54 protein-coding genes, 3 tRNA genes and 1 other RNA gene (2 of these 58 only partly in view) are annotated in these 57671 nt (G+C 43.5%); 38 read left to right on the forward strand and 20 right to left on the reverse strand.

Features of this window, described 5'->3' with window-relative positions:
- From A2621_02795 to A2621_02825, 7 genes are all read left to right on the forward strand, one after another.
- Positions 1–149 carry the 3' end of a hypothetical protein gene (locus A2621_02795; protein OFW89801.1) on the forward strand. The gene continues 1363 nt to the left of window position 1, outside the view, so only the last 149 of its 1512 coding nucleotides appear in the window; the start codon falls outside the window, past its left edge; the stop codon is at positions 147–149.
- Positions 139–1611, forward strand: a complete 1473-nt coding sequence (locus A2621_02800) for a hypothetical protein (protein OFW89802.1) — start codon at positions 139–141, stop codon at positions 1609–1611. The genes A2621_02795 and A2621_02800 overlap by 11 nt, the downstream gene beginning before the upstream one ends.
- A 48-nt stretch (positions 1612–1659) precedes the next feature.
- Entirely contained in the window at positions 1660–2346 is a 687-nt protein-coding gene (locus A2621_02805) for a biotin--[acetyl-CoA-carboxylase] ligase (protein OFW89803.1), read from the forward strand.
- A gap of 22 nt (positions 2347–2368) precedes the next feature.
- Positions 2369–4009, forward strand: coding sequence for a hypothetical protein (locus A2621_02810; GenBank protein OFW90126.1), 1641 nt, complete (start codon positions 2369–2371; stop codon positions 4007–4009).
- Positions 4010–4074: 65 nt separating this feature from the next.
- Positions 4075–4161, forward strand: a tRNA-Leu gene (locus A2621_02815).
- A gap of 39 nt (positions 4162–4200) precedes the next feature.
- Complete coding sequence (locus tag A2621_02820) at positions 4201–5580, forward strand: magnesium transporter (protein OFW89804.1); 1380 nt, start codon at positions 4201–4203, stop codon at positions 5578–5580.
- Between the two features lie 9 nt (positions 5581–5589).
- A complete protein-coding gene (locus A2621_02825; GenBank protein OFW89805.1) occupies positions 5590–6783 on the forward strand; it encodes an acetyl-CoA acetyltransferase in 1194 nt (397 codons plus the stop codon).
- 203 nt (positions 6784–6986) lie between these two features.
- Here the strand turns inward: A2621_02825 and A2621_02830 are convergent, their stop codons facing one another.
- Positions 6987–7187 carry a hypothetical protein gene (locus A2621_02830; GenBank protein OFW89806.1) on the reverse strand — a complete coding sequence of 67 codons (201 nt, stop codon included), beginning with the start codon at positions 7185–7187 and terminating at the stop codon, positions 6987–6989.
- Positions 7188–7380: 193 nt separating this feature from the next.
- Between A2621_02830 and ffs the strand changes: the two genes are divergently transcribed.
- The 6 genes from ffs (at position 7381) to A2621_02860 (ending at position 11575) form a co-directional block, all read left to right on the forward strand.
- Positions 7381–7479: signal recognition particle sRNA small type (gene ffs, locus A2621_02835), an RNA gene on the forward strand.
- A gap of 19 nt (positions 7480–7498) precedes the next feature.
- The gene (locus A2621_02840; protein ID OFW89807.1) at positions 7499–9070 is read left to right on the forward strand and encodes a DNA polymerase III, subunit gamma and tau; all 1572 of its coding nucleotides are present in this window, start codon (positions 7499–7501) and stop codon (positions 9068–9070) included.
- Between the two features lie 20 nt (positions 9071–9090).
- Positions 9091–9411 (forward strand): nucleoid-associated protein, YbaB/EbfC family, encoded by a 321-nt coding sequence (locus A2621_02845; protein ID OFW89808.1) that lies wholly within the window; start codon positions 9091–9093, stop codon positions 9409–9411.
- A gap of 3 nt (positions 9412–9414) precedes the next feature.
- The gene (locus A2621_02850; protein ID OFW89809.1) at positions 9415–10014 is read left to right on the forward strand and encodes a recombination protein RecR; all 600 of its coding nucleotides are present in this window, start codon (positions 9415–9417) and stop codon (positions 10012–10014) included.
- Positions 10015–10294: 280 nt separating this feature from the next.
- Entirely contained in the window at positions 10295–10534 is a 240-nt protein-coding gene (locus A2621_02855) for a hypothetical protein (protein OFW89810.1), read from the forward strand.
- Between the two features lie 9 nt (positions 10535–10543).
- A complete protein-coding gene (locus A2621_02860; GenBank protein OFW89811.1) occupies positions 10544–11575 on the forward strand; it encodes a hypothetical protein in 1032 nt (343 codons plus the stop codon).
- Between the two features lie 63 nt (positions 11576–11638).
- Here the strand turns inward: A2621_02860 and A2621_02865 are convergent, their stop codons facing one another.
- The 3 genes from A2621_02865 to A2621_02875 all read right to left on the reverse strand — a co-directional run bounded on the left by A2621_02865 (position 11639) and on the right by A2621_02875 (position 15094).
- The gene (locus A2621_02865; protein OFW89812.1) at positions 11639–12049 is read right to left on the reverse strand and encodes a hypothetical protein; all 411 of its coding nucleotides are present in this window, start codon (positions 12047–12049) and stop codon (positions 11639–11641) included.
- Positions 12050–12221: 172 nt separating this feature from the next.
- On the reverse strand, positions 12222–13988 hold the full coding sequence (locus A2621_02870; GenBank protein OFW89813.1) for a single-stranded-DNA-specific exonuclease RecJ: 1767 nt from the start codon (positions 13986–13988) through the stop codon (positions 12222–12224).
- Positions 13989–14197: 209 nt separating this feature from the next.
- A complete protein-coding gene (locus tag A2621_02875) occupies positions 14198–15094 on the reverse strand; it encodes a hypothetical protein (protein OFW89814.1) in 897 nt (298 codons plus the stop codon).
- Between the two features lie 295 nt (positions 15095–15389).
- Between A2621_02875 and A2621_02880 the strand changes: the two genes are divergently transcribed.
- The 5 genes from A2621_02880 (at position 15390) to A2621_02900 (ending at position 21991) form a co-directional block, all read left to right on the forward strand.
- Complete coding sequence (locus A2621_02880) at positions 15390–16502, forward strand: hypothetical protein (protein ID OFW89815.1); 1113 nt, start codon at positions 15390–15392, stop codon at positions 16500–16502.
- 1 nt (position 16503) lies between these two features.
- Entirely contained in the window at positions 16504–19632 is a 3129-nt protein-coding gene (locus A2621_02885) for a hypothetical protein (protein ID OFW89816.1), read from the forward strand.
- Positions 19633–19659: 27 nt separating this feature from the next.
- Positions 19660–19735: transfer RNA gene (locus A2621_02890), tRNA-Lys, on the forward strand.
- An 86-nt stretch (positions 19736–19821) separates the two neighbouring features.
- On the forward strand, positions 19822–21267 hold the full coding sequence (locus A2621_02895) for a replicative DNA helicase (GenBank protein ID OFW89817.1): 1446 nt from the start codon (positions 19822–19824) through the stop codon (positions 21265–21267).
- Between the two features lie 22 nt (positions 21268–21289).
- Positions 21290–21991 (forward strand): hypothetical protein, encoded by a 702-nt coding sequence (locus A2621_02900; protein ID OFW89818.1) that lies wholly within the window; start codon positions 21290–21292, stop codon positions 21989–21991.
- Here the strand turns inward: A2621_02900 and A2621_02905 are convergent.
- Positions 21982–22779, reverse strand: a complete 798-nt coding sequence (locus tag A2621_02905; protein OFW89819.1) for a ribosomal RNA small subunit methyltransferase A — start codon at positions 22777–22779, stop codon at positions 21982–21984. The two genes, A2621_02900 and A2621_02905, sit on opposite strands and share 10 nt — an antisense overlap.
- Entirely contained in the window at positions 22763–24145 is a 1383-nt protein-coding gene (locus A2621_02910) for a hypothetical protein (protein OFW89820.1), read from the reverse strand. The genes A2621_02905 and A2621_02910 overlap by 17 nt, the downstream gene beginning before the upstream one ends.
- A 105-nt stretch (positions 24146–24250) precedes the next feature.
- Here A2621_02910 and A2621_02915 point away from each other — a divergent pair, with 105 nt between their 5' ends.
- The 8 genes from A2621_02915 to A2621_02950 all read left to right on the forward strand — a co-directional run bounded on the left by A2621_02915 (position 24251) and on the right by A2621_02950 (position 33018).
- Complete coding sequence (locus A2621_02915; GenBank protein OFW89821.1) at positions 24251–25327, forward strand: hypothetical protein; 1077 nt, start codon at positions 24251–24253, stop codon at positions 25325–25327.
- Positions 25328–25329: 2 nt separating this feature from the next.
- Positions 25330–26424 carry a hypothetical protein gene (locus A2621_02920; GenBank protein ID OFW89822.1) on the forward strand — a complete coding sequence of 365 codons (1095 nt, stop codon included), beginning with the start codon at positions 25330–25332 and terminating at the stop codon, positions 26422–26424.
- A 1-nt stretch (position 26425) separates the two neighbouring features.
- Positions 26426–28672, forward strand: a complete 2247-nt coding sequence (locus A2621_02925) for a hypothetical protein (GenBank protein ID OFW89823.1) — start codon at positions 26426–26428, stop codon at positions 28670–28672.
- Positions 28673–28802: 130 nt separating this feature from the next.
- The gene (locus tag A2621_02930; protein ID OFW89824.1) at positions 28803–30284 is read left to right on the forward strand and encodes a hypothetical protein; all 1482 of its coding nucleotides are present in this window, start codon (positions 28803–28805) and stop codon (positions 30282–30284) included.
- Complete coding sequence (locus tag A2621_02935; GenBank protein ID OFW89825.1) at positions 30281–30721, forward strand: ribose 5-phosphate isomerase B; 441 nt, start codon at positions 30281–30283, stop codon at positions 30719–30721. The genes A2621_02930 and A2621_02935 overlap by 4 nt, the downstream gene beginning before the upstream one ends.
- Positions 30722–30754: 33 nt before the next feature.
- On the forward strand, positions 30755–32080 hold the full coding sequence (gene glyA / locus A2621_02940; protein ID OFW89826.1) for a serine hydroxymethyltransferase: 1326 nt from the start codon (positions 30755–30757) through the stop codon (positions 32078–32080).
- Positions 32081–32089: 9 nt separating this feature from the next.
- Entirely contained in the window at positions 32090–32530 is a 441-nt protein-coding gene (locus A2621_02945; GenBank protein ID OFW89827.1) for a transcriptional regulator NrdR, read from the forward strand.
- Between the two features lie 2 nt (positions 32531–32532).
- Positions 32533–33018, forward strand: a complete 486-nt coding sequence (locus tag A2621_02950) for a transcription antitermination factor NusB (protein OFW89828.1) — start codon at positions 32533–32535, stop codon at positions 33016–33018.
- A gap of 6 nt (positions 33019–33024) precedes the next feature.
- Here A2621_02950 and A2621_02955 read toward each other — a convergent pair whose 3' ends face one another.
- From A2621_02955 to A2621_02985, 7 genes are all read right to left on the reverse strand, one after another.
- Positions 33025–34092 carry a hypothetical protein gene (locus A2621_02955; GenBank protein OFW89829.1) on the reverse strand — a complete coding sequence of 356 codons (1068 nt, stop codon included), beginning with the start codon at positions 34090–34092 and terminating at the stop codon, positions 33025–33027.
- A 56-nt stretch (positions 34093–34148) separates the two neighbouring features.
- Positions 34149–35000, reverse strand: coding sequence for a hypothetical protein (locus A2621_02960; GenBank protein OFW89830.1), 852 nt, complete (start codon positions 34998–35000; stop codon positions 34149–34151).
- Positions 35001–35096: 96 nt separating this feature from the next.
- Entirely contained in the window at positions 35097–35291 is a 195-nt protein-coding gene (locus tag A2621_02965) for a Fe-S assembly protein IscX (GenBank protein OFW89831.1), read from the reverse strand.
- Positions 35292–35296: 5 nt separating this feature from the next.
- The gene (locus A2621_02970) at positions 35297–35623 is read right to left on the reverse strand and encodes a 2Fe-2S ferredoxin (protein OFW89832.1); all 327 of its coding nucleotides are present in this window, start codon (positions 35621–35623) and stop codon (positions 35297–35299) included.
- Positions 35624–35634: 11 nt separating this feature from the next.
- Entirely contained in the window at positions 35635–36252 is a 618-nt protein-coding gene (locus A2621_02975) for a 3'-5' exonuclease (GenBank protein OFW89833.1), read from the reverse strand.
- 94 nt (positions 36253–36346) lie between these two features.
- A complete protein-coding gene (locus A2621_02980) occupies positions 36347–37666 on the reverse strand; it encodes a hypothetical protein (protein ID OFW89834.1) in 1320 nt (439 codons plus the stop codon).
- Positions 37645–38337, reverse strand: a complete 693-nt coding sequence (locus A2621_02985) for a hypothetical protein (GenBank protein ID OFW89835.1) — start codon at positions 38335–38337, stop codon at positions 37645–37647. Before A2621_02985 ends, A2621_02980 begins: the two co-directional genes overlap by 22 nt.
- Positions 38338–38659: 322 nt before the next feature.
- Here A2621_02985 and A2621_02990 point away from each other — a divergent pair, with 322 nt between their 5' ends.
- Positions 38660–39379, forward strand: coding sequence for a hypothetical protein (locus A2621_02990; GenBank protein ID OFW89836.1), 720 nt, complete (start codon positions 38660–38662; stop codon positions 39377–39379).
- 82 nt (positions 39380–39461) lie between these two features.
- Here A2621_02990 and A2621_02995 read toward each other — a convergent pair.
- Positions 39462–39537: transfer RNA gene (locus A2621_02995), tRNA-Thr, on the reverse strand.
- A gap of 100 nt (positions 39538–39637) precedes the next feature.
- Here A2621_02995 and A2621_03000 point away from each other — a divergent pair.
- The 3 genes from A2621_03000 to A2621_03010 all read left to right on the forward strand — a co-directional run bounded on the left by A2621_03000 (position 39638) and on the right by A2621_03010 (position 41714).
- A complete protein-coding gene (locus A2621_03000; protein OFW90127.1) occupies positions 39638–40651 on the forward strand; it encodes a hypothetical protein in 1014 nt (337 codons plus the stop codon).
- A 61-nt stretch (positions 40652–40712) separates the two neighbouring features.
- Positions 40713–41183, forward strand: coding sequence for a hypothetical protein (locus A2621_03005; protein OFW89837.1), 471 nt, complete (start codon positions 40713–40715; stop codon positions 41181–41183).
- Between the two features lie 108 nt (positions 41184–41291).
- Entirely contained in the window at positions 41292–41714 is a 423-nt protein-coding gene (locus tag A2621_03010; GenBank protein OFW89838.1) for a hypothetical protein, read from the forward strand.
- Here A2621_03010 and A2621_03015 read toward each other — a convergent pair.
- Both A2621_03015 and A2621_03020 read right to left on the reverse strand, forming a co-directional pair.
- Complete coding sequence (locus tag A2621_03015; GenBank protein ID OFW89839.1) at positions 41706–42641, reverse strand: hypothetical protein; 936 nt, start codon at positions 42639–42641, stop codon at positions 41706–41708. The two genes, A2621_03010 and A2621_03015, sit on opposite strands and share 9 nt — an antisense overlap.
- On the reverse strand, positions 42634–43188 hold the full coding sequence (locus A2621_03020) for a hypothetical protein (GenBank protein ID OFW89840.1): 555 nt from the start codon (positions 43186–43188) through the stop codon (positions 42634–42636). Before A2621_03020 ends, A2621_03015 begins: the two co-directional genes overlap by 8 nt.
- Positions 43189–43245: 57 nt before the next feature.
- On the opposite strand from A2621_03020, the gene A2621_03025 reads away from it, so the two are divergent.
- Complete coding sequence (locus A2621_03025; GenBank protein OFW89841.1) at positions 43246–44049, forward strand: prolipoprotein diacylglyceryl transferase; 804 nt, start codon at positions 43246–43248, stop codon at positions 44047–44049.
- On the opposite strand, the gene A2621_03030 is transcribed toward A2621_03025, so the two are convergent.
- Entirely contained in the window at positions 44035–45150 is a 1116-nt protein-coding gene (locus A2621_03030) for a hypothetical protein (GenBank protein OFW89842.1), read from the reverse strand. The genes A2621_03025 and A2621_03030 overlap by 15 nt on opposite strands.
- Before the next feature lie 311 nt (positions 45151–45461).
- Here A2621_03030 and A2621_03035 point away from each other — a divergent pair, with 311 nt between their 5' ends.
- Both A2621_03035 and A2621_03040 read left to right on the forward strand, forming a co-directional pair.
- Entirely contained in the window at positions 45462–46700 is a 1239-nt protein-coding gene (locus tag A2621_03035) for a hypothetical protein (protein OFW89843.1), read from the forward strand.
- 54 nt (positions 46701–46754) lie between these two features.
- Positions 46755–47564: a hypothetical protein gene (locus tag A2621_03040; protein ID OFW89844.1), complete on the forward strand. Its 810-nt coding sequence runs from the start codon at positions 46755–46757 to the stop codon at positions 47562–47564.
- Here the strand turns inward: A2621_03040 and A2621_03045 are convergent.
- A complete protein-coding gene (locus A2621_03045; protein ID OFW89845.1) occupies positions 47561–50980 on the reverse strand; it encodes a transcription-repair coupling factor in 3420 nt (1139 codons plus the stop codon). The two genes, A2621_03040 and A2621_03045, sit on opposite strands and share 4 nt — an antisense overlap.
- A gap of 107 nt (positions 50981–51087) precedes the next feature.
- Positions 51088–51810: a hypothetical protein gene (locus A2621_03050; protein OFW89846.1), complete on the reverse strand. Its 723-nt coding sequence runs from the start codon at positions 51808–51810 to the stop codon at positions 51088–51090.
- Positions 51811–51828: 18 nt separating this feature from the next.
- On the opposite strand from A2621_03050, the gene A2621_03055 reads away from it, so the two are divergent.
- Positions 51829–53097 carry a hypothetical protein gene (locus tag A2621_03055; GenBank protein ID OFW89847.1) on the forward strand — a complete coding sequence of 423 codons (1269 nt, stop codon included), beginning with the start codon at positions 51829–51831 and terminating at the stop codon, positions 53095–53097.
- A gap of 42 nt (positions 53098–53139) precedes the next feature.
- Positions 53140–53979 (forward strand): ATPase, encoded by an 840-nt coding sequence (locus tag A2621_03060; GenBank protein OFW89848.1) that lies wholly within the window; start codon positions 53140–53142, stop codon positions 53977–53979.
- Here A2621_03060 and A2621_03065 read toward each other — a convergent pair.
- Positions 53969–55732, reverse strand: a complete 1764-nt coding sequence (locus tag A2621_03065) for a hypothetical protein (GenBank protein ID OFW89849.1) — start codon at positions 55730–55732, stop codon at positions 53969–53971. The two genes, A2621_03060 and A2621_03065, sit on opposite strands and share 11 nt — an antisense overlap.
- Before the next feature lie 181 nt (positions 55733–55913).
- Between A2621_03065 and A2621_03070 the strand changes: the two genes are divergently transcribed.
- The 3 genes in view from A2621_03070 to A2621_03080 are tightly spaced (at most 50 nt apart) and all read left to right on the forward strand, a layout consistent with a single transcriptional unit that may run on beyond the window.
- Complete coding sequence (locus A2621_03070) at positions 55914–56126, forward strand: 50S ribosomal protein L32 (GenBank protein OFW89850.1); 213 nt, start codon at positions 55914–55916, stop codon at positions 56124–56126.
- A gap of 50 nt (positions 56127–56176) precedes the next feature.
- Positions 56177–57169: a phosphate acyltransferase gene (locus A2621_03075; GenBank protein OFW90128.1), complete on the forward strand. Its 993-nt coding sequence runs from the start codon at positions 56177–56179 to the stop codon at positions 57167–57169.
- Between the two features lie 30 nt (positions 57170–57199).
- Positions 57200–57671 carry the start of a 3-oxoacyl-ACP synthase gene (locus A2621_03080; protein OFW89851.1) on the forward strand. It continues 488 nt past the right edge of the window, so 472 of the gene's 960 nt are visible here — the first part of the coding sequence; it begins with the start codon at positions 57200–57202; its stop codon lies off the right edge, out of view.

Consider the following 57671-nt stretch of genomic DNA (forward strand, 5'->3'; position numbering starts at 1 on the left):
AAAATCTTTCCGTTTTCCTTATTTGTTTGATGTTTTTTGTGGGAGTTTTTCCCGTATTTCCTTTAGACTTCGCAAAAGCTTTTTCGGCCAGAATTTGTGATCAGGTAAAGAGTGTTCAGATTAAGAAAGAAGCCAAGAATGACTCTTAATCATTTCTCGTTTTTCCCAGAAGTTCTTTTATTTTCCCTAGCGCTTTATCTTTTGTTCACCAATTTGCGTCGCGCTGCGCTGGTGACAGATAAGGGAACTTTCTTAGCTCCCTTTATATCAAGGGGTGGTTATTACGCCTTTTTGCTGATGGGCATCCTATCTTTAGGCTTTTTGTGGAGGTATTCCACAAATTCTGAGCCCCTTATCTTTGGGGTTTTTTCATCTGACAAATTGGCGGTAGGGTCGAAGCTCATTGTTTTTATGTTGGGAGTTCCCTGGCTGGGGCTAGGGGCAAAAGGGATCCGCCGTTCTTTTCAGCGAGAGAATATGAGGTCTTTTGAGTACCCCTCGCTCTTATTATTTTCCATGCTGGGTTCCTTCTTGCTTGTATCCTCTTCTCATTTAGGGGGTATTTTTGTGGCGCTCAGCTTACAAATAGTGCCTGTTCTGGTGGCAACAAGTCTCTATGAGGACAAGACCGCTTCTGTTATGTGGGGGACAAAATACTTTATTTTAGATGGAATTTGTTTATCTTTTTTTGTGTTTGGAGCAGCCCTATTTTATGGAGCAGTAGGAGATTTAAACCTCAAAAGTATTGCTCTCTTTTGTCAAACTGCGGTTCAAGAAGGGGGGGATGATTTAAGGATCGTTATTGCGTTTTTCATGATCTTTGTTGTTTTTTTGCTCCGCTTAGCCGCCTTTCCTTTTCATTTATGGATCAAAGGGTTTTATGAGGCCTCTTCTAATTTAGTAGTTCCTTTTATGATCACTATTTATTTTTCCGTCTTCATTGTATTGGTGAGACTTTTGTTTGAAGGGTTTTCTGGTTTGATTGACATGTGGAAACCCGTTTTGTTTTGTGTTGGCCTTTGTTCTTGCCTCTGGGGAGCCATTGGGGCTTTGTTCCAGACCAACATTCGCAGCTTTTTTTCTTATAACTACATGTTTCACCTAGGGATGGTGTTGTTGGGTCTTGCTTCCGGGATAGTGGAAGGACTCCAAGCCTCTCTTTTATATTGGGTTGTCTATACGTTGAGTGCCAGTGTCTTCTTCTTTTTTTGGTCTAATTTAAGCGTGAACGACCAGATGTTGGACACCATTGATCAGGCCAAAGGATTGGGGGTCAAGCACCCGGCCTTTACGCTTTTGATATCTTTAACACTCCTCTCTTTGGCTAGTGTTCCTCCTTTGGCTGGGTTTTGGTGTAAACTTTACGTGTTGAAAAGTCTGATCCCAAGTGGATGGATTTACGTGAGTGCTTTGTTGTTTTTGACGATCATTGCTTCTTTCCAATATTTTCATATTATTCGAGCCATCTATTTTTCGGATCAAGGAACAGACATTCGTATAACGTACGAGTGGCGAACAATTTGGACCATCGCTCCTCTCATCCTTGTTGGGTTTTTTCTGTTTCAGGACGGGGCACTAAACTTTATAAAAGAAATTGTTAAAGGAATATAAATGACTCTTTCGTGTTCAATTGAAGTACACGACCGCTGTTCCAGCACTATGGATCTAGCGAAAATCTGGGTTCAAAAAAACGGAGAAACGGGGCAGCCCCACTTTATTCAGTCTTATACACAAGATGCTGGCCGAGGAAAAAGAGAGCGGGTGTGGGTTTCTGAAAGAGGGAATTTTTTTGGAACGTTCGTTCTGCCTTTCCCTTTTGGAATGGAAAAAAGAGGAGATATATCGTTTTTGACTGCTGTGGCTATAGGGGATGTACTCAAAACAATTCATCCTTCTTTGAATTTCCAGTTTAAATGGCCAAATGACATTCTGATTTCAAAGAAAAAGGTAGGGGGTGTTTTGTTGGAATATTTAGAAGGAGAAAATGATCGTTCTTTTTTAAGCATCGGTATTGGTCTTAATTTTATCTCTCATCCTGATCACATTCCCTCCACTTGCTTGATGGATTATATGGATACTGTCCCCAGTCTGGAGTATTTTAGAAACTTGCTTATAGAAAAAATGTTTCATTATTATGAATCATGGGTTACACATGGATTTTTAGCCATCAGGACTTTGTGGCTGAAGCGAGCCATAGATCTTAACGAGTTTATTCAATTCTCCATTGGAAATGAAACAATCCGGGGAATATTTAAAACAATCAATGATAATGGTGGACTGATATTAGTTTGCCAAGATGGGATTGAAAAGACCTTCTATACAGGTGAAGTTTTTTTTGATTCTTAAAAATAAAGGAGCACTTTTAAAGATGTCAAAGAATAATGTAATGCGATTCCTCCCCTTGGGAGGATCGGGGGAAATTGGCATGAATTTAAATCTATACGAATTTAACAACCAATGGTTGATGGTTGATCTGGGAATTACTTTTAATGATCGATTAGGGATCGAAGTGTTGATGCCCAATCCCCAATACATTGTGGAAAAAAAGGATCAACTGTGTGGGCTATTGTTGACTCATGGACATGAGGATCATATTGGAGCCATTCCTTATTTATGGGAAAAATTCAAGTGTCCTATGTATGCCACCCCTTTTACGGCAGAAATGATTCGTCACAAAATGAATGACCATCAAATAGATATAGAGGGATACCTTCATGAGATTCCCTTAGAGGGAACCACAAAAATAGGCCCTTTTGACATTCGAATGATAACCTTAACTCACTCTGTACCCGAACCCAATGGCGTCTTAATAAAGACGGAAGCTGCGACTGTTTTTCATACAGGAGACTGGAAGATTGACCATAAACCTTTGGTGGGAAAACCCATCGAGGAAGACCAGCTAGAAAAAATAGGTGATGAGGGTGTGGATGTCTTGGTCTGCGATTCCACCAATGTCTTTTGTGAAGGAGATTCAGGCTCGGAAGACGATGTACGGCAAAATCTGATAGAAATGATTGGAACTTACAAAGAAGAGGCTATATTCGTCAGTTGTTTTGCATCTAACTTGGCGCGGTTGGAAACAATTGCGCTTGCGGCTCAACGTCATGGTCGCCAGGTTGTCATTGTAGGGCGGGGATTTAATAAGATTAATGAAATTGCTCGGAAGTTAGGATATCTAAATAATACGCCACCATTTGTGTTAATGAATAAAGCCAAAGACATGTCCCGAAAGAAGATTTTGTATCTGTGTTCGGGAAGCCAAGGAGAGATACGGGCGGCATTAAACCGCATTGCCTCCGATATGCATTCGGATATTAAAATGACTCAAGGGGATGTGGTTATCTTTTCCTCCCGAGTCATCCCGGGAAATGAAAAATCTATCATTGCTTTGAAAAATAAAATCACCAAGTTGGGTGTAAAGGTCGTGCATGGGCGCAATGAAGAAATCCACGTGTCTGGTCATCCCAGTCGTAATGATTTGACTCAGATGTACAAATGGATTCGTCCGAAAACTCTTATTCCTGTGCATGGAGAGTTGGTGCACATGGTGGAGCAGGGGCGTTTGGCTAAGAAGAACGGTGTTCCCAATGTGGTGATCCCAGAAAATGGAACATTGATTGAGATGACACACACGGGTGCGGAGATTGTGGCAGAAGTGCCCAATGGCCGATTGGCATTAGATGGAAATCGTGTACTTTCTTTAACGCATAGCTCATTTAAAGAGCGTCATCGTCTGAGTACAGATGGAGTGGCGTCTGTGGTTGTGACGTTTGATGAAGAGAACAGACTCATGGGGACACCTCTCTTGACTTTTAACGGGATTAGTGTGGATGGCGATTTAAAAGCGGCTTCAGTAGATGATATAATTTATGCGCTAGAAACGTTAACTGTTCCTGAAAGGAACAAGGATGATTTGGTGCATGAGAAAATCCGACTTGCCATTCAACGGAAAGTCCAGAATGAAATGGATAAAAAACCGGTGGTGCTTGCCCATATAATTCGGTATTAGAGGTCATATTCCTTGATCTTTCTCCGTATAGGTGGTATCACCAAAAGATAAGAATTTATAACCGTGCGGTCGTGGCGGAATTGGTAGACGCGCAGCGTTGAGGTCGCTGTGGTGGTAACACTGTGGAAGTTCGAGTCTTCTCGACCGCACCAAAATGCAGGGAAATTAATCGTTTACACGCTGGAAAATTGATGGAAAATCTTCACGATGCCATGGAAGTGACCGAAGCTGTCTTGAACGGAGTTTCTCCTGAACTTACCGAGGCGGTGCAGGCTGCCTTGCGGGCGCGAAGCAAGAAAAAACTCAAACTTTTGGTTAAAGATCTAGATCCTGCAGATCTAAGTAATATTATCCAAGACCTCTCTCCTCAAGAACGGGAAGATTTTTTTCGTCTTATAGAATCTCATTTTAACTTTGATGTCATCCTAGAATTGTCAGATCATATCCGACAGGAAGTGATTAAGTTGATTGGGATTCAACAGCTGGCAAAAAGATTACCAGAACTAGAAAGTGACGACGCCTTTTCTTTGATCGATGAGCTGAGCCCTGAACAACAAGAGGAAATTTTAGCCACCATTCCGGCGGCAGCGCGGGCAAGTTACGAAAAAGTATCCTCTTACCCAGAGCATTCAGCCGCACGGCTCATGCAGCAGGAGTTGGTGGCTGTTCCTTCTTTCTGGAAGGTAGGGGATGCCATGAAGCACATTCAAACCTCCTCGTCAATCCCAGACGATTTCTATGAAATTTATGTGGTGAACCCAAAGCATAAAGTCTTGGGAAGTGTGCAGCTGAGCAAAATTCTGAGATACCCTACTTCCACGTCTCTGAAAGGGATTATGGAGCAGGAAGTGAAAACGATTCCAGCCATCATGGATCAAGAGGAAGTGGCGTATGTCTTCCGAAAATATCACCTCGTCTCAGCCCCTGTGGAAGATGATTCAGGCCGTATTATTGGCATGATCACCAGTGATGACGTGGTGGACGTTATCGAGGAAGAAGCTGAAAAAGATATTTTACAATTGGCGGGTGTGAGTGAGACAGACTTTACCGCTCCGTTTTTGGTGACGTCAAGCCGTCGTATCGGATGGCTTGCGGTGAGTCTCGTTAATGCGCTTTTGGCAGCAGGGGTGATCGAGCATTATAAAACCACCATCGAAAGCAAGGGATCTTTAGCAGCGCTCATGACCATTATTGCGGCCATGGGAAGTGCATCTGGAACTCAAGTTGTGGCGGTGACCGTTCGGGCCTTTGCGGCACGTGTTTTCAATACGGTAAACCCTTGGAAAACCATGTGGAAAGAAACAGCGATTGGGGTTGCGAATTCCGTTTTTTTCTCTATCATCCTGTCTTTAATTGTCCTCTTTTGGTTCGGGGATATTAAAATGGCCCTTATTCTCCCTGCCGCGCTTATTTTTAATATGTGTTGGGCCTCTGCGGGTGGCGTCTTGTTCCCTATTTTGATTTCCAGAATGGGCCTTGATCCAGCGGTGAGCGCAGGGCCTTTATTAGGAGCCACGTCTGATGTGTTGGCTTTTGCCTCATTCTTGGGGCTCGCCACTTTGTTTTTATAAGAGGGTCTTATGAACAAGAAGTCCATTGTTATTGTGGGAGCGGTGAGAACCCCCACAGGCGTGTTTAACGGCCAGCTCTCCCGGCTTTCAGCGCCTGAGCTGGGGGCGGTGGCCATCAGAGGCCTGTTGGGGATGACGAAAGCGGATCCTGCATGCGTTAACGGCGTGGCAATGGGATGTGTGTTGTCTGCGGGGGTAGGGCAGGCACCGGCGCGCCAAGCGGCTATAAAGGCAGGTCTTCCTGTGTCCGTTCCGGCCACAACTATCAATAAAGTGTGTGGCTCTGGCATGGAGACCATTTTGATTGGATCTCTCTGTTTAGAGACAGAAGCCCTAGACGTTGTGGTTGCGGGGGGGATGGAGAGCATGAGTAACGCGCCGCTCTTGTTGCGTCGGGCGAAAAAAGGCCAGCCTGCTGAAACAGAACCTTTTGCGGATCATCTATTTTTGGATGGGCTCGAAGATGCTTACCAAAAGAAGACCCCCATGGGAATCTTTGCCGAAGCCACGGCGGCCAAATATGGGTTTTCGCGGGAAGATCAAGACCGTTTTGCCATTAGGTCTCTGGAACGTGCGCAAGAAGCCTCTAAAAACGGAGCTTTTGACCGGGAGATCGTTCCTCTGACAGTGCAAACGCCAAATGGGATTTCTGAGCTTCAGACAGATGAAAACCTCGGGCGGGCGACGGTGGAAAAAATCCTTCATTTGAAACCGGTGTTTCAAGAAAAGGGAACCATTACGGCAGCCTCAGCCAGCGGCATTGCCGATGGAGCAGCGGCTATATTGATGATGCGAGCGGAAACCGCCAATCATTTGGGGCTTGGGGTGCGGGCGCGTATTGTGGCGGGTGCTAGCCATAGTCAAGAACCCAAATGGTTTACGCTCGCCCCCCTTGAAGCCATTCGTAAGACCTTAAAGAGCGCTAATTGGACGGTTGATGAGGTTGATTTGTTCGAGATTAATGAAGCTTTTGCGGTGGTGCCCATGGCGGCAGCTAAAGAGCTTTCTATCCCTCTGGAAAAAATAAATATCCATGGAGGCGCGTGTGCTATTGGTCATCCCATCGGGGCTTCTGGCGCCCGGATCGTTGTGACGCTGTTGAATGCTCTCGAGCGGACTGGTAAGAAAAAAGGAATTGCCGCCATTTGTATTGGTGGGGGCGAGGCGTTGGCGATTGCGGTGGAGGCTGCTATATCCTCGTGAAAGCACTTCGTTATTTTTTAATTTTATACGCGCCTTAATCCTTATATAAACAAGAGTCAGGGCAAAATTATAAAAGTAATTTCACTTAATGATCTGACAACAGTGATTTAATTTCCTCTGTATTTTCATTCTCTTTAATCCAAAAATAATTTAAAATCTGTGAAATTTCAGCGACAATATAGGGATTTTCTATTTTACTTAGATCATCCAGCTTTGCAGTAAAACTCATATACTCCTCTGGCTTTTAAACGCCGGACCATGTTGGCATGATTTTCGCCCGTAGGAGCTCTCAGGGGGCGGCTTTCCAGATCTTCTCTGGGTTCAGAATCTGGAGCAGATTGAAGGGTAAAGCAGGACAAGAAGCCTATCAGAGTGGCAAAAAGAAAGGGGGTTAAAAACTTCATGATTATTCTCCTTAAAATTATCACCATCTACACAACTACTACAATACTCTGATATGGATCAAATTGAAAATATGAAAAATTTAAACAATCGTATATCTATAACCTGTGTCATGGGAGGAGATCAGGGGGTTTACACAAAAACCAGAGGTCTATTTTCCGGCTTTTTTGTTTTTTTTAAACATGGTATAACTCTAGTGGGCTGGCCATGGACAGGTTGATTTGTGAACCCGGTCAGATTCGGAAGAAAGCAGCCGCAGCAGATTTCATCTGGGTCGTGGTCCAGCCTTTTTTATAATCATTGTCGGGGATTCATGACACACCATATAAATTATCAGGTTCTGGCCCGCACGACACGCCCCACCAAATTCTCGGAACTCATTGGCCAAGAAGCCTTGACCCAAACTCTGAAAAACGCCATTGAATCGGGCCGCTTGGCCCATGCGTTTGTTTTAACGGGTATTCGGGGGGTGGGAAAAACCACGATAGCCCGCCTTATTGCCCGTGCCTTAAATTGTGTGGGGGTAGATGGCACAGGGCAGCCCACTTCAGAGCCATGTGGGGTTTGTGATCAGTGCCAAATGATTGCTGAAGATCGCCATGTGGACGTGATTGAGGTAGATGCGGCTACGCGCACAGGGGTGGATGATATGCGCCAGCTGATGGAGGGAATTAGCTATAAGCCTGTGATGGGTCGATACAAGATCTACATCATCGATGAAGTGCACATGCTTTCTAAGAATGCTTTTAACTCGCTGTTAAAAACGCTAGAGGAACCCCCGCCCCATGTGAAGTTTATCTTTGCCACCACGGAAATTCGAAAAGTTCCTCTAACTATCTTGTCGCGCTGTCAGCGGTTTGACTTGCGTCGTATCCCTGTGGATGTTCTCCTGACCCATTTTCAAAATATTCTGCAGAAGGAAGGTGTCCAATTTGAAATGGAAGCGTTGGAATGTATCGCGCGTGCGGCAGGAGGGTCGGTTCGGGATGGACTCTCTATTCTCGAGCAAGCCATTGTGAAAGTGACAGACAACAAAATAACAGTCTCCACCGTTCAAGAGATGCTAGGGCTCGCGGACAGGGAAAAAATAGCCACCGTTTTTAACTGCCTGATGAGGGGGTTGGTAAGGGAATGTCTGGAGGCCACAAAGACACTCTACGAGGAGGGGGCAGACCCTGACATTATTCTTCAAGATTTGTTGGGGACAACCTATCAGACCCTCTCCTTTAAAGTCAGCGGTGCCGTAAGTGCGGAGGGCAATAAACTTCAAGCCTTAGCAGAAAAGATTGAGCCTAAAAGTTTGATGTTGGTGTGGCAGGTATTGATGAAGGGGGCCGAAGAAATGAAGGCATCCACCATGCCATTAGAAAACTTAGAAGTCATTTTGATTCGGGCCATGCATATTCAAGGCATGGTAGGCAAAGAAAACAGAGGAGAAATCCCCTCGCTTGTTTCTTCATCTCTCTCTCCGGTATCTGCTGTGTCTTCGCCGGTCGTGTCGCCCGAGAGGCTCGTTACTTCCTTTCGGTCGGACGGGATGCCTAAAACGTTTGAGGATGTGATTCAACTGTTTGAAAAGAAACGGGAACCTATTATTGTGGACTACTTAACGAATGATGTGGGGTTGGTGGATTTTCGGCCGGGAGCAATCAAGCTCAATCAGCTTCGTGAGAGTACACCCAACTTACAGCCGAAGGTGGCCAAATTTCTGTCCGAGTGCACAGGGGCCTCGTGGCTGGTGGAGTTGGTGACAGAAAAGGGTCAAGAGTCGTTAGGGGTGCAAAGGGCTTTGGCCAGAGAAAAGCGGGAAAAAGACGCGTTGTCAACGGAGGAAGCAAAGAAAATATCCGAGCTTTTCCCAGGCGCTCAAGTTGTTGTGAAGTAAACAAAATAAAGGAGTTTTAGATGAACCTTGGCAATATGATGAAGCAAGCCAAAGAGATGCAGGCCAGAATGGCCGAAGCTGAGAAGAAAATCGAGGCGCTGGAAGTGGAAGGCGTATCGGGCGGGGGGATGGTGAAGGTTTTTTTAAATGGAAAAGGTGTGCCAAAAAATTTTAAGATAGATCCCAGTGTGACGACTCCTGAGGATGTGGAGATGTTAGAAGATTTGCTGGTGGCGGCCTATAATGATGGTAAGAAAAAAGCCGATGAAGAAAGCCAAAAGGAAATGGCGAAGGTGACAGGGAACATGAAGTTGCCCCCTGGGATGGGATTGCCGTTTTAAGGAATTTTTGTGCAAAGTACCGAGATACAAAAACTGATTCAACTTCTCGCGCGCTTGCCAGGGCTTGGGCCACGGTCGGGGCGACGAGCCGCGCTGTATCTGATTAAAAATAAAACAAGTGCGCTTGAACCTTTGTACAAAAGCCTTTGGGATGTGGCGCAAATGGTCAAAATTTGCCAAACCTGCGGTAATTTAGATACCTCTGAGATATGCAGTTTGTGTCAGTCTAATCGTCGAGATGCCTCTTCTCTTTGTGTGGTGGGGGATGTGGATGATCTCTGGGCCATGGAACGGTCGGGCAGCTATAAAGGTCATTATCATGTGCTAGGAGGTGTCTTGTCTGCCTTAGATGGGATAGGCCCTGACCAATTAACCATTGGAAAACTCATGGCTCGAGTCCAGAAAGGTCCTGTGGGAGAAGTGATCATTGCGCTGAGCGCTACCCTAGAAGGGCAGACCACCGCCCACTACTTATCTGATAAATTAAAAAATTATAATATAAAAGTAACGCGTATCGCCCATGGTGTTCCAGTGGGGGGTGAGTTAGACTATCTAGATGATGGGACCATCTCTGCTGCCTTGAAAGCCAGATTGCCTATTTAACACGGAGAATCAATGAAGTGCATTCATTTTTATATCATCGTTCTTTTTGGACTTTTTTTACTCAGCTCAGCCAAGGGATGCGATGTTTTTACCCAGGATTATACGTGTAATTATTTTACGCCCTGCCGATGGAATAAGGATAAGAAGGTGTGTGAAGTGGGGCCTCGCGGATTTAATTACAATGCAAACGCTTATGTTTTAGGAACTACTTTTGCGCCGATAACGAACTATGATACACCAAAAACGACAGAGTAACGATGAGACAAAGGGAAAATAAATCATGATATATCTTTTTAGTTTTTTGATGGTGGTGTTGAGCTTTATCAACTGTTTTTCCGGCGCCTGTCGGGTGCAAAAATATCAAAGCGCTTGTGAAGCCGTCAAAAACTGCGTTTGGGACAGTCGGGGATGCAGTGTGGGGTTGCATCCTCTGGAAGCGGTGTCTCAGGGGGAAGTTGTGGAAGGCGATACCATCCAGGATAATTTCAACACGTCTTATCATATTGAGAAAGCCGACTAAGAACAGGAGATAGAAGTGTCTATTTCTTTCCAGTATCAGAAGGGGGTTGGGATTGTTCATCTCAACAGGCCCTCTGTTTTAAACAGTTTGAACTTCACCATGATTGTGAGGCTTAGAGATCAGCTTCTTCTGTGGAAAGAAGATCCGGAAGTCCACTTTGTTATTTTAAAAAGCGATCTTGAAAATACTTTTTGTGCCGGCGGGGACTTAAAGGAAATATTTGAGGCAGCACGTCGTCAGGATACCCGCTTTCTGAAACTCTTTTTCGAAGTAGAATATGGGTTGAACCAGATTATTCACTCTTACCCCAAACCCTATCTGAGTTTGATGAATGGGATTGCCATGGGGGGAGGCCTCGGGATTTCTGTTCAGGGATCTCACCGTATTGTCACAGATAACTCTGTTTTGGCCATGCCCGAGGTTTTTATAGGATTTTTCCCAGATGCGGGGGGCAGCTATTTCCTGAATAAATGCCCGGGAAAAATTGGCTTGATGGTGGGTCTTTCCGGATATCGTATGAATGCGGCGGATGCGCTTTATACGGGCATTGCAACCCATTATGTGCCCCAAGAAAATTTTTCTTTGTTGTATCAGGCCCTCAGTGAAACAGATATCCGTGCCCATCCCCAAGAGGGCATTCGGGCTATTTTGGAAATCTTTGCTGCTCCGTGCCCACAGATCTCACTTTTGAAAGAACATAGGCAATTGATAGATGAGTATTTTGAAGAGGAGGATACGGCAACCCTCATCGCCGGGTTGCGGCTCACCAAAAATGTTTGGTTGCAAGGAGTGAGAAAAAAAATGGAGGATGCCTCGCCTTTAAGTTTAGTGATTACTCATCGTTTGTTGAAAGAGGCCAAGGGGCTGCCCTTTTCCGAGGCCATGGCAGGGGAATTAAGGCTTGCGCTCAACTTCTTTGAGAGTAAAGAAGTATTAGAAGGCATCCGGTCGGTGGTGATCGATAAGGATCGCACGCCCAAATGGATATATCCTTCTGTGGCGGACGTGCCAGAGGACGTGGTGCGGGGGTATTTTGGGTAAAGAAGTCGTACCCGGGAAGATTGGAGCTCGTGTGTGAATCGTTCAAGAGATTTGTTATAGGATTTATGCGTGAAGCTTCAAGCCATTAATGATCTTGTCGAAAGCTTTACGCTCCGCTCGCAGAGCCAGACCGACAATATCCAAATCCTCTGCCTGAACAGCTTTTACAACTGCACGATTGTCTTTATCATTGTTGGTTGCAAACATCTCTTTGGTGTAGATAGCTAATGGCACTTTACGGCTTAGAGCTCTGTTCCGCGTACGTTGCAAATGCTCGGCACTCGCCGCAAAAACAAACACTGGTTGCCCAAGAATGGGAAGATAGGTGTTACCCGATCCATCTCCATACGGTTCGCCGACTGTCTCTGGGGATGCCGCTGCAATTCCTGGAGCCAGAAAGGCTGTGATATTTAACTTTTGCCAGGTCTCTAAATCGTCTCGTACAATGATGCCTATTTTCGTGTCGTGGTTCATTCGGTTACTCCGGCCTTTCAATCCCAATGGTCTCTGGCAATAATATTAGTCATGGATTACCATACACAATTGCTTGATACAATGGGGGCAAACGAAGAGTGAACTTGGCTTGTTTGTGAGGTTGCATAGATAGATTTCGGCTTTTTTGTACCGATAACTCTTTGTAGGTTTTCTACTCATTCACGCGAATATCCTGAATATGAAACTTCACCTTTTCGCGGCCTTGCCAAACGTCAATCTTGAGCGAACCCGCCAGCTGGTAAAGTTTGTTGTCAGGGTTCAGTAAGATTTCTTCCAACGGGGTGCCCAAGGCGTTAAAGGCAATGGCATCCAAAAAGTGTCCAGATTCTGAGCGGAGGAAACAGCTGATGTGCTTTTCACCGCGCAGGTGAGGTTTGGTAATTTGACACCGGAGGATCATAAAAACGGGGGCCGGATTTTCGGCGCCAAAGGGACCAATTTGATCCACCAGCCGAATGAGGTCTGCGGTGGCTCCGTGGACATGGAGGGCGGCATCAATTTCAAGGCAGGGTACTTCGTGGCTCAGCGGGGCGGTTTTGTTGAAAAAATCCTGCAAGTCATCAAAACGATTTTTGTTGACCGTTAATCCTGCTGCCATGGCATGACCGCCCCCATTCAAAAGGAGACCCTCACTTTTGGCGGCTTGGACCAGAAGGCCTAGGTTAATACCAGGGATAGAACGACCAGAGCCTTTCCCAATACCAGCTCTATCAAAAGCGATGACAAACACCGGTTTGTGAAAAACCTCCTTCAGCCGACCTGCCACAATACCGATGATGCCGGGATGCCATTCATCCATTCCAACGCACAAGATGGCGTGATCCTGCAGTTTTTCGGCTTCTTCTAAAGCTTGGGCTAGGACTTTAGATTCAATGTCCTTTCGTTCTTTATTTAATTGGTGGAGCTGCTGGGCGATGGGTAGGGCTGTTTCAAGGGAAGCGGAGGTTAGCAGTTGGGTTCCAAGGGTTGCGGTGCCGATACGTCCTCCCGCATTAATGTGGGGTCCCAGAATGTATCCTAAATGGTAAGGGTTGCATTTTCCCTCAATGCCGGCGATATGCGCGAGCGCTTTGAGGCCTGGATTTAGCTGTTTGTTTAAGACGGCAATCCCTTGTTGAACAAAGGCTCTGTTTAGCCCCTTCAGAGGAACCACATCGCAGATTGTTCCGAGAGCCACGAGATCTAAAAATAATCGAAGATCAGGCAGGTGGTTGGAGTGAGTGTCTTTCAATTGGGATTGCAGGGCTACAAGCACCAAAAAGGTAACGCCAGCGGCACACAAATACCCATACCCCGATGCATCATCTTGTTGATTGGGATTTACAATGGCAGAGGCGTCTGGAAGAGAGGCGTCTGGAATATGGTGGTCAATCACGATCACATCGATGCCCAAGGTTTTTGCGTGGGCGAGAGGCTGCAGAGCCGCGGTTCCACAATCAACGGTGATGATGAGCTGGGTGCCTTGTTGGTGCAATTTTTCAAAGCCTTCGATAGAGGGGCCATATCCTTCTTTAATGCGGTCGGGAATATAAAAATCCACACGGGCGCTTAATCGAGTCAAATAGTGTACAAGAAGGGAGGTGGACGTGGCCCCATCCACATCATAATCTCCAAAGATGGTGATCTTTTCTTTTTTGTCTAAGGCTTGTTTCAAACGCGCCGTGGCTTTGTCCATATCCTTTAAGCAAAAAGGGTCTGGCAAAAAATCTCTTAATTTAGAGGACAGGAAAAGTTGGGGGTCTAGGTTCGCAGGGCATCGTTGGCTGATAAAGCGGGCTAGAATCTCTGGGTACCCATATTTTTGGATTATGTGAAGAATATCCCGTTCGGTTTCTTCTTTAAAAACCCATTGTCTTCCCTTGGCAGAGAGAGTTTTCACCAAAGTTTCTGTTTTGTGAACCGATTCTGCTTCAATCATCTTTACCCAGAAATATTTGTGGCACGATCCGCCCGAAGTTCTTTGATTTCCTTTTGGGCGGTTTCTACAGAAATGGAAGGTTGGCTATACTCAGGGACATCGGTAAGACTAGGGTATTGACTAGTGCAGCCAGGCAAGCAAGATAAAAAAATTAAACCAAATAAACGGATATACATTGTTCCTCAGAGTAAACGGGAATAGGGGAGGGGTCAAGGCTCGGGGGACATTTTTGGAGGATTTTTGAATTTTAAATAACCTGTTTTAAGCTGATTAATAATGAGTCCAGAAATGACGAGTAGACATCCATAAATGCTTGTGGTTGTCAGAGTTTCATCCACTGTAAGGTAGGCAAAAGAAATGGCAAACACAGGGACTAATAAGGAAAAAGGGGTAACAACTGCGGCTGGATATTTTTTTAATAAAAACCCCCATGTGGTATATCCAAAAAGTCCGGACACAAGGCTGGCGTAGAGAAGGGAGGCACCACTAATCCAGGTAAAATTTTGAAAAGATTGGAAAAACTGATCGTTTCCATAAATTAGACTCGATAAAAGAAAGAGAGGAATAGGGGGTACAATGTTCATCCAAGCCATGAGACTGAACATGTCAACGGTCTGTCCTTTTTGCTGGAGAACAAGATTAGATATAGCAAAAACAATGGCAGAAATTAGAGCGATTCCTAATCCAAGCAGGCTTGCTTCGCCACCCACTTGAATACCAATGAACCCAATTCCCAAGAAAGCAATGCTCATGCCCATCCAATTCAAGAAGGAGGGTTTTTGATTAAAGAACAGCAGAGCCAACAAAACTGTGAAGAAGGCTTGTGCTTGAATAATGAGTGAGCTAAGCCCCGCGGCAACACCCAAGTGAATGGCAAGCAACAGGAGAGGAACCGTCAATGTTCCAATTAAAAGTCCAATTAAAAGGAGTACCTTCCAAGAGATTTTAGGCCTGGGAATAAAAAAGAGAAGGGGCAAAATTAAAAGAGACCGCAGACCCGAAAAAATTAAAGGAGAAATCCCATTTAATCCAATCTTCATGACGGGAAAGTTCGCACCCCAAACTAAGGCTATCGATAAGGCGAGGCAAAAATGCCTAAAATTCATAATGGAAGGATCCTTCATAAATCAATGTAGAGAACATTCTGACTATAAGCACAAATAAAAACAATCAAAATATGGATATAACATATAGAAAATTTTGTTTATTTGAGGATTTCGTAGCTCAACCTCTTCTGTGGGGTTAGAGGAGGAAACTTTTTAGAAGTCTCTTTGAAATATTCTTTCTTTAGTTCTCTGATTTTTCGACTAAATCCCAAATAACGCTTGATTGTTTTCCCCTCTCTCTGGCACAATGTGAGCACTCTCACTTGAAGTAATTCTGGTGAGGCCTGGAGTAAGAATGAAGCCTATTTTTTCTAAAATACATGCCCGCATCCTGGGGAGTGTCCTTTTTCTACTTGTTCTAGGGGGCATTATTTGGGGCACAATGGTCAAAGACAATCAAAATGAAAACAAGATTGTGGTTGAATCTCTTTTAAAAAAGACAACCAACACCAATACTGTGAAAAGTTTTGTATCAAAAGCACAAGATAAAATTTTATTCCTGAAATTATCAGGCCTTACAGAAGCTTCCCAAACCCTCGATATTGAAACACGAGTATCTGGAGCCATCAAGAAAGTATTGGTGTCAGAAGGCGATCAGGTAAAAAAAGGGGCGCTCCTTGCGGAGCTGAAAGTGGAAGATCGGCTTGAAAAATTAGAATCCGCGAAATCTTTTGTAAAATTAAGGGAAATGCAACACGAAGCTGCGAAAAGATTGGTTGCAAAAGGATTTACATCTCCTATTTCTTTCGCTGACACGAAAAAAAATCTTTCTGAGGCACAGCTGGCCTTGGTCCAAGCTCAGCTTGAATTGAGTTATTTAAAGATCAGAGCTCCATTCTCTGGAATCGTTAATGCCGTTTATGTGGACACAGGCAGTATCATTTCAGATATGACGACGGATAGACGAATTTGTAGTCTTATCAATATGCATCCCTTGTATCTCACGATTTACGTGACCGAAAAAGTCTATGAACAATTAAAGAACGGGAATGCCGTGGGGGTGCGCTTAGCAGATGGGCGGGTGCTTGAGGGGAAGATAGATTCCATCTCTCTAGTGGCAGACCCCAAAACCAGAACCTTTCCAGTGAGTGTTTTGGTTCCAAACCCCAAACATACCTTTCCTATAGGAATGACAGCGGTAGTTGAGGTTCCCTTGAAGAGGCAGCGTGTTCATCAATTGAACCCCTCATGGGTGACACTTTCAAAAGAGGGGGTGATGGGGGTGATGGCTGTTGAAAACGGATTGGCGGTTTTTTACCCGGTTACGGTCCTAGATTCTTCTCCTTCGCATCTCTATGTCTCTGGGTTACCAGATCAAGTGGAAATTATTACGCTCGGGCAGGAAACTGTAGCGTCTGGCACCAAGGTTCAGGCTCAATTAGAATCTCTTAATCTCGACGGGGAATAATATGAAGTCTCTGATCGAGCTTTCTCTTAAATATCGTCGACTGGTTCTGTTGTTGTTTTCTTTTCTGGTAGGAGCCGGAATCGTGACGTATCTCACGATTCCGCGAGAGTCTGATCCTGATGTTCAAATTCCCATCGTTTTTGTGTCCATAACGTATCGGGGTGTTTCACCTGAAGATAGTGAACGGCTTTTGTTAAAGCCAACGGAACAGCACCTTCAAAGCTTGGACGGTATCAAAGAGATTCAATCCACTGCCTCTGAAGGCATGGCAAATATTCAAATCAGCTTTCAGGCCGGAACCGACATCAATAAAGCCATTACGCAAGTGCGGGATCGCATCAGTCTGGTTAAAAAGGAACTACCCATAGATGCAGATGAACCGCTTGTAACTGAAATTAATGTGAGTTTATTCCCCATTTTGATTGTCCAGCTTTCGGGGTCCGTTCCGGAAAGATTTTTATATAAAGTATCTGAAGATCTCCAAGACAAATTAGAACGAATCGACAAAGTCCTTACAGCAAAAGTTATTGGGGGCAGAGAAGAAATTTTGGAAATTCAGTTGGATCCCTTTAAAATGCAAGCCTATGATATTCAGATTGAAGATGTAATGGCGCTCTTTCGGGCCAACAACGCCATGGTACTTTCCGGTCAACTTGTTTTAGGAGACGGAGAATTCCCTTTAAAAACGCCAGGCCTTATTGTGACCGAGGATGGGTTTTCTAATTTTCCCATCAAAACAGTAAACAACGCTGTTGTCTTCCTTAAGGATATCGCGAATGTTCGCAAAACCTATAAAAGAACGCGCACGCTGTCGCGTGCCCAGGGTATTCCAACCATTTCTTTGGAGATCTCAAAAAGAATAGGAGAAAATATTATTCAGACCATCGATGAGTGTCGGAAAGTGACGAATGAATACTTAGCGCCACTCAAAGGAAAAGTGCAGGTTTCTTTTTCGCAAGATCGATCGAAAGACATTCGGAATATGCTCGCAGAACTGCAAAACAATATTATTTTGGCGGTCTTGTTAGTTATGATTGTTGTTATTTTTACTTTAGGGTGGCGCTCTTCTTTGCTTGTTGGGATCTCTATCCCGGCGTCTTTCTTAGCGGGTATCTTTTTCTTAGGGCTCATGAAAATCACGTTGAACATAGTGGTTCTTTTTAGCTTAATTTTGTCTGTGGGCATGTTAGTGGATGGGGCCATTATCGTCATCGAGTATGCAGATCGTAAAATGGCAGAAGGGATGCGCCGCTTTGAGGCGTACAGAACCGCCGCCTTTAAAATGTCTGGACCCGTTATCTCTTCTTTGGCAACCCATATTGTTGTCTTTCTACCTCTGCTGTTTTGGCCAGGCATTGTGGGGAAATTTATGAAATTTTTGCCGCTAACGTTGATTTGTACGTTAGGTATGTCTCTTTTTGTGGCGCTTATTCTGATCCCTGTTTTGGGCAGTTATTTTGGGAAATTAGATACAAAAGATACCGAAAAAATAAAAGAACTGGCCGAGGTGGAAACGGGGCCCTTAGAGAATTTTAAGGGTAGTTCTGGAGGGTATGTGAGATTCTTAAGTCCTCTTTTAAATGCGCCAAAAAAAACATTGCTGGGGGTGACAATTTTAGTTGTCGCTATCTTTGGAATTTATGGAAAGTTTGGTAAAGGAGTGGAGTTCTTTCCTTATATAGAACCGGAACAAGCCTCCTATTTAGTGCGTCTAAAGGGCAACCTCTCCACAGAAACAAAGTATGATCTCGTGACAGAGGTGGAATCTAAAATTCTACATGCGACGGAATTTAAATCTGTGTATACCAGCGCTGGATTGATTGATGAAAGAGATCCGGAAATCATTGGTCGAATTACAGTAGAGCTTATCGATTGGAAGGACAGGGGGAAAGCAACCCCGCTGCTAGATCGTTATTTGAAAACCATGCAAGTTTTCCCCGGGTTAAAGATCGAGTTGGAGAAACAAAATAGTGGTCCCACCCAAGGAAAGGATATTCAAATTGAGATCACCTCCCAATCTCCTGAACTCATAGAGCCCGAACTAAAGAGACTTCGTTCCTTTATAGATAAAATACCAGGATTAAAGGATATTGACGATACAAGTCCCTTGCCAGGAATTGAATGGGCTGTTCAGATTGATCGTATTGAAGCCGCGAAAGCGGGCACAAATCTTGTGCAGATTGGTAACGTTGTGCAAATGGTGGGGGATGGCGTTAGAGTCTCCTCTTACCAGCCGTCTGAAAGTAAAAAAGCAGTCGATGTTACCCTTCGGTTTCCCGAAGAATATCGAAATCTGAAAAATCTTCAGGGGCTTAGATTACCGACGAAAGAAGGGGCTTTACCCGTGGATTCTTTCATCAAAGTTTTGCCCAAACAAAAAGTTCACACCCTAGATCGTATTAATGGGAAATCTGTTAAAAAAATCATGGCAAATGTGGAGAAGGGGGTTCTTGCAAACAATAAGATTAAAGAAATCAAACAATTTTTGAAGGAAAACCCACCCTCTTCTAAAGTTTCTGTTGAGTTCAAAGGAGATCAAGAAGATCAGCAAGAGTCTCAGACCTTTCTTATCAATGCATTTGTGGTGGCCCTTTTTACTATCTTGATTATTCTCGTAGCTCAGTTCAACAGTTTCTTTAGCGCGTTCCTAGTTTTAAGTGCTGTTATTCTGGCGACAGCGGGGGGCCTCTTGGGGCTTTTAATTATGAATCAGCCCTTTAGTATTGTGATGGGAGGGATCGGGATGATTGCTTTGGCGGGGATTATTGTTAGTAATAATATTATTTTTATTGATACTTTTGATCATCTGTCGCAAACCAGCCAAAATATGAAAGAAGTCATTCTCAGAACGGGGGCTTTGCGTCTGCGTCCTATCGTGTTGACTCAGCTGACAGCGATCTTGGGGTTAATGCCCATTCTGCTGAGGCTTGATATAGATTTTATGAATTTTTCTGTCCATCAAGGGGCGCCTTCCAGTGCTTGGTGGGTACAACTCGCAACGGTTATTGCCTTTGGATTGGCCTTTGGATCCATTATTACGTTAATCGCAACGCCTTGTGCTTTGATGGTCAGAGAGAATTCCCGACGAAAGAAGGTATTAAAAGTAACAAAGAATATTGACCCAACATGATTTGGACACTATAGTCTCTGCTTGTGTGGGTACTTAGCTCAGCCGGTAGAGCATCTGACTTTTAATCAGGGGGTCATAGGTTCGAATCCTATAGTACCCACCACTTTTTCAAAAAGAGCCTCCTCACAGGTTTTTCCGCTTTAAAGTTATTTTTCTATAGAGTAAACTCTACACAAATGGTTTAGGCACATGTTGAATACGCTATCAAAGCAAACGGATACGCTTTTTAGAAAAACATCCCCCGTGAATACGGAGGCTGAGCAAGCTTTGTTGGGATGCATCCTTCACAATAATCATGCGTTGGAAAAAGTTTCTGACTTCTTAAGGGCAGAGCACTTTGCTGACAAAAACAATGGGAAAGTGTTTCGAGCCATTTGCCGTCTGATCGACCAAGGCAAAGTGGCAGATCCCATCACCTTAAAAGACTTTTTTGAAAAGGAACAAGACCTGAGCGAAATTGGGGGGGTCCACTATCTTCTTCAATTAGCAGATTCGGTTGTGTCTATCGGAAATGCGGCTCACTATGGTCAGCTTATTTATGACCTCTTCTTGAGACGTGAACTGATTGATATCGGGGAAGAGATGGTGGTGACAGCCCATGGCCATGACCTGGAAAAAGGGGCAGTGAACCAAATCGAAGAGGCTGAACAGAAATTATTTAATTTGGTATTAACGGGGGCTGGAACCGAATCCAAAGCACAATCTCTGCATGATTCTTTGGTGACTGCTTTAAAGATCGCAGAGGTTGCATATAAACGAGACAGCAAAGTGGTGGGAATCACCACCGGCCTTCGAGATATTGATAAGTGGTTGGGGGGATTACATCCTTCTGATTTGGTCATTGTGGCAGGTCGTCCTTCCATGGGAAAAACAGGTTTTGGGGCCACCATCGCCTTTAATGCGGCTTTGGCACGTCACCAAAAAAAGAATGAAGGCGGCGTTGTTGCCTTTTTCTCGTTAGAAATGTCATCAGACCAGATTGCTACTCGTTTATTGTCCCAAGAGGCTAAAATTACCTCTGATAAGATCAGGCGAGGGGAGCTTAGTTCCTCGGATTTTCCCAAACTGATTGAGGCCAACCGACGCATTAGTGAGCTGCCTCTATATATCGATGATACGCCGGCACTCACAGTATCTTCTCTTCGCACAAAAGCTAGAAGATTAAAGCGTCAACAGGGATTAGACATGATCGTAGTTGATTACCTTCAATTGATGCGGGGTGGGGTGAACAGTCTTGAAAACCGTGTCCAAGAAATTTCGGAAATCACGCGGGGACTCAAAGCGTTGGCAAAAGAATTACACGTACCCGTTATGGCCCTTTCACAATTGTCTCGTGCCGTTGAACAGCGGGATGACAAGCGGCCACATCTCTCTGACCTCCGAGAGTCTGGGTCCATTGAGCAAGATGCCGATGTGGTGATCTTTATTTATCGGGAAGAATATTATGAATCCCGTAAGGAACCTGAAGCAGGTACAGAAAAATATGCTGTTTGGCAAGAGAGGATGGAGACAATTCAGAATCAAGCTGATATTATTATAGCGAAGCAACGTCATGGTCCTGTTGGAACGGTAAAGCTCTTCTTTGATGCGAGATTCACGCATTTTGCTGACCTTGCAAAAACCCAGCAGAATTAATTTTGAACAGGGAATAAGAAAAGTGTTAACAAAACAGCAGCAAAAACTTCTATTTTTCATTAAAAGTTTTCAAGACCAGAAGGGGATTAGTCCTTCCTACGATGAGATGAGATGTGCTTTAAACCAAAAGTCAAAGTCTAGTGTGCACATGTTATTGAAGGCCCTTGTGGAACGAGGTTTTGTGCGGAAACTGAACCATAAAGCGCGCGCCATAGAAGTGATCAAGTTTGTGAATCAAGATTCCGCCTTTGCTGCAAGTGAGGGGCGTCCTCTGAAGGTAGAGGAAAATCAACCTTCCGTTGTATCTTCTCAGTCTAAGGACGAAATGCTTGCCTATGTGCCTTTTTATGGCAAACACAGCACCATTTTCTCCCTGAAAACTTTTTTATCGAGCCCTGAAAAAATATTGTCCATTCCAAAGGAAATCCTTTTCTATCTAGAAGGACATGATTATTGTGCCTTGCAAATAAGTGGAGAATCCCTCAAAGAAGTAGCCATCCTTGATGACGATATGTTATTTTTTAAAATGGGTGTAGAGGCACACCCTGGGCAGATTGTTTTAGCCGTGGTGGATGATGAGACGGTGCACATGAAGAAATGGGAAATCACGGACGGAAAAGTGGTGTTATCCCTGGGGAGTAAATACATGATGCCTCAAGTCTATGACAGGGATAGAGTTAGCATTAAGGGCGTAATGGTGGCGCTCGGAAGGGTTTATAAGTAATCCTTCAAGGAATCAGCCAATTCACAAAATTGCACCACAGACACTTCTTCGGGTCGTATGTGCCTTTCTATTCCCACCTTTTTAAATATCCCTAAAAGATCCGGATGGCCCAGTTTCTTGAGGCTGGTGCCGATCATCTTTCGGCGTTGATGAAAAACAAGTTGGGTGAGTGTTTCCAAATGTGTCTGAGAGACATCATAAAGGGGTCTCTCTCGGGGGATCAGATGAACCACGGCGGACATCACCTTGGGAGAGGGCTTGAAGGCCTCAGGGGGGACAGTAAACAGCAGCTTTACCTCACAGAGCCATTGCACCAAGATGGAGAGTCGACCATAGGCCTTTGTTTTCGGTTGGGCACAAAGTCTCTCCACAACTTCTTCTTGCAGCATGAGTGTCAAGGAGGTGATGGAGGAGAGTTCACTCATCCAATTCAGCAAAAGCTTATTGCCGATGTTATAGGGAAGGTTCGCCACGATTTTTATTTTTTGAGAGAACTCTTCTTTAAGGGATATCTGTAAAGCATCCTTTTTTAGCAAAGAAAATCGAGGGCTTTCTAGCTTTTCTAGGCTGGGCCAGAATTGGCGATCAATTTCAATACTTGTCAGATGGTGTATATTAGAGGCAAGAAGGGTGCGCGTTAGAATGCCTGGACCTGGTCCAATTTCAATCACACGGTCCGTGGGGGAAAGGTGGGCGTGGGTGATAATTCGATCCACAACAGAGATGTCGATTAAAAAATGCTGTCCAAATTTTTTATGGGGGATAAATCGCTTAGATTCTGATTTCAATAGAGGCTACTCTTTTAGCTTCCTTTAATTTTTGTTCCGAAATAGACATAAATCTTTGATTTGAAATTTGATTGGCAACGCCTTCAATAGACTTCGTCTTCTCTACCGGTGTTTCGGCTCGTTCGCAGACTAGGAAAAACACAATGGTATTATTGGCGGGATTAAAAATACCTTTGCTGGGAACGCCTGTTTCCAGGTCTTTCAGGACCGTCTGTAGATCAGGGGACAGATCATTCAATCGTACCGTTTTATATACATGGATCTGGGAGTCGGGGATTTGATCAGAAAGCTGGTCAAATTCAGTACACGTGGTCGTCGTTTGTACCAGTTTGTTTAGCTTTTCCATCTTTTCATCAAGTTCTTTTTGATCTTTGGCCATTTTCTCAGATATTTTAACTTCAATCTGGCGTGCCGTCAGGGTGGGCTGTAACACATTGGTATCTTTTTTATCGATCAGGAGGATAAGTTTATACCCTTGTTCTGTCCGAATCGGAGAGGTTATCTGGCCTGGTTGAAGGTGCTGCAACGTTTCTAAGAGTTCTGTCTCAATCATGTCTTGATTAATCCATCCTATATCTCCACCCCGAGCGGCAGAGGGGGCGTGAGATTGGGTATGGGCAAGCATCATAAAGGGTTGCTTTGCTTTGAGTCCATTTTGAATTTTTGCCATGGCTTCTAAAGCTTTTTCCTCTGACCCGCCCTCTGGGACGTAGATTTCAATTTCAGCTAAATGGTACTGAATATTGTTTAAAGAAGGGCTTATGATTTCTTTTAATTCTTTTTTGTCGATTTCTAAAGAGCTTCCCGCCCACGCGCCTATGTACTGTCTCCAGAGCAAATCAGCTTTAATAGAAGTAATGAGAGTTGATTCAGGAATGCCTCGTGTTTTTAACATTTTTCGAAAGCTGTTTTTAGGAAAGTTGTTTTGTTTTTCAAGATGTTCAATAGTTGTTTCAATATCTTTTGGGTCGGCTTTAAGACTGAATTTTTCTGTTGTCTGAATTTTGATCAATTCATCAATTAAAATATTTAAAACTTGGTGTATGACTTGACTTTTTTCTGTGGGGGATAGTTTTTCAATCGGCATCTTAAGGACGAGTTTGAGCTTGTTATGTAAATCTTTTACAGATATGGGTGTTCCATTCACTATGGCGGCAATCGTTGCCGTTCCCGAGGGGTGACGGTCTTTTTTGTAGAGAGTGATTTTTTTTTCAGTAGAAGACAGAGGTTTCTCAGAGATGAATTCAGATGCATTGTTATCGTGATCAACAGGAGGAGGGGTATCCAAACTTCTAGAAAAAGAAACGCCGACCCCAGAGGCTATCTGACACAAAAGAAAAAGAAAGGGTAAAATTCTAAGAAACATTATTTTTTAAATTTAAGTTAAATACACGTTGGAAAAAGATTCCGAACAGGTTACTAATTGAGTTATATTCACGAGATGCATTTAAGTCAAATTTTTAAATAAAACATGAAAAAGATAGAAAAATATATTCTCAAAGAGATTAGCCTAACATTCTTTTTTATTGTTGGCATTTTGGTTGCCTCGTTGTGGGTCATCCAATCTTTAAAATTTATGGGCCCTTTTTTGAAGTCAAGCGAAGGACTTTTATCCTTTTTTTATCTGATCCTTCTGACTTTACCAGATTTATTGGTCATTATCGCGCCGGTGGGGTTACTCATTTCCATTGTTATTTTATACAATCGGTTCCATGCTGACAGAGAATTACCGGTTATGTTTTCATCAGGATATAGTGTGTGGCAAATTGCTCGTCCAGCTTTGTTTTTTTCAGGTGGGGTTACCCTTTTTATCTATGTGTTAAGCATTTTTATTTTGCCGGCCTCTTTTGGCAGAATCCGAGATATGGAAATGCAGCTTAAGTCTTCTTTACCAAGCGTCCTCGTTCAAGAAGGCGTTTTTAACTCTTTTGGGGATATCACAATTTATGTTAATAACAAGATTGGAAATAACATAAAGGGCATCATTGCCCATGTGCAAGAACCTAACAAAAACCCTTATACCATTATAGCAAGAGAAGGGGAGCTTGTAATCGAAGACAGAATGCCAAAGATTTTTATGGAGCATGGAACCCGTCAAGAAAAAAACCTTGTCAGTGGAGAGTTATCTGTTTTGTATTTTGACCGTACGATTATTTCTTTAGCAGAGGAAGGAAAGTCTACCCCACATATTCGACCTAAAAAGCCATATGAATTGTCTGTTTTTGAACTCATTTCTCCTGATAATATTACTTTGCCCCATGGGCAAAAGCTTTATGCTGAGGGATATCAGCGTCTATTGAGTCCCCTATACTCTATGGCTTTTGCCATGATTGGCCTTTGTTTCCTTTTATATGCTTCCTTCCGCCGTCGAGGACAATCTCTTTCCATTTTCCAAGCTATTTTTGTGGCTTTGGTATTGGAAAGTTTGTCTTTGTTTTTAATGAACTTAGGGGCGCAAAGTTGGTACGGTATTTTCGGGGCCTATGTCTTGATGATAGGAACAATCTTTGTATGTTTTTTGATTTTGAGGAAAGAGGCTAAAATCTAACAGTGAGATATTTCCTTACTTTATCAAGATACATATGGAAATCATTCTTTGTATGGAATGGGGTTGTTTTATCTGTTTTGGCTTTTGTATCGTTTTTATTTAATGTGGTGGAATTAAAACGACGCGCTCATGGCAACGATTATATAAAATTTGGCCAAATTGTTAAAATCTCTTTTTTACAGTTACCAAGCATTTTGGATCAGCTTACCCCTTTGGTTGTATTATTTTCCACCATGATTTTTTTATGGATTCTTCAGAAGAGATCTGAGATTACAGTCATAAGATCTTTGGGTTATTCTATTTGGTCCTTGGTTACCCCCATGATTATGGGGGTTGGGCTCTATTCCATTGTTTATTTCTCTCTCCTAAATTCTTTGTCATCCTCTATGAAGGAAGAAAGTATCGTTTATCAGAATCAAGTTTTTCGAAAAACAACAGATTTGTCCGCGGTTTCTAAAAGCGGTTTATGGTTGAAACATCCAAAACTTAATGGTGATTATACAATCATTCATTTGGGGGCTTTGCTGGATCAAAAAACTTTTGGGGTTTCAACTCTTTATGACTTTGCTCCCGACGGCCAATTCATTAAAAGATATGATGTAGAAAAAGTTGATGTGCAATCGAATCAATGGATTTTAGAGCATCCGCGGCTTACGGAGTCAAATGAAATTCAAGTACCCGTAGAGAACGTTGCTTTGGATATCAAATTCACTCTTCAGAAGATCCAACAAACTTTTCAAGCCCCTATTTCTATTTCCTTTTGGAAACTTCCTAAGTTTATAAACTTGATTGAAAAAACAGGCCTGTCTTCCACCGAACACACTCTGTATTTTTTTAACTTATTGATGAAGCCTTTTATACTTCTTGCGATGGTATTGATCGGGGGCGTGTGTGCCTTTGCGTCGCTGAGACGACAAGATGCTTTTGTTTTTATTTTGTCTGGCATTTTTGCTGGATTCTTTCTGCATTTTTTACATCAAGTTTTTTACGCTTTGGGAGAATCCTTAAAAATTCCCTTGTTCTTTGCCGCTCTAACACCAACTTTTATTAGTATTTTGGTTGGGTTAATATTTCTCGTTCATTTAGAAGAAGGTTAAATTGAATCATTTCTATTTTGTTTATTTTTTAGTGATGATGGTCGTAGGATATACATCGGTTTCTAGTTCTATGCCTCCGAAGATATCACAAAAAAAAACAGACTTTTTGTTGAGGGCTGACCAGATTTCCCATGATAAAGATCTTGGTATTGTGATTGCCAGAGGGAACGTAAAGATTTCAGATGGAATTGAAATTATTGAGGCAGACACGGTTACATATAATGAAAAACTCAATTTAGTCTCCGCCTCTAGTCACGTAAGGTTCTATGATAAGAAGGGAGGGATTACTACCGGGAACTATATGGAGATTACGGAAGATTTAAAAAACGGCTTTGTGGAAAAGGTTTACGTTTTAACCAAAGATGAAGAAAGGTTTGCCGCAGAGATTGTTACTAAAGAAGGAGATCTCTCTACGTTCAGAAGAGGTGTTTATTCTCCGTGTGAAATGTGCAAAACAAAACCTTGCAAGCCGCCGATCTGGCAACTACGAGCTTCCCAAATAAAAAAAGATGATGCGGAAAAAATGGTTTATTATCGGAATGTCTTTTTGGATATCAAGGGAGTTCCTGTTTTCTATTTTCCTTATCTAAATCATCCTGATCCTTCAGTTACACGAAAAGATGGTCTTTTAATGCCTTTTTTTGGGAACAGTACTTCCTTAGGTATGATAGCGGGGATTCCCTACTACTTTAGTCCTAATCCAAGTGAAGCAGTGATCATCCGTCCCATTATCATGACCAAAGAAAATCCCATGTTGTCAGGTTCATATAATCGATTATTTAAAAAAGGATCGGTTTCCCTGTCGGGTAGTATGATTCACACATCAAACATAACGGGGCCTGAGAATGACGAAACAAAGAACAAGGAAAGGATGCATGGTCATTTAATAGGGTCCGGCTTGTTTGACCTTGACTCTAATTGGCGAGCGCGGGCAAAAATTGAACGGACAACAAGCCCCACTTACTTTAAAAAGTATTATTTTGTAGCGGATGAATCCTATATAAATAAAAACTATTTAACTAGTTCTTTAAATGTAGAGGGATTCTACGGAAAAAATTATATGTCTGCGGAAGGATTGGATTTTCAAAATCTAAGGGCAGATGTGAGTAATAAGACCATCCCCTTTGTGGCACCTGTTCTTATTGGGTCTTATGTGACGCCTCCCGGACAATGGGGAGAGTTCTGGTCTATGGACTTAAATCAAGCTTATATAGATAGAGAGCTAGGAGAACGTGTTGAGCGTATCTCCACAGCAGGCACATTTACGCTACCCCATATTTTTTCAACAGGTGTTGTTCAGGAACTGAAAGTTTTCTTAAGGGGAGACTATTATGATGTCCGGAAATATCAAATACCAGGAACCCAGTCCAACGTAAATCAAGGCATGGGACGGCTTATTCCTGGTGCGGCTCTTACCTTGAAATACCCCCTAATTAATCAATTTGGTAGAAGTAAAAAACTTATTGTAGAGCCTGTTGTTGGCGTTGTTACACTGCCGAGTGGATTGAATAATTCAAAGTACCCCAATGAGGACAGTCAGAACTTTGAATTTGAAGCCGTGCACTTGATGCAACCACAAAGGTTTGCGGGATTTGATCTTATTGATGACGGGCAGAGATTGAATTATGGAGCCCATGTTAATTTATATTCCAAATCAAAGACTCTTCTGCAATTCTTTGCCGGGCAAAGTTATAGTTTTTCTAAAGAAAATCAATTTGATCCTTTTTGTGGGGTGGGAAAAGGGTTTTCCGATTATGTGGGCCGAGTTGTTTGGTCTCCTCTCGATAATTATCGCCTTGCTTGGTACTTCAGGTTAGGCAAGAAAAAACTAGACCCTAAAAAGAACACGGTTAGTCTTACAGCAGGCCCCCCCCTCTTTAGAGTGGGGATAGGATATACACAAATCTATCGGACCTTGGTTGGCACTCAGTATGTTCGGAGAGAACAGATAAGCAATAGCATCTCTTCTCAGGTTCATAAAAACTGGACTGTATTTGTAAGTGAGGCTCGAGAATTTGCATATCAAAAAGGAGAACTCCAGCATGGGGCTGGGTTCATTTATCAAGATGACTGTTTTAAAGTTCGGTTTGATTTCTTCCGCACCTTTTACCAAGACCGAGATGTTGTGCCTTCAAAAACTGTTATGCTGACAATTGGATTGAAGAATCTTGGCGAGTACTCTACTGGATCAATGGCCTTGGATAAAGGAGGTCTTTCTTCTTCTTCAGCTATAGCCACTCAATCTTAATGATGTTTTCTATTTGTTTTTATTGTTTAAAACTGTTGGCCGTGTTAATACTTAAGTATCTGGAACGAATTAGGATCTTATAATGGATATGAATGCTCCTAGGGATGGTTTCTCAACCTTGAGATCCTGGATGTTTCCTGTATATCAAAATGAGTTTAAGAAAGTTATTCCGTTAGGCCTGATGATGATCCTCATCAGCTTTAATTTTTGGCTTCTCCATATTTCGAAAGATACTCTCGTCATTTCTGCTGAGCATTCGGGGGCAGAGGTTATCAATTTTTTAAAAATCCCCATCTTTGTTGTTTCTATTTTTCTTGTCATGGTGTTTACTTGGGGAGCAAACAAACTACAACAAAAGACGATTTTCTTTGTTGGTGTGGGAACGTTTCTTTGTTTCTTTTTGTTTTTTAATTACACGATCTACCCCAATAAAGAAGCCTTTCAATTATTTTCATCAGATCGACTTGTGGAATTGAAACTCCAATATCCTTGGTTTAAGTGGATGTTCCCTGTCATTTGTTATTGGCCTTACAGCCTTTTTTACATTATGTCTGAATTGTGGGGTTCCTTTGTATTAAGCATGCTATTCTGGCAGTTTGCAAACCAAATTACAACCGTTGAACAGTCTCGTCGTTTTTACATGTTGCTGGGGATGTTTAATGGTATTGGTACCATTCTCTCAGGATTTTTTATTACCCATTATGAGTCAAAGCTAGATGTCTATGTGGCGGATGCCTATGGATCAAAATTACATAATTTGCTTTTAGTATTTAGTATCAGTTGTGTATTAATCTTAATCATTTATTATTGGATTCATAAAACAGCCGTTAGACCTGATGAACTATATAAATTCTCGGGATCTAAAAACCAAAAGAACAAAATAAAACTATCTTTTGTGGAGAGCTTTAAGTACATACTGCACTCTCGGTATATGGGATATATTGCTTTGATTTCAATTGGGTATAATATCTCCATTAACTTTGTTGAGATTACTTGGAAAAGCCAAGTTAAGGAACTGTATCAAAATCCCCTAGCCATTGAATATTATTTTTCAAAAATAACAATTTATATGGGATTCTTAATTTTCTTTATTGGCTTTTTCGGAGCGGGATTTGTGCGCAGATTTAGTTGGCGTTGTAGTGCGCTGATTACCCCCATTGTTATGGTGGTCACCGCCATTCTGTTTTTTATAGTGACTTTATGGCAAGAGTCTTTGGCAACCGTTGCACAGATCCTAAGTATGACTCCCCTCGTATTCGCCGTTTGGGTAGGTCAGATTCATAACTTATCAAGCCGCAGTTGCAAATATAGTTTTTTTGCGGCCACCAGAGAAATGGCATTCATTCCTCTGGATGCAGAGCTGAAAGTAAAAGGAAAAGCCGCTGTGGATATCTTGAGTGGCCGTGTTGGAAAAGTTGGTGGATCCGTCGTACAGTCTTTTTTGTTATCCATCCCGGCGTTAGCCACCCAGCTTGCCATCGCGCCCTATCTGTTAGGTTTTGTTCTGGCTGTGTTTTTCATCTGGGTGATTTCCATTAATTTGCTCAACAAAGAATTTTTAAAAATAGCTTATGGCAGCACTACCTCCGACTTTGGGGTAGAAAAAACATGATGAGAAAAATCTTCATGGGCGCGGATCACGCCGGTGTTCTTTTTAAAAAAAAATTGAAAAAATATCTTGAGACAAAGGGGTATTTTGTTATTGATTTAGGCTCTTATGAAGAAGACAAGAGTGTGGATTACCCTGATTTTGCACGCCTTGTTTGTACACGTGTTTTGGCTGAGAAGGCGATGGGGATTCTTATTTGTGGATCAGGGATAGGGATGAGCATTGTGGCAAACAGATACCCTGGTATTCGGGCGGCTCTTTGCTGGAACCCAACTGTGGCGAAACTGTCACGAGAGCATGACGATGCGAATATTCTTGTGCTGGGGGCTCGACTCGTTAGTTATCCATCCGCCAAGGCTTGTGTGGATGTGTTTCTCTCTTCTTCATTTGAGGGGGGGCGACACCAACGACGTGTGGATAAAATAGAGAGTAATCTTTAATCTTATAACAATCTATGAAAGGGAGACTGTTCCATGAAAAGCTTATCCAATTTTCTTTCTGAAGCAGAGTTTCCCACGATTGAGCCTCATTCTTCCAGTGATTTTTTTACGAAATCCCTGTCTGACATCGATGCTGAGATCAGCCAGTCTATTCAAGGTGAATTACAGCGTCAGCGTGACCACATAGAACTCATTGCGTCTGAAAATATTGTTTCCAAGGCCGTCTTAGAAGCTCAAGGGTCTCTCTTAACCAACAAGTATGCGGAAGGATATTCTGGACACCGTTATTATGGGGGATGCCAGTATGTGGATATTGCAGAGACGTTGGCCATTGAGCGGGTAAAAAAGCTTTTTAATTGTGCTTTTGCCAATGTGCAACCTCATTCAGGAGCTCAAGCAAATTTGGCTGCTTTCGTAGCGCTTCTAAATCCAGGAGACTCTTTTCTGGGGATGTCCCTTGATGCGGGGGGGCATTTGACCCATGGGCATCCCATTACCATCTCAGGGAAATGGTTCAAACCTTTTGGATATGGTGTAGATAGAGAAACGGGACTGATTAACTATGATGACGTGGAGCGTCTGGCCGTTGAACACAAGCCCAAACTTATTATAGCGGGAGGGTCTGCCTATTCTCAGGTTATTGACTTTGCTCGGTTCAAGGAGATTGCTCAAAAAGTAGGGGCACATCTCATGGTGGATATGGCTCATTATGCAGGTCTTATCGCAGCGGGCGTTTATCCGAGCCCTCTTCCTTATGCAGACGTTTGTACAAGTACTACCCACAAAACGTTGCGAGGGCCAAGAGGAGGGCTTATTCTCACCAATAACCCTGATATTGCGAAGAAGATTAATTCTGCCGTGTTTCCTGGTGCGCAAGGGGGGCCTTTGATGCACATTATTGCAGCGAAAGCGGTTGCTTTTAAAGAGGCTCTTGATCCCAGCTTTAAAGAGTACGCGGCTCAAGTCATTAAAAATACCCAAGCCATTTGTTCTTCTTTGTTAGATAGGGGCTTTCAGATTGTGTCTGGAGGGACTGTCTGTCATTTGATGATGGTTGATTTGCGCGCGAAAAAGATTAGTGGGGTTGAGGCAGAGGCAACGTTAGATCGGGCAGGGATTACGTGTAACAAAAATAGCATCCCCTTTGACCCGGCTCCCCCTAAAATTGGGTCAGGCATTCGATTAGGAGCTGCCGCCATTACCACGCGCGGGTTTACAGAGTCAGAATGTTATTCCCTTGGGGGGTTCATTGCTGATACCTTAGAGTCTTATGTGGCAACCACGGGACAAAATGAAAAAGAAGAACAAAGGGTACGAGAAGCAGTTCGCTCTCTTTGCCGGCAACATCCCATTTATTAGGGGATCCTGATGCGCTGTCCTTTCTGCGGATGTATTGAGACCCAAGTCAAAGACTCTCGTCCGTCAGATGACTATTTGGCCATTAGGCGCCGCCGATTTTGTCCGGAGTGTGTATCACGTTTCACCACCTACGAGCGTATTCAGCTCTCTGATCTGGTGGTGGTGAAGAAAAAAGGAGAACGTGTTCCCTTTGATCGTGAAAAAATGGCGCGGTCCATTTGTACCGCCACACGGAAACGATCCATTGATGCGGAACGTATTGAAAAATTGGTGAATGGGGTTGTGCGACGCTTGGAAATGGTTGGAGATCCTGAAATCTCTTCCAAGGTCATCGGAGAAATGGTATTAGAGGCTCTAAAGGATTTAGATTTGGTTTCTTATCTTCGCTTTGCTTCTGTGTATAAAGATTTTAAGACCATAGAAGATTTTCATAAGTTTATATTGGAATAATAATGGAAGAAAAAAAAGTAAGTGGTTATCGGAAGAAAAGCGCGGCACGCCTCGCCGCTGTGCAGGTTCTTTACACAAAGAAGATGCTGGATCTCTCCGACGAAGAAGCTCTTACCAATTTTCAGGAACATTTTTTGGGGAAAAACTTGGGGGAATCCTCTGCCATAAAGCCTGATTCGGCCTTTTTGCGTCTTTTGGTGAGTGGGGTTTGCGTGCGCGATAAACAATTGTTGGAGCTGATCGAGCCCAACCTCATCGAAACATGGAAAATTGACCGCGTTGATCCTATCATTTTGAACATCATCAAATGTGCTGTCTTAGAGTTTCTCACATTCCCAGAGGTGGATACGCCCATCATCATTTCCGAGTATCTAGATGTGACCCATGCTTTTTTTGATAAAAAAGAGGTGGGCTTTGTGAATGGAATCTTGAATAAGATTGGAAGTATTATACGTCCAAGTGAAGAATATAATGTACCCTTAAATTAGGACCCCCTAAGACTGCCTCTTTCCAATCATACTTTCAATCCAGTCTTTATGAGGAAAGAGGGTGGCGAGGATAATATCACACTTCAAGTAGTGAGGAAGGGGAGGGTTAGATGGTACAAAATAAGATTCCAACCCACGGGTAGGTATAATTTTAGGAGGGATGAACTGGGGGTTTATTTGTGCAGATTTTTCAAAATCTTGTGATAGTTTGGGATATTGTCCAAAATAGGTTTCTTCAATAAGATATTGTTTCTTATCCTCATCCAATTCTGGTGCCTGATTTCCTCCAGAAATAATACCAATGCAATTTCCCTGTTCATCAAAAGCTGGCCCGCCACTGTCCCCATTTCCAGCAACACCTGCTGGAGTTTTATATACCGTTATATCTGGCTGAAAGGGGGTTAGAAAAAGTATATGATTGGGCAGAGTTCGAACTCTTTGATTCAATGTCTTTGTTATACCATCCCTCTCTAGCATAATGGTCGTGCATTCTGTTTCTGCAGAAAAATTTATTTCCGGGAGAGCCCAGGCATAAGATCCTCGTTTTTTCCCATCTCGCAGTAAATAATTTCCTAGAAGATGACCTGTGTCGCCATATCCTACTGAGGCATAGACCTTATTGATAAGCTGCTCAACAGGGGCAAAACGAACGGGGGCAAGAGGTATGTCCAACAGAGGACAATCAAGCAGGAAAAGGCCGAGGTCATAACAAGTGTAATCTATCGTTTCTGGACTTTTATCTCGGCTTACTTCTAGATATCTGGGATGAATAAAAGCTTTTCCTGTTATAAGGTGGTCGTCTAATTGAAAGGAAATATGGGAGAGTTCCTCAGGGCTAGTCTCAAAAATATGAGCACAGGTTAGAACAGCCTTTCCTCTTAGAGACGGTGGCCCCAGGTCTACGAGTGTGCCTGATCCACAGATTCCTGTTTTAGAAATGAAGGCACCAACGGAGCGGTATTGTTGACCAAGGGCAATAAATGCCGCATCAGGGCATTCACTGCAATGCGTGCTGGCACTTGCATTACAAAACAAAAAAGAGAGGGTAATGCAAAGGAAAAAAATCATTCTCATCGGTTCGTCCCTGTTTAGTGTATTTTATTTAAAATAAACGTTTCGCACAATATTTGTTAAAAAACATTACCCCACTCCTTGTTTTTAGCAGAAGGATAGAGGAGTGCATTTGACTTCGAGATGGTTTTTCTTTTGACACCGTCGGGGGTGCAGAGGTCAAATCGGATGTGTCCTTTTCCTTTCAATGGTTTTTTCAAGATCCGCTCCCCGAGAGGGGCAGCAGGGTTTTTGGTAGCAATAAGGTACGAAAACTTTTCATCCTCATACCCCAGATTTCCTCTTTTGATGAGTTTATGTAAAGAGGTTCTCTTCACGCGCACAGAAAAATGGCACCAATCTTTAGGTGCGTCCGAGAGAGGGCAGGGGCCATTATGCCCACAGGGAGCAGCAAAAAATGCCCCCTGATCTTGCAAAAAACGACGGGCATTTAAGATGGTCTGAAACCCGTTCGGCGTACCAGGTTCGGTGAGGATCAGGGCAGACTTTGTAGCGTCCCAATACTTTTCCAGAAGAGCGTCTTGATCCTTCATTTCCCCTAAGGAATAAGAAAAAGACACCAAGTCATAAGCTTTGGGAGGATCAAATCGTCCCGCGTCTTCTTGGATAAGGGAGAGGGAAGGTTCTTTGTCTATAAACATGGTCAAGAGCTCGAACATGAATCTGTTATTTTCCAGAAGGGAGATGTCAGAGAGAGCGGGATAAAGGTCTTTCATCGCCCAATAAGACGCCCCCGGTCCACACCCAATATCCAGGTAAGAAGTGGGGGTAATACCCGTTACTTTTTTTAATTCTTCTAAGGTGTAACCCAAGACTTGAAACGTAGCAGGAAGGCGGGCAAGCGCATAAGCTACACCTTCTTCCCCAGACTGAATGTTCTTTTTTTGTTCTGAACTTGTTCTGTACTTCAAAGAGACAGCGGCGTAAGATTTTTGATAGAGGGAAGGATTGCTTTCAAAAAGAAATTGGATTTTCTGGTAGAGATGGGATGGAAAAGTCTTCAGAGTTTACCCTCTTTCGTCTAACCAGGCCATTTGGATGGCTTCCAGAAGGGATTCGCTGCTGTGTTCGGGGTCATCATCGAAGTTTTCTAGATTTTGAACCCATGTCCATAAATCAGTAAACCGGATATTCAGAATATCAACGTCGGGATATTTTTCCTCAAGCGCTATGGCGATGTCATAAATATCCGTCCACTTCATGGGGATTACATCATGTTGCGGGTGGCGGCGGGTAATTTTACCACCAGGCCATCTAGCTCTTCTGTCATGATAATCTGGCATCCCAAGCGAGACGTGTGGGTAAGGCCAAAGGCAAGATCCAGCATGTCTTGTTCGTCTTCTGAGGCTTCAGGCAACACGTCAAACCAATCAGGCTCCACCACAACGTGGCAGGTTGAACAAGCGAGGGAGCCTTCGCATGCGCCTTCTAAATCCACATTATTCTGATGGGCAATTTCCAGGACCGACAGTCCTATAGGGGCATCGACTTCTTTTCTCGTCCCATCCTGGTAAATAAAAGTAATTTTGGGCATTCTACAGTCTCCTATTTATAGGCAAAAATATGACCCACATCCCAATCCATCAGATCAAGGTCAACACAGGTAGGAATAAACTCAAAGCATTTCTCAGCCAAGGGTTTCCGGCCATTCTTTTCTAACATCTCATCTAAGATTGTTCTGATTTGATGGAGGTAAAGAACATCCGTGGCAGCATACATTTTTTGTTCTTCCGTTAAAGTATCCGCCCCCCAATTGGAAGATCTTTCTTGCTTGGAAATTTCCACATTGAGCAAGGTGGAACATAAATCCTTGAGTCCATGGCGGTCGGTGTAGGTGCGGGCTAATTTTGAAGCAATCTTGGTGCAGTAGTTCGGCGCAGAGTGGGCGCCCAGGTATTGGTTTATGATGGCCACATCAAAGCGGGCATAGTGGTAAATCTTAAGGAGTTTCTTATTTTCCAAAATTTTCTTCAAGTGAGGTGCTTTGTGGGGCTTGCCCAAATCAAATTTAACCAAATGGCAAACGCCATCCCCGCCCGACAATTGGACTAGACAGAGGGGGTCTCTTTTCACTTGCAAACCAAGGGCTTCTGTATCAATGGCCACAGAGTTTTCAAACTTAACAGAACTGTCTAAATCGCCATGATGTAAAACGATCTTCATGAGTCACTTCTTTCATAATGTATTCGACCAAAATCTCTTTGATTGATCAGTTTGTCAAGCTTTTAAGAGGGGTTAGGTTTGGAAAACTGCGATTTTAAAGAGGAATCTTAACGGTAACACGCAGTCCGCCTAGGGGTGATTTACCCAGGCTGATTTGGCCGCCATGGGCATGGATGATATCTTGAGAGATACTGAGGCCTAGTCCAATCCCCCCTGTTTTCACATTGCGTGATTTTTCAAGTCGAACAAAAGGTTTAAAAACCTCCTGTCGTTTATTGGTGGGTATGCCTTCGCCATTATCCTCCACCACAATAATGGCGTACCCCTGTTTTTTGTAGCATTTAAGGATGGCCTTTGATGCGTATCTATTAGCGTTTTCCAAGAGATTTTTGATGGCTCGTTTGAAAGAATGGGGACGCAAAGAAATGGTGAAAGACGTCAAACGTGTTTCTAGATGAAGAGGTTTATTTTTGAGTGTTACAATACACTCCTGGAGTAAGGCTTGTAGGTTGCAAAGAGACTTTTTCTCTTGACCATGCCCTCTTACAAAATCAAGGTATTCATTAATTAAATTCTCCATCTCTACGATATCGAGGTTGATGTCCTCTAGTTGGGGGTTAGAAGGCATCAGGGCAAGCTCTAATTTCATGCGGGTCAGCGGCGTTCGTAAGTCGTGAGAAATACCTGCGAGCATCTCTGTTCTTTGGGTAACTTGCCTTTTGATGCGTTCCCTCATCAGGTTAAAAGCACGTCCAGCTTGACGCACTTCTAATGCGCCTGAAACCTTAAAGTCTTCCATGTCCATGCCTTTTCCAAATTTTTCGGCAGCTTCCGCCAGTCTTTGGATGGGGCGTACCTGGTTTTTCATAAAGAGAGAGGCAATGATTAGGAAAATAAGAGCGGCGCCAAACATCCAGATAAATACGAGAATGATGGTGCGGCTCATCAGTTTTTTTCTTAGGACCGACACAACCATAACGCCCTCATTCGTCTCAATATTGATATTGAGAATCTCGCGGCTGGTGGTCAGAACATAGGGTTGATCTAAGACATCTTCCAACGCATTTTTCAAGAAGTGGTCTTCCCATGCCTCAAGGGGGCTGGCAACCATCTCCTGAATGGAACGACCTTTGTAAAAAGTGGCTAAGACACCCATTTCGTGGGAAATATCCTGTGCCAACAGGGGGTTTTGCGGATAGATGTCTGTAATCACTTTGGCGGTGCTGGCGATATTACCGGCTAAATTTTTAGTTACGGAATCCAGGTATCGATCCAGGAAGACAACCGTGAAAACGATTTGGACCAGGAAAAGAGGCACGCCAATAATAAGAAAAGCGCGCTTAAAAAGGCTTTTAGGAAAAAAGTCTCGAAACGAAAGGGTTGTTATTTTCTTTAGTGATCCCACAGAATGTATCCCTTATTGCGCACGGTTTGAATAAAATTAGGATGCTTGGGATCGTCCTCGATCTTTTTGCGAAGACGGGTGATTTGCACATCAATGGTTCGGCTATTGGCTTCTAAATCCATCATTTCTATGAGTATTTCACGAGAAAGATACGTCCCAATATGAGACGCAAAGATCTTTAATAAATGGGCTTCACTTGAGGTAAGGGGGATGGATTGATTGCCACGCCGCAAGGTTTCTTTGCCAAGATTAAAATAGAAAGGACCAATTTGAATCTCTTTTTTAAGCCCTGCTGAGGGGCTGTCATGAATCCGTCTCAGAATGGCATGGACGCGGAGGAGGAGCTCTTTAGGTTCAAAAGGTTTGGGGAGATAGTCGTCTCCCCCGCTTTCAAGTCCTCGAATTTTATCAGCTGTTGTGCCTAGAGCGGTTAAAAACAAAAGGGGGATCTGAACGTTTTCTTGACGAAGCACGTGTGCAAACTCTAGGCCCGATTGGGTGGGCATCATGACGTCAAGGACCATCAGATCAAACTTGAAAAAGGAGATAAGCGTGTAAGCCTCGATGGCCGATGCTGCCATGCTTACCTCAAATCCACTTTCTGTCAGAAATTGGGATAGTAGTTTCCGCAGCCGTTCATCATCATCCACAATAAGAAGGTGATAGGTGTGATTAATCATTTTCTAAAAATACAGGATTTTGCGTGCAAGGGCAAATGAGACGTATCTCTCTTGAGATACCCCTCACAAGCGGGAGCTATAAAAGCTCTAATAATTTGTTATTTACTTAAAAGATCCTCCCTTGTCCAGCCTTTCCGACGGGGTGTTTTCAGGAAATATAACTATTTATGCTAAAAATACATAGACGGTATATCCATAGTATGATAAGTACTCTCGATATTAATTATCAATATTAAATAGTATTTAGAATGTGTTTATCACACGGAAATATTAATAGATAAATTTTAGAGGAGAGCACACAGTGATTTCGCCCTTACTTCATATGAAAAAACAACCAATAAAGGGAAAGGAGATTATCATCTGTCATACAGAAAATGCCTCATCTGGAAATGAGCCGGAGTTAAAGTATGTATTTTTGACCCATTATTCAGTTTTTCAAAAAGACACATTTAAGCTTATCGGATGGTTAAATTTAAACCCGACTCTAGATAAGTTTGGAGGTACTGCCTTTACGTATGAATTTAAAGAAGGGATTGCGGCGCCTGAAAAAATAGACACCCTAGAAACGTTCCTAAATTATGTGCGCCAATTTTATGGATGGTGGTCTGATAAAGAAATAAGACATCCTACATTTGGTATCTTTCAAGAAGTAAACCTATGCACCTCTTTGGAAGACCCCCATCTTGATCTACTTTTAACATTAGGATTTAAGATAAGTTTTGTGGGGGAATCTCACCTCATGTTAAGAGATAGATATCAGGATCACACAGGGTTGGGATGTGTGGACATGCGGGGGAAGGATGATGAGGAAGAAGAGGCGGGGGGCTGCCTTTTATCCCGTAAGCATTTTTTAAAAATAGAAAAAGCCATCTTAAACAAAGAACCTTTGCAAGGAGCGGACTTGGAAGCTCTAAAATGGTACTTGAAGGAAGATAAGGAGGCGCTAGAATATTACCTATTCTTAGCTGGAGATAATTTTAAACTTTATCTGGATTATGCGCGGGTGATGACAACCCTAGAAGGTGTTTATTTCCTTGAGTGACTTAGTTGTTGAAAGTTAGCGTGATTCTAAAAGGAATCAGCCAATGGAATCCTGTCTTGATATAGAAAAATGGACTAGAATCTGGTGCCGGATGACGGACTCGAACCGCCGACCCTCTGATTACAAATCAGTAGCTCTACCAACTGAGCTAATCCGGCACTCAAAATCTATATACCGGTTTTCCATAGCGCCGCCAAGAGCTTTTTGAAAAGAAACAGATTTTATTTCTTTTTTCCCCAATCATGCTATGGTGCACGGATGAATAGCCCAAAAAATAGCCAAGAAAACATTGTACGCGTTCCCCACGACGCTGTGGGTTTGCGCCTTGATAAGTGGTTGCGTGCAAAATTTCCAACCGTTCCCTATACGGCTTGGGCCCGCTTTTGTCGCAAGGGCAATGTGCGGCTCGATGGCAAGCGGGTGACAGGGGCCGAGCGGTTAGAGCCAGGCCAATCCGTGCGCATTCCACCGCCAGACATCTTGAAAAAAGCCATGGTTACGGTGGAATCTTTAAAGTTGCTGCCCCTCTCTCCTCAGGCCAAGGCCCAGCTAGAGTCGTGGATTATTTACCAAGATGACGATATTCTTTGCCTCAATAAGCCCGTCGGGCTCTCCGTTCAGGGCGGCACGAAGACCGTTACCCACGTGGATGGCTTGTTATCCCGTTGGGCGCTAGAGAAAGAGTTTACGCCCAAGTTAGTACACCGTATCGACAGAGACACCAGCGGCATCTTGCTGGTAGCCAAAACTGATAAAGCGGCGCGGGATCTGGGTAAAAGCTTTAAAACCCATCAGATTCAAAAATATTATGTGGCCATTACGGCGGGTGTCCCCATGCCCTGGACGGGCACCATCGACGCCTCCTTGGAAAAGGGCATGAAGGGCAACAAAGAAAAGATGAGGGTGAGTGACGAAGGCCTCCGGGCCATTACCCATTACCAAGTGTTGGAGAGACTGTCCACTAAGATCGCCGTCTTGGGATTATCGCCCGTTTCGGGTCGGACACATCAATTGCGCGTCCATCTTGAACATATTGGTACGCCCATCTTGGGAGATCCAAAATATGGAGGGGATCAACAAGATTTTTCTGACTACCAAACTCTTCATTTGCACTCGTGCATCACCATCGTGCCGCGCTTGGGCCAGAAACCTCTCGTCTTACAAGCAGAGTTCCCACCCCATTTTCAAAAAACCTGTAAAGATTTTGGGTTTTCTCTTCCGGCTTTGATGCAGGAACTAAAGCAATTCATTGAGATTCAAACCAGTCGTTGATTTTTGTTGCTTTTTACCTGAAACGTTTTAGAATAATACTAAAGTCAGGAGAAGAGGCAACATGATACATCATTTAAAAAGCGAAAAAGACGTTCACGGTTACGTGCGTTATCTAAAGAATTTCTACGGCGAACTTTCTGTTTATATCCTTGTGATTACGATCAGCTTGATTGTTTGGTTGTTGATGGGCGGGGGTTATTTTTGGCCGCTTTGGATTATCCTTATCTGGGGAATTGTGCTGCTTTTAAAAGCGTCACGTCTTCACATTATCAACCCTTTCCTTTATGAAGGAGCTCATAAGTTTAGGGAAAAGCTTCCCTTTATTCGCCCCCAATGGCAAGAAGAAAAAGTTCAAGAAATTTTGAAAAAGATGGGGAGAACTCTTTCTGAAATGGCAGGGCCTATGCCGGGATCAACCAGCAGTAAGTCAGCGGCAAAGAAACCTGCGAAAAAGGCGACTCGTAAAAAAGCGCCAGCAAGAAAGCCAGCTAAAAAATCTTCTAAGAAACCTTCTAAAGCTAAGAAGAAATAAGGTTTATCTCTCTTAACTCACCAAACTCAATGACTCTCAGAAAAGACTTGAATTTTTCTTGGGAGTTGTTGTATTGAGAGACGCACAACCCCTTACAAGAGGAATGACATGATCGTGGGCACGACATTAAAACAGAAAATTATTCTCAGCTTTGCTTTATCTTTTATTTTCTTTATTTCTGCCCCTGCAGCTCTTCTAGAGGATAAAGAGAGTATAGAGTCTCAAGCTCCTCTTTCCTTAAAGAGCAGATATGAGGTGATGACTATTTTCAAAGCTGTTCCCGGCCAAGAGGAGGCTCTTAAGTTAGCTGTGTTGGCGGTAGTAGAGGCAAGTCGTAAAGAACCGACGAACTTCGGATGTACGGTTAGTCAAAGGAGTGAGTGGGACGGTGTGGAGTTTGTTCTCGTTGGAATTTGGACGGGTAAAGAAGACTACACATCGCAGTTTACCAAACCGTATATGAGGGAGTTTATGGAAAAAACAAAGACTCTTTTAGAAAGCCCATACCAAGGGGGGTGCTTCTTATCTTAAGTTCTTCATCAGATCTATGGCGTTTTTATCCAGACCTGGCTCTCCTTCTGGAAAGGGATGGGGGGTGTAGCTCGCTCGTTCATAAAACATAAGAGCAGAAGGGTTTGAGTGTAACTGAATCATACTTTTTCCCTGATGCTTCACCCATTTTTCCACAAGTTTTAAAAGATGGGAGCCATGTCCTTGGTTTTGATACGGCTTATCAATGGCAAAAGAACGCACTGCCGCTCGTTGGTCATCGAGAAGCTCAACGTGGACGACGCCGATCACCTCATCCAGTTTTTTAAATACAAAGTGAAAGTGGTTTGGGTGACTTAGGGTCCAGTGGTTTGGATCATAAACCACGTGAGGATGACGGTCAAAAATCTGTTCTTGTCGAATGCGGTGATAGTGCTGCCAATCTTCTGAAATGGGCTCTACAAACTCAAATCCCTGAAAGCCAGCTTTCCGAAGAATCTCCTTAATAAAGGGATCTTTTTTGAGGGTATAGGCGGGTCGTTGATCCCCAAACTTTGCCGCTAACTTTTCTTTTAACGATTGGTAAGCCCGCCGCGCGTCTGGATGTGTCCTTAAATAATCACGAAAGAGGAGATGTTTCTGAATCTCATCCGCCTCTTTTTCCCAGATATGAACATGATAGATTCCATTAGAAAAATAGCGGCGGAAGGGCATGCCCAGCTCTCCCCGTCCTTTATGCCCCAAAGCTTCTATGGCTGCTGTGTTTATTTTCAAGATATCGCGTACCACTGGCAACATGTCGATGATGGGTTTGGCGGAAAGTCCCGGCACTGCCGTACTGCCGATATGGTGAATAGTCATACAGTTTTCCCCCAATGCTGCTTTAAGGCGGGCTGCTTCTTTCTCAAATAACGAGGGCCACAGGGGGTTATAGGGGCTGAGATCCACCGTTTGTGCCACCTTAAGAATACCTTTCCAAAAATATTTCTCCTCTGTTCAAGAGGCCATCAAGTTTGGCCGATGTGGGGCCAAGATCATGGGTTTCATCCTGAAGCCACGTATCTAGAGCCAAAAGATAGATGCCGAATAATCCTTTGCGTTTCAATTCGCTCAATAGGCTTGTTTTGGCAAACCCGTAATGCGCTAGAATCCGTTCCAAGGAAGATAACTCGGCCATGGCAAAGGGCAAGCTGATTTCTGTCAGGGTTAAAAAATTCTGCCGCAAATATTTTAAGAAAGGTTTGAAAGGGGTGAGGGTTTCTAGTTTTGTCAGCAACACTTCTAAAGCGCGTTCTTTTTCAGAATAGGGTTCCACATCGGCTGAGGACAACTTGGCAAAGACTTGCGTTTCCACATGAGCAGCCAACAGGGAAAATCCTTGTTCTTTTCCGGGGAGGATTTGAACGATGTCTTTGATTGGAACACCAAGAATAGACGATATTTCTTCTAGCGTCACAGCGTTCCATCCTTTTTCCATAAGGAGATTTAAAAAAGCTTGGATAATTTGTTTTTGCATAGTGCGACTGAGAATGTTAATTTGGGCCCAGTATGAACTTTAAAAAAGAAGAATGCAATGCTCACCTTCGCTTTCCCTCAAATTGACCCTGTCATTTTTCAAATTTATGGGCCCCTCGCGTTGAGATGGTATAATCTCGCCTATATTCTGGGCCTAGCGGGAGGACTCTTTTACTGCCGATTTTTAATCAAACGATTCCCCGAATTAAACCTAACCAAAGATAATTTGGATCGGTTTTTCACATGGGCCATTCTTGCCATCCTGATGGGGGGGCGCTTGGGGGAGATTCTTTTTTATCCGGACTTCTCTTTTTTAAAGGATGGGTGGCAAGTCTTTCGGGTGTGGGAGGGGGGGATGTCCTTCCATGGTGCCGTGATTGGTCTACTCACTGCCTTTTACTTATTTTCTCGAAAGTACAAAATCTCCCTCTTTCATTTAGGGGACTGTGTGACCGCTGTTGCTCCCCTTGGATTGTTTTTTGGAAGAATCGCCAATTTTATTAATGATGAACTTTATGGTCGTGTGACCCCGGTCTCTTGGGCGGTGATCTTTCCATCCGGAGGCTATCTGCCTCGCCACCCAAGCCAGCTTTATGAGGCTTTTTTAGAAGGATTTGTGTTATTTATCTGTCTTCAGACAGCTGTTTTTCGGTTCAACGCTTTTAAGAAGCCTGGTTTGGTTTCGGGAATTTTTTTGATGGGGTATGGGGTAAGCCGTGTCTTTATTGAGTTTTTTCGAGAACCAGATAGGGTTTTTCATGTGCTCACCGTCCCCATTACCACAGGTCAGTTTTTAAGTTTGCCCATGATCCTAGGGGGAATGTACCTTGTTTGGGCTAAAGATCGGCTATCTTCTTCCTAGAATTTCGTTGATTTCCTCTATCATTTTTTGAGTAGGCTGAGAAAATCTTTCTTTATATCTCTGAAGATTTCCTAAAAGGTGTAAAAGAGTAGCTGAATCCTGTTTTACTTGATTAAGGTATGTTGTATCATCCCCATATAAAACCCAAGTATACGTCACAGCTGATCTTCCTTCATGCTGTACAAATGACCAAAAAGGCTTGCTATTGTCTTCTTGTAATGCAGCATGGAAAGGAATAAGAGGCGCATTAGGGGAACAAATTCTACGGATCGTGATTGCAGGATTACCTGGATCTCCATCATGAATAGAGTACCCCACAGAAGGCAGATTATAATGCGCGCCAGTGTGATCTAAAAGTTGAGCAGGTATACTAAATCCAATATTATTTCCACTGGGTTGCACCCAGTACTGAGGACGGAAAATAATATTATCAGCATCTCCTCCCCCAGTTCCCTTCAACCCTGTTTGATTATAAATAACCCAATAAATTTCTAGATTGGGAGCAGAGTCCGTATGAAAGACTTCTTTTATTCTGGGAGGTAACGCAGCTCTTAACGTACCAGGAATCCTGACCACTAAAGGAAAATTTCCTCCATGAGTAGAAACTTGTGGATTGTATTGATGAATGACAGGTACATTAGGATAAGATTGATTGTAGAGAGGGTTAAAAATATGAAGGGGGTCTACGTTGTCTCCAAACCCTGCAATGGTAGGGGAGCCTGCTCCTATTAAGGGGGTCCTTTGAAGCCAATCTGCTTTTGCCTGGGTCAATGTTCTTTCTGCCCTGACAGGAGAAGGAGTTCTGGGTCTCGCAGCTGCTGCACCTCTGGGAGAAGGGGAGCGCTCTCTAACAGGATATCCCATATCCTTTAGAATTTGATTGACTTCTTTTGAGGACAGTCCCTGCGAATAAAGCTGAGCTGCCATCGCATCCATATCTTGATGGGGTTGAGGAGAAGGAGTTCTGGGTCTCGCAGCTGCTGCACCTCTTACAGGAGACGGAGAGCGCGTTCTAACTGGATATCCCATGTCCTTTAGAATTTGATTGACTTCTGTTGGGGACAGTCCCTGCGAATAAAGCTGAGCTGCCATCAAATCCATATCTTGAGAGGGTATCCTCTGAGTCATAGCCTCAGACCTCAAACAACAAAAAAGAACGACAAGACACCCTATAATCATTTTACGCACTATTAAAACCCTCCTCTATTAGAAACTAAACCTTGAGTTATTATAGCCCGATTTTTTACTCCTGTGTATAGATATTAACCCCATCCTCAAGGGTAGCAACTTGAAGTCTATCTGTACTGAACCTATACAAATATCTCAAAATAACATTGACAACACATATTGTTAAACAATAATGTCCCCCCAGTAAAGTACTAATACTTAAGATTAATTTGAAGGCATAATCCATGATACTTAGTAAGTTTCGCGTCTTTTTACTTTGGCTCCCTCTCTGCTTATTTTTTGCCTATCAATTTATTTTGCGAGTTTCTCCCAATGTCATGATGCATGAAATTTTGTCCTATTTTCATGTGAATGCCACCAATTTTGGGATTCTGACATCTCTGTACTACCTGGGATATTCGCTCGTTCAAATTCCCATTGGTATATTGCTTGATCGCTATGGACCCAAACAAATTTCTGCTCTTTGTGTTTTGCTCTGTATTGGAGGGGCAGTTTTATTTTCCCTCTCTAGCTATTGGCCATTCGCGCTGCTTGCTCGGTTTTTAATCGGCGTTGGGTCTTCTGGGGCATTTATTTCGAGCACTAAAGTGGTGCGGTCTTGGGCGCCTGAAAAGTATTTCTCTCTTTTCGTTTCTATGACCATTACTGTGGGGTTGCTGTCAGCCCATCAAGCCGGGAACTTAATAAGTTATTTAATGGAGTTGGTTGGTTGGCAAAAAGCTGTTTTGTATCTGGGGCTAGGTGGCATTCTAATATTTGTATTTATTCTGCTGAGCGTCAAAAACAACCCGAAATACGAAAAAACAGAAATGGGATCCCTTGATTCTGCCTTTATTTCCAAGCTGCTGAAAAATCTCGTAGACCAGAAAATTTTATGGATTGGATTGTGGGGTGCTTTCCTGACCGGACCTCTCTATGTGCTTGGGGATGTGTGGGGCATCTCGTACATGATGAAAGTTTTTGAATGGAACAAACATCAAGCGACGGAAGCCTCTACTATTATCTATTTTGGAATGGCGTGTGGAGGCCCCCTGATTGCGGCTCTTTCTAACAAATTTCATCATCATCGCAAAAACATGATCGCGATTCTCGCGTTTGGAATGGCGTTTATTCTAAGTATTGAAATGCTGTTAAAACCTTCTTATGAAATTGTGGTAGGGTTAAATTTCTTGCTAGGGGCGCTTTGTTCTTATCAGATTCTTGTCTTTAGCTTGGTTGTTCTTAATACACCCATCCACTTCAGTGGAGTCACCTTTGGCGTTGTGAATACCATTAATATGTTGAGTGGGTTTGTGTACCTTCCTTTGGTGGGCCGTGTTTTAGATTATTGTTGGGACGGGGTGTCTGAAAATGGAGTTCCCCTTTATTCAGCTTATGCATATCAGGTCGCTATTTCTGTGATTGTTGTTGGACTGTTTGTGGGGGGAGTCGGGTTTTTATTGACAGGGGTTAAAAAAACTTAAGACTTCTTGTCCGATTTTTGGTACACTATCAAGAATAAATTAAAGTGATTTAACATGAGATGTGTTGCCTACTGTACCGGGGAAAACTATAACCTTAAAACCCTTTCCCAGTTTTTTACCGATCAAGATGTAAAGCTTAAGCTTTACAACAAAGAAGTTCTTCATGTTGCCAACTACCAGGGTGGCAGTGATCTTTTCTTTTTTGATTACGGGTGTCTTGTTTTCTGGAATTACAAACCTCTCACAGAAGAGAAAATCCTTGAAGCTCTTTCCCCGCTTTCTGCCAACCCTCTAAAAAAAATAGCTCCCGAAGAATTTGAGGTCACTCTCAAAAAACCTGGTTCTAAAACAGTGGTGGAAAATGATAGAGTTGTGTTGGGGGGGAATACAATTCTCGATAAACTGACCCTTTCTTTTGCCCTCTCTCAATCCGTTAAACTCTCCTATTTCGAACAACTCTTGGAAGAAACAGGAGAAGAAACCAAAAACATTCCTTCAGAGCTCGCCACCAAAGGCAAGATCTCTTTGTCACGGCGAGAAATTGCCAAGAAAATAGGGAGACTTTTTTTAGTGAGAAACTCCATTAACCTTCACACCGAAATGTTGGATACCCCTGACTTTTTTTGGGAATATCCTGCCCATGAAAACCTTTACAAACTCATCACTAAACATTTGGATGTGCCTCAACGAGTAGACGTTTTAAATAAACGCCTGGATATGATTCGGGATTTGTTCTCCATGTTAGAAGAGCACCTGAACCATCAGCACTCCTCGTTGTTAGAGTGGATCATTATTGTGTTGATCTCCACCGAAATTTTCTTGTTTTTAATCAAAGAATTTAACCTGTTTTCTTTTGTGCTTTAACTCTCTCTCAACTCCGTCAAAAGACCGCTGATGCCTTTGATCAGGTGGGTGGCGCTCTTCCATACCTTCAGAATTACCAATTTCTGATCTGGGCGTACCTTGATGGTACCGCAAGATTTTTGAATAAAGCGCACGATTTTCTCGGGGTCAGCGAAGGTGTTTTTATAAAAGGTGATCAGCACGCCATGGGGACCGGATTCCAGCTTATGGATGTTCAGATCTTTGCAAAGGTTTCTAAGCGACACAATGTGAATTAAGTTTTCTGTTTCTCGGGGCAGGGGGCCAAACCGATCAATCATTTCTGCTTGAAAACTTTCCGTTTCTTCTTTCGTAGCCAGGCCAGAGATACGTTGATAAAGACTTAATCTCAGACCGTCATCTGGTATGTAGGAAGGGGGGATGAGGACTTCCACTCCTAGGTTGATTTGGGGTGCCCAATGGGTTTCGAGAGGGGCAGATTTGTCAGTGCTTGATTTCAGTTCAGCCAGCGCGTCTTCCAACATGTGGTGATACAGCCCCACGCCCACGTTCTCAATTTGCCCCGATTGTTCTTCCCCCAAAATATTTCCAGAACCCCGAATATCCATATCATACGAGGCCACTTGGAAGCTGGCGCCGAGAGAGCGCAAAGATTGTAGCACTTCAAGTCTGCGTTCGGCCGTTTGGGTGAGCTGCTTATCTTGGGTAAAGGTAAAATAAGCGTATCCTTGTTTTTTAGAGCGACCCACTCGACCGCGCAATTGGTAGGTTTGGGCAAGACCAAAGAGATCTGACCGATATACAATCAAAGTATTGGCCGAGGGGATATCAAGACCGGACTCGATGATGTTGGTGGCAATCAGCACATCGTATCGACGATCACAAAAATCGATCATGACCTGCTCCAGATCCTTGGGAGCCAATCCCCCGTGGGCAACCGCCAGTTTGAAGTTGGGCAAAAGTTTACTTAAGTTCCGCAGGGCGGGCCCGATGTCAGAAATGCGGGGACATACAAAAAAGCTTTGCCCACCTCTTTGTTGTTCGCGGATGAGAGCTTCTTTAATGATGAGATCGTCATAGGCCATCACCCATGTATGTACGGGTAATCGTTCGATGGGAGGAGTGGTAATGAGACTCAAGTCTCGAATGCCACTCATTGCCATCTGCAAAGTCCGAGGAATGGGAGTGGCACTGAGCGCCAAGATATGAGCCTCTGGGTAGAGAGATTTGATCTTTTCTTTTTGGGTGACACCAAAATGTTGTTCTTCATCAATAATAAGAAGTCCCAGATTTTTAAAGTGGGTGGAGGAGGATAGTAAACTGTGGGTACCAATGATAATGTCGATGTCACCTTCTGCCAGAGCGTCTCGTATTTTCTTGGTTTCAGCAGGAGATTGAAACCGGGAAATAAGGGCTATCTTTAAAGAGGATCCCCGAAAACGATGTTGGAACGTTTCAAAGTGCTGCCGGGCGAGAATAGTGGTAGGGGCCAAGATAGCAACTTGCGCCTTTCGAGACCCCACCACAAAAGCAGCCCGCAGCGCGATTTCTGTTTTCCCAAACCCCACATCTCCACAAACCAAACGATCCATGGGGGTGTTTTTGGAAAGGTCTTCCAACACTTCTTGGATGGTGCGGAGTTGATCGTCTGTCTCAGGGTACGGAAAGAGGTTAGAAAACTCCTCGAAGGTATCGGGAGGGAAATAAGATTGAGCCTCGATGATATACCTCTGGGCCGCAATTTTAGCCAATTTCTCCGCCATCTCTTTGATTTTCTCTTGAGTTCGGGCTTTGCGGACTTGCCAGGCAGTGCTCCCCAATCTGTCCATGCTGGTGGCAGAAAACTTATTCGCATAAAAAGAAAGGACATTCAGATTTTCTACCGGTACATAAAGCTTATCCCCATCAGCGTACATAAGGCAGACACAGTCATGCTGGGCTTTTTGGATGGAGAGCGTCACAAGGCCACCATAGGCCCCGATACCATATTCTTCATGCACCAGGAAGTCACCCTCTTGGAATTGGGCAATCTCAAGCAAATTCTTCTTTTTTAATTTTTCTGTGTTCTGAGGCTTCTTAGAAAGGCGTACCCCGTATATATCTTCTTCGGTGATGACTTGGAAGGTGGACGTCTCGAATCCACGCGACAAGGGCAGAACCAACAAAGAAGGGGAGAGGTCTTTCTGCTGCTCAATTTCGCTCCAGGCTCTGACGGTCAGGGGAATTTTGAGGCTTTGCAGCGCTGTTTTCATGACCTCTAGGCTGCCTGGTGTTACCGCTGCAAATACCACTTTTTTAGAGGCTTCTGCCACATGTTTTTTCAGCAGATTGTATACCTCGCGGCGATTTTCGTGCTTGAGGCGCAGAAAGGGGAAAACACGGGCTCCAAAGTCTTCAGCACCCTTGGGACTAAACGCTGTTAGTTCAATCTGATCAAAAGAGGATATTCCCTTTTTTAGGGTGTGTTCGGACAGATAAAAAGTGGAGGGCTCGAGCGGATTATAAAGATCTTGATTCAGCTTCAAGCTTTCTTGGCGAAAGGCGTAATAGGAGTTTACCTTTTCAGTGAACCCATCCAACCCATCCCACGCCCGTGCATTGAAGATAAAAAGCGGGCGATCTAGGTAATCAAAAAATGTCTGGGGCTTTTCATAAAACAAAGGCAGCCAGTGTTCCATTCCCTGAAAGGGGATACCCTTGGTGATGGATTGATAGAGAGGATTCTCTTGGAGGCGTGTGCCAAAAAGCTCTCGGTAAGACTGGCGAAACTGTTCGATCGTCTTCTCCGTTAAGATCACCTCGGAAATGGGAGAAAGCTGAAAGGAATCTCTGGACTCCAAAGAAAGTTGTGTCTCAACTGAAAAGCTTTTAAGAGAATCAATATCGTCATCAAAAAAATCCAATCGAAGAGGATTAGGTTCATTGGCGGGATAAAGATCAATTAACCCCCCACGAACAGCATAGTCTCCCACTTGACGCACCGTATCAAGGTGATGGTATCCATTTTGGGACAGATAATGTAACAAAGGCTGTCGAATAGCTTTCTCTGTGCTGAGGGCGTTGAAAAATCTATGGGACAGGCATGCCTTAGGTGGTAAAAATTGAGAGATGGCTTTGGCCGTGGTGAGGATAAGGTGATGGGTATTCATCAACAAAGAGGAGAGTACACACAGCCGTTGTCCCATGACCTTAGAGGAAGGGGACGTTTTATCGTAGGGCAGACAATCCCATTCGGGAAAGACAAAAGGGGAGAGCGTGGGGACAAAAATTTTTAAGGTAGCGGCAAAGAGATACGCATCTTCCTCTGATTCCAAGAGACACACGACAGAGCGCTCTAGAGGTCCTGATTTTTTAAGCAATTGGGCAATAAAATACGCTTGGGCACTGGGGGGTACCCCCGCCACCGTGGTTTTCTTTTTTGAGTCGTTTAAATTCATCAACAAAACACGCAAAGCCCGCGGAGCGTGAATGCACCAGCGGGGTCTATATAAGACTCTAGTAAGTTTTAATCAAGAACACAAGACAAAGCGGTTAGAACGAACGTTTAATAAAGCTCTTTTATAATCTGAAGAGATTGCAGGGTTTCAGCGTCCAACAGACCCGTTATATTCAAGGGTAAAAAGTGGCGCTGAAAGGCCGTTAAGGTGTACTCTGTTTCCTCGTTCTCATGGCCGGTGAGTTCCAGCTGATATCCAATGTGGGTCAAGGCCTCTTGTGCCATGAGATAGTCTCGAGCAGAGGGGGAAAACATCGTTTCATTCTGAATAGGTAGTTTACAAAGAAGGGGAGACCATATGCCGTGCCCTTCTTCTGCTATCTTCTGCCAAGGAAAAAGCTCGCCCGGATCCTTTTTTCGGGCGGGGGCAATGTCTGAGTGCCCAACGATATTATAATCTGGAATGTCGTGACGTATCCGAATGACTTCTATCAAACTGAGTAGACTTTCGATCTGGGTGTCCGGAAAGGATTCCGGCCCATAAAGATGGCCTCGATTATCTAACTCAATACCAATGGAATTGTAGTTTAAAGAGGATTTTCCTCGCCAATAGCTGACCCCCGCATGATAGGCCACCTTCTCTTCGGGTACGAGACGCACGATCTCTCCTGTTTTTGAGATCAGGTAATGGGCGCTCACCTTAGCCGTTGGATCACGTAATCGATTAATGGCCTCCTCAGCGCTTTTCATATCGGTATAATGAAGCACAAGTGTATCAACAGGATGTGTGCGCTCTTCAAAATTGGGCGAAAAATGATCTGTAATTTTCATAAAAACAACCTATACTAAATGAAAGTAACACATAGGTATTCTTTGGAAAACTTTAAACTGTTCGTCAAGCCTTTTGAGCGCGTCATCAATACTATTACATTGGCGGGCGGGCGTTTTATTTTTGTGGGCGGGTGTGTGAGAGACGTCCTTTTAAATGAATCTCCGAAAGATGCGGATGCAGAAGTCTATGGCATCCCATTATCGAAATTGAAACAAGCCCTAGAATTGGTGGATATTGTTTCAGAAGTGGGGAAGAAGTTTGGAGTCTTAAAGCTGAAGAATTATCCTATTGATATTTCTTTGCCTCGCCTTGATACTAAAACCGGGCCGGGGCACAAAGGGTTTTCAGTGAAGGTTGATTATTCCATTCCTTTTCGACAAGCCGCCAAAAGACGCGACCTCACCATCAATGCCATCGGGTTTGATCCCGTTAAGAATGAAATTCTCGATCCCTATGAAGGAGTCAGAGACCTTAATAAGCGCATTTTACGGGCCGTTGATTCCAAAACTTTTGTAGAAGATCCCTTGAGAGGCTTGCGCGTTGCCCAGTTTGCCAGTCGCTTTTTTATGGATCCCCATAAAAGCCTCCTTTTCTTATGCCAAACTCTGGATATTACAGAGTTGCCCCATGAACGCATTTTTGAAGAAATTCGAAAACTTCTTCTGTTGGGGAAACAGCCCTCCAAAGGGTTCCTCTTTTTAAAAGAAGCCAAGCTCTTAGAACAATTCTGTCCTTGGCTCGCTCATTTATCAGAATCCAGGTGGAGTCATACCTTGTTGGCTCTGGATCAAGCGGTTACTGTTCGACCCACAGAAGAGGATACCGCGTTGGTGTTTATGTTGAGCGTCATGTGCTCTGCCTTAGATCCGGCGGATACCCGAAGTTATTTGAAGAGTTGTGTTATGAAGGAAAAGTTGAAAGGCTCTGTTTCTCTCATACTGGAGAAAGGACATCTCATCTTGGAAGCTCAACGGGTGGCAAATAAGGCAGATTTATTCTGGATCGGCAGAGAGCTTCATAAAACGGGCCTCAGTTGGAGAGATCTTCTCTTATTTCTCAAAACCATGAACCCAAAAGCGCTGTGGGTGACAGACCTATGTGAACAAGTTTTTGCAACGGGGGCATCAAACCCTAAAAACCTAGAGCCTGTGATCACGGGAGACCACTTAATAAAAAAGGGTCTGCGCCCAGGTAAAGAATTTAATGACTTATTAAATAGGTGTCTTAAAATACAATATGAACAGGGTATTACTAATGCTGACAGAATATTAGAAGAAATTCTTTAGAAAAACGTTTATCATTTTTATTAAAAGATCTAGGAGACTATTATGAATGCCACCTCTACCCCTAAAAAACCTTATATTATCGTTCTTGGTAACGAAAAAGGAGGCAGCGGAAAATCTACTACCGCCATGCATGTGACCATGGCTCTTTTAGATTTAGGGTTCAAAGTTTCCAGCATCGATGTGGACGCCCGTCAGGGGACACTCACTCGTTATGTGGAAAATCGACTTCATTACACAAAGACTCATAAGGCTAAATTGCCCATGCCAGACCATCATCCCCTATTAAAAAGCGAGGAAGATTCTACAGAAAAAGCCCATAAAGAAGACGACAAGACTTTTGCTAGCTTGTTGGAGAAATTAAAAGATTCAGATTTTATCGTCATCGATACGCCTGGCAGTGATTTATACCTCTCTCATTTGGCGCATTCCTATGCGGACACCATTATTACCCCCCTCAACGACAGCTTTGTAGACTTAGATGTAATGGTACACTTAAAGCCGGACAGCTTAGAGCTCGACAAACCGAGTATTTATGCCAACCGTATTTGGGAGCAGAAGAAACAAAAAGCCATGAGAGAACGTAGAAGCATTGACTGGATTGTCTTGCGAAACCGTCTTTCCAACATTCATTCAGCTAATAAACAAAAGATGGAAGAAGTTCTCTCCACCCTGTCGAAACGATTGGCGTTCCGGTGTGTGCCTGGGTTTAGTGAACGTGTCATTTTCCGCGAAATGTTTTTGTCGGGATTGACCTTGCTAGATCTAAAAACTCTTGGGGTTCCCTTGCAGTTTTCCCACATTGCCGCCAAGCAAGAACTTCGAAACTTGATCGAGGCTATCAGCCTTCCAGCGTTGACGGAAAAGATAAAAGTTAGTTTTTAAGGACGGGTATTTTACCCATTTGAATAGCCCACAGATAGGCATAATGTCCTTTTTTACGCAGCAGAGCCTTATGGGTGCCTTCTTCCACAACGCTGCCATCTTTAAAGACCAAGATACGATCCATATCAATGAGCGTAGAAAGTCTATGTGCAATCACTACGCAGGTTTTCCGACCCATGATTTTATCCAAGACAGCTTGGATTTCTTTTTCTGTGACGGGATCCAAAGCAGAGGTGGCCTCATCCAAGATAAGAATGGGAGCATTTTTCAAAATAGCCCGCGCAATGGCAACGCGCTGACGCTGCCCGCCGGATAAATTGCTGCCACGCTCTTCCGCAATGGTCTTGTATCCCTTTTCTAGCCTGCGAATGAAGTCGTGGGCATTTGCTTTTTTTGCCGCCTGAAAAATTTCTTTATCCGTCGCTTTAGGTTTTCCATATCGTATATTGTCCATAATACTCCGATGGAAGAGAGAGACATCCTGGGGAATAACCGACACGCTATGCCGTAAGGAAGATTGGGTAACTTTAGAAATATCCTGACCATCAATCAGGATTGTCCCCCCCTGAATATCGTAGTATCTGAGAACTAAATTCACCAGCGTGGTCTTTCCGCTGCCAGAGGGTCCAACCAATCCAACTTTCTCACCCGCTTTAATGGTGAGATTAAGCCCCTTGAAAACTTGTTGGCCAGCCCCATAGCAAAAATCCACATCCTTAAATTCTATTTTCCCTTTTTTTACACGTATTGTTTCTGCATTTTCAATGTCTTGAATTTCATGCGTAATGGAGAGGGTGGCAAGTCCCTGTGAAAATCTGCCCAAAATTTCAGGCAATTTTACAAGCTCACTGGCGAGGAGCCAGACCCCATTAATCATGGAAATGGACAATGTTAAAATAAAGGCAAAATCTCCGATGGAAACTTTCTGTTGGCTGTAAAGATAAATCAACAGCATGAGCATAACGGCTAAAAAGATAACCAAGGTGGAATCTTGAAAAGTGCGCAGCTTAATAAGATAGCGCTGTAAGTTTCTGTCTTTGACCGCATTGACGGAGAGATAGCGCTGGATATTCCTCATTTCTTCTACCTGACGAGAAAACAAACGAACATTCATATTGTTGGCGATGCCATCCACTGTCTTGCCAATCATTAAGCTTAAGTTCTCAGAATATTTTTTGGCAAGTCTGTTTGCTTTTTTGGCCCCCCAAAGAGATGCGAGTAGGAAAACAGTGCTCCAGACAATCAGAATAAGGGCGAAAAAAGGATTGATTAAGTACATAGAGACACAAGCAATCAAAATAGACATGATTTTTGTGAGAAAAGTCTCGGCAATATTGGTGAGAAACTCATCAACACTGCGACTGATATCTGAAATTTTATTGGCCACAGAGCCTGAGAAATTTCTTTGGAAAAAATGATAAGAATGGGCCATCACATAATCATAAAGGAAACTCCAAATGTCCTTGCGAAGGGAGGGGATGGTTTTAAGAAGGAGCCATTCTCTGAGGCGGAAGCTAGCACTGTTGAGGGCAGTCATGCTGATATAGGCCAACGCAAAAGGCCATAAAACATGTAAAACGCTGGCAAAGGATCCATGGGATACTTCTGTGGCTCGATCAATAATTTCCTTCATTAAATAAGGCGTCAGAGAGGTTTCAATGGCCCAAAATAACCCTAAAAACAAAATCGTAAAGACAGCTGGTCGATAAGGCCTTAGAAAGTGGGTTAAAAAGGTTCGTAGCGTTTTAGGTATAGAAGTTACTATTTTTATGTCCCCCTAGAGATGATAATACCACATTGGTTTGTATTTTTTGAATAATTTTTTGTGGAGAGAGAATCAAGAAAATCCCTCGTTTTAGAACAGCTAATCCCTTGCTTTTCCAGAAAAAGTAGTGTATCCAGGATATTTATAAGTTTTAGTTAAGGAAAAACAAATGGCAGTTCCCAAGAAGAAGACATCAACATCTCGTCGTGATCAGCGCAGAGCTCATGATTTTCTAAAAGTTGTTTCTCACGCAGAATGTCAGAATTGTGGTGAAATTATTCGTCCCCATCATCTTTGTACGGCTTGTGGCCATTATGGAAGTAAAGAAGTGATAGAACAGCGTCCTGCTGCAGAAGACACAGAAGAAACAACCAAACAGTAAGGCGAGACGTGTCAAAGTCGTCCAAACATATCCTTCTGTCGTTAGATGTGATGGGAGGAGACAAAGCGCCCCATATGGTGATTGAGGGTGCTGCGCTTGCGTTAAAAGAAAATCAAAACCTGCGTTTTTTGATGTATGGAGATGAAAGAAAAATTCTTCCTCTGATGAAGAGGCATCCCTCCCTTGAGAAAGCTGCCCAGCTTTTCCATACATCGGAATTTATTAAAAATGACGAAAAACCTTCCATCGCTTTGCGCCAAGGTCGTAACTCGAGCATGCGACTTGCCATTGATGCGGCAGCAAAAGGGGTGGCTCAAGGAGTGGTTTCTGCGGGCAACACCGGTGCCTACATGGCTATGGCCAAAATTTTTCTAAAAATGATTGACGGCATTGATCGCCCTGCCATTATTGGCTCATTCCCCACCACCACTAAGCCTTGCGTTATGCTTGATTTAGGGGCCAACATTGTCTGTGATGAGAATCACCTAACACAATTTGCTATCATGGGTAAGGTCTATGCCCAAGAAATGTACGGGGTCAAAAACCCTTCCATCGGTCTTTTAAATGTGGGTGAAGAAGAGCAAAAAGGCCACGATTTTATCCAAAATACTGCCCAAAAATTGAAGAAAGCACGGCGCACGGTTAATTTCTACGGGTTCGTAGAGGGTAATGACATTATGAAGGGCACCGTGGATGTGGTGGTTACCGATGGCTTTACGGGGAACATTGCCCTGAAATCAATTGAAGGGGTGACCCACTTTGTGATGACTGTCTTAAAAGATGTCTTTAAATCCTCCCTTCTTGCCAAGATTGGGTACCTGCTTTCCATTTATGCCCTCAAGAAAATGGCCACAAAAATTAATCCCAAAAAATATAACGGGGCCATGCTCATTGGTCTTAAGGGTGTTGCCATAAAAAGTCACGGTGGTGCGGACGCCATCGCTTTTGCGAATGCCATTCACACAGCGGCTCAACTCTCGTCGCACAACTTCGATAAGAAAATAGAGAAAAATTTAGAACAGCTCAAGAAAGAGCTTAAGTAACTCTCTTTCTTCGGCCAAGAAAAGAAGGCTATGGACCGTACGCGTATTATAGGAACAGGATCTTATCTCCCGCAGAAAATTGTGACCAACTATGACTTGGAAAAGATCATGGAGACCTCTCATGATTGGATTGCTCAGCGGACAGGTATCCATCAACGCCACGTGGCAGCGGAGGATGAATTCACGTCTCATATGGGCATCAAAGCCTCCCAAAAGGCCATGATCGCTGCCAACATTCAGGCAGAAGACATTGATTTCATTATTTGTGCCACCACAACCCCTGACTTAACCTTTCCAGCCACGGCTGTGCGTATCCAATCTAGTCTGGGGGCGAAGAACGCTTTTGCCTTTGATATACAGGCAGTGTGTAGTGGATTTATTTATGCACTGTCCCTGGCTGACAATTTTATCCGCACGGGCCAATGTCGCCGAGGGTTGGTGATTGGGGCTGAAAAAATGAGTCGCATTCTAGATTGGTCCGACCGGGGCACCGCCATCTTGT

Source organism: Alphaproteobacteria bacterium RIFCSPHIGHO2_01_FULL_41_14, from assembly GCA_001767855.1.
Classification (GTDB): Bacteria; Pseudomonadota; Alphaproteobacteria; order UBA7879; family UBA5542; genus 2-01-FULL-41-14.

What these genes read in the sequence shown, in the direction of transcription:
- A2621_02800 (OFW89802.1), top strand. Translation starts at nt 139, where the DNA reads ATGACTCTTAATCATTTCTCGTTTTTCCCAGAAGTTCTTTTATTTTCC.
- A2621_02805 (OFW89803.1), top strand. Translation starts at nt 1,660, where the DNA reads ATGGATCTAGCGAAAATCTGGGTTCAAAAAAACGGAGAAACGGGGCAG.
- A2621_02810 (OFW90126.1), top strand. Translation starts at nt 2,369, where the DNA reads ATGTCAAAGAATAATGTAATGCGATTCCTCCCCTTGGGAGGATCGGGG.
- A2621_02820 (OFW89804.1), top strand. Translation starts at nt 4,201, where the DNA reads ATGGAAAATCTTCACGATGCCATGGAAGTGACCGAAGCTGTCTTGAAC.
- A2621_02825 (OFW89805.1), top strand. Translation starts at nt 5,590, where the DNA reads ATGAACAAGAAGTCCATTGTTATTGTGGGAGCGGTGAGAACCCCCACA.
- A2621_02830 (OFW89806.1), bottom strand. Translation starts at nt 7,187, where the DNA reads ATGAAGTTTTTAACCCCCTTTCTTTTTGCCACTCTGATAGGCTTCTTG.
- A2621_02840 (OFW89807.1), top strand. Translation starts at nt 7,499, where the DNA reads ATGACACACCATATAAATTATCAGGTTCTGGCCCGCACGACACGCCCC.
- A2621_02845 (OFW89808.1), top strand. Translation starts at nt 9,091, where the DNA reads ATGAACCTTGGCAATATGATGAAGCAAGCCAAAGAGATGCAGGCCAGA.
- A2621_02855 (OFW89810.1), top strand. Translation starts at nt 10,295, where the DNA reads ATGATATATCTTTTTAGTTTTTTGATGGTGGTGTTGAGCTTTATCAAC.
- A2621_02865 (OFW89812.1), bottom strand. Translation starts at nt 12,049, where the DNA reads ATGAACCACGACACGAAAATAGGCATCATTGTACGAGACGATTTAGAG.
- A2621_02870 (OFW89813.1), bottom strand. Translation starts at nt 13,988, where the DNA reads ATGATTGAAGCAGAATCGGTTCACAAAACAGAAACTTTGGTGAAAACT.
- A2621_02875 (OFW89814.1), bottom strand. Translation starts at nt 15,094, where the DNA reads ATGAATTTTAGGCATTTTTGCCTCGCCTTATCGATAGCCTTAGTTTGG.
- A2621_02880 (OFW89815.1), top strand. Translation starts at nt 15,390, where the DNA reads ATGAAGCCTATTTTTTCTAAAATACATGCCCGCATCCTGGGGAGTGTC.
- A2621_02885 (OFW89816.1), top strand. Translation starts at nt 16,504, where the DNA reads ATGAAGTCTCTGATCGAGCTTTCTCTTAAATATCGTCGACTGGTTCTG.
- A2621_02895 (OFW89817.1), top strand. Translation starts at nt 19,822, where the DNA reads ATGTTGAATACGCTATCAAAGCAAACGGATACGCTTTTTAGAAAAACA.
- A2621_02910 (OFW89820.1), bottom strand. Translation starts at nt 24,145, where the DNA reads ATGTTTCTTAGAATTTTACCCTTTCTTTTTCTTTTGTGTCAGATAGCC.
- A2621_02915 (OFW89821.1), top strand. Translation starts at nt 24,251, where the DNA reads ATGAAAAAGATAGAAAAATATATTCTCAAAGAGATTAGCCTAACATTC.
- A2621_02930 (OFW89824.1), top strand. Translation starts at nt 28,803, where the DNA reads ATGTTTCCTGTATATCAAAATGAGTTTAAGAAAGTTATTCCGTTAGGC.
- A2621_02935 (OFW89825.1), top strand. Translation starts at nt 30,281, where the DNA reads ATGATGAGAAAAATCTTCATGGGCGCGGATCACGCCGGTGTTCTTTTT.
- glyA (OFW89826.1), top strand. Translation starts at nt 30,755, where the DNA reads ATGAAAAGCTTATCCAATTTTCTTTCTGAAGCAGAGTTTCCCACGATT.
- A2621_02945 (OFW89827.1), top strand. Translation starts at nt 32,090, where the DNA reads ATGCGCTGTCCTTTCTGCGGATGTATTGAGACCCAAGTCAAAGACTCT.
- A2621_02950 (OFW89828.1), top strand. Translation starts at nt 32,533, where the DNA reads ATGGAAGAAAAAAAAGTAAGTGGTTATCGGAAGAAAAGCGCGGCACGC.
- A2621_02955 (OFW89829.1), bottom strand. Translation starts at nt 34,092, where the DNA reads ATGAGAATGATTTTTTTCCTTTGCATTACCCTCTCTTTTTTGTTTTGT.
- A2621_02965 (OFW89831.1), bottom strand. Translation starts at nt 35,291, where the DNA reads ATGAAGTGGACGGATATTTATGACATCGCCATAGCGCTTGAGGAAAAA.
- A2621_02970 (OFW89832.1), bottom strand. Translation starts at nt 35,623, where the DNA reads ATGCCCAAAATTACTTTTATTTACCAGGATGGGACGAGAAAAGAAGTC.
- A2621_02975 (OFW89833.1), bottom strand. Translation starts at nt 36,252, where the DNA reads ATGAAGATCGTTTTACATCATGGCGATTTAGACAGTTCTGTTAAGTTT.
- A2621_02985 (OFW89835.1), bottom strand. Translation starts at nt 38,337, where the DNA reads ATGATTAATCACACCTATCACCTTCTTATTGTGGATGATGATGAACGG.
- A2621_02990 (OFW89836.1), top strand. Translation starts at nt 38,660, where the DNA reads ATGAAAAAACAACCAATAAAGGGAAAGGAGATTATCATCTGTCATACA.
- A2621_03000 (OFW90127.1), top strand. Translation starts at nt 39,638, where the DNA reads ATGAATAGCCCAAAAAATAGCCAAGAAAACATTGTACGCGTTCCCCAC.
- A2621_03005 (OFW89837.1), top strand. Translation starts at nt 40,713, where the DNA reads ATGATACATCATTTAAAAAGCGAAAAAGACGTTCACGGTTACGTGCGT.
- A2621_03010 (OFW89838.1), top strand. Translation starts at nt 41,292, where the DNA reads ATGATCGTGGGCACGACATTAAAACAGAAAATTATTCTCAGCTTTGCT.
- A2621_03020 (OFW89840.1), bottom strand. Translation starts at nt 43,188, where the DNA reads ATGCAAAAACAAATTATCCAAGCTTTTTTAAATCTCCTTATGGAAAAA.
- A2621_03025 (OFW89841.1), top strand. Translation starts at nt 43,246, where the DNA reads ATGCTCACCTTCGCTTTCCCTCAAATTGACCCTGTCATTTTTCAAATT.
- A2621_03030 (OFW89842.1), bottom strand. Translation starts at nt 45,150, where the DNA reads ATGGATTTGATGGCAGCTCAGCTTTATTCGCAGGGACTGTCCCCAACA.
- A2621_03035 (OFW89843.1), top strand. Translation starts at nt 45,462, where the DNA reads ATGATACTTAGTAAGTTTCGCGTCTTTTTACTTTGGCTCCCTCTCTGC.
- A2621_03040 (OFW89844.1), top strand. Translation starts at nt 46,755, where the DNA reads ATGAGATGTGTTGCCTACTGTACCGGGGAAAACTATAACCTTAAAACC.
- A2621_03045 (OFW89845.1), bottom strand. Translation starts at nt 50,980, where the DNA reads ATGAATTTAAACGACTCAAAAAAGAAAACCACGGTGGCGGGGGTACCC.
- A2621_03050 (OFW89846.1), bottom strand. Translation starts at nt 51,810, where the DNA reads ATGAAAATTACAGATCATTTTTCGCCCAATTTTGAAGAGCGCACACAT.
- A2621_03055 (OFW89847.1), top strand. Translation starts at nt 51,829, where the DNA reads ATGAAAGTAACACATAGGTATTCTTTGGAAAACTTTAAACTGTTCGTC.
- A2621_03060 (OFW89848.1), top strand. Translation starts at nt 53,140, where the DNA reads ATGAATGCCACCTCTACCCCTAAAAAACCTTATATTATCGTTCTTGGT.
- A2621_03070 (OFW89850.1), top strand. Translation starts at nt 55,914, where the DNA reads ATGGCAGTTCCCAAGAAGAAGACATCAACATCTCGTCGTGATCAGCGC.
- A2621_03075 (OFW90128.1), top strand. Translation starts at nt 56,177, where the DNA reads ATGGGAGGAGACAAAGCGCCCCATATGGTGATTGAGGGTGCTGCGCTT.